49 protein-coding genes and 3 pseudogenes (1 of these 52 running past the window's edge) are annotated in these 56,841 nt (G+C 64.9%); 24 read left to right on the top strand and 28 right to left on the bottom strand.

The window, feature by feature from the left end:
• Window positions 1–107: 107 nt before the first annotated feature.
• The 3 genes from EOD29_RS09165 to EOD29_RS09155 form a co-directional block, all read right to left on the bottom strand.
• Complete coding sequence (locus tag EOD29_RS09165; RefSeq protein ID WP_127246500.1) at window positions 108–1,253, bottom strand: ABC transporter ATP-binding protein; 1,146 nt, start codon at window positions 1,251–1,253, stop codon at window positions 108–110.
• Window positions 1,254–1,340: 87 nt separating this feature from the next.
• The gene (locus tag EOD29_RS09160; protein WP_127246499.1) at window positions 1,341–2,288 is read right to left on the bottom strand and encodes a PfkB family carbohydrate kinase; all 948 of its coding nucleotides are present in this window, start codon (window positions 2,286–2,288) and stop codon (window positions 1,341–1,343) included.
• Between the two features lie 3 nt (window positions 2,289–2,291).
• Window positions 2,292–3,092, bottom strand: a complete 801-nt coding sequence (locus EOD29_RS09155) for a class I fructose-bisphosphate aldolase (protein ID WP_095800983.1) — start codon at window positions 3,090–3,092, stop codon at window positions 2,292–2,294.
• A 184-nt stretch (window positions 3,093–3,276) separates the two neighbouring features.
• Here EOD29_RS09155 and EOD29_RS09150 point away from each other — a divergent pair, with 184 nt between their 5' ends.
• Entirely contained in the window at window positions 3,277–4,425 is a 1,149-nt protein-coding gene (locus EOD29_RS09150) for a Gfo/Idh/MocA family oxidoreductase (RefSeq protein WP_127246498.1), read from the top strand.
• Between the two features lie 34 nt (window positions 4,426–4,459).
• Here the strand turns inward: EOD29_RS09150 and EOD29_RS09145 are convergent, their stop codons facing one another.
• Window positions 4,460–5,482: a LacI family DNA-binding transcriptional regulator gene (locus EOD29_RS09145; protein ID WP_127246497.1), complete on the bottom strand. Its 1,023-nt coding sequence runs from the start codon at window positions 5,480–5,482 to the stop codon at window positions 4,460–4,462.
• A 219-nt stretch (window positions 5,483–5,701) separates the two neighbouring features.
• Between EOD29_RS09145 and EOD29_RS09140 the strand changes: the two genes are divergently transcribed.
• Window positions 5,702–6,649, top strand: coding sequence for a sugar kinase (locus EOD29_RS09140; RefSeq protein WP_127246496.1), 948 nt, complete (start codon window positions 5,702–5,704; stop codon window positions 6,647–6,649).
• Window positions 6,646–7,932 (top strand): D-tagatose-bisphosphate aldolase, class II, non-catalytic subunit, encoded by a 1,287-nt coding sequence (locus EOD29_RS09135; protein ID WP_127246495.1) that lies wholly within the window; start codon window positions 6,646–6,648, stop codon window positions 7,930–7,932. Before EOD29_RS09140 ends, EOD29_RS09135 begins: the two co-directional genes overlap by 4 nt.
• Before the next feature lie 9 nt (window positions 7,933–7,941).
• On the opposite strand, the gene EOD29_RS09130 is transcribed toward EOD29_RS09135, so the two are convergent.
• Window positions 7,942–8,481: an Lrp/AsnC family transcriptional regulator gene (locus EOD29_RS09130; RefSeq protein WP_127246494.1), complete on the bottom strand. Its 540-nt coding sequence runs from the start codon at window positions 8,479–8,481 to the stop codon at window positions 7,942–7,944.
• A gap of 48 nt (window positions 8,482–8,529) precedes the next feature.
• Between EOD29_RS09130 and EOD29_RS09125 the strand changes: the two genes are divergently transcribed.
• A complete protein-coding gene (locus EOD29_RS09125; RefSeq protein WP_127214188.1) occupies window positions 8,530–9,711 on the top strand; it encodes an MFS transporter in 1,182 nt (393 codons plus the stop codon).
• A 59-nt stretch (window positions 9,712–9,770) separates the two neighbouring features.
• Window positions 9,771–10,193: a GNAT family N-acetyltransferase gene (locus EOD29_RS09120; protein ID WP_127246493.1), complete on the top strand. Its 423-nt coding sequence runs from the start codon at window positions 9,771–9,773 to the stop codon at window positions 10,191–10,193.
• On the opposite strand, the gene EOD29_RS09115 is transcribed toward EOD29_RS09120, so the two are convergent.
• Window positions 10,190–11,305 (bottom strand): anhydro-N-acetylmuramic acid kinase, encoded by a 1,116-nt coding sequence (locus tag EOD29_RS09115; protein WP_095800978.1) that lies wholly within the window; start codon window positions 11,303–11,305, stop codon window positions 10,190–10,192. The two genes, EOD29_RS09120 and EOD29_RS09115, sit on opposite strands and share 4 nt — an antisense overlap.
• A 211-nt stretch (window positions 11,306–11,516) precedes the next feature.
• On the opposite strand from EOD29_RS09115, the gene EOD29_RS09110 reads away from it, so the two are divergent.
• The 3 genes and pseudogenes from EOD29_RS09110 to EOD29_RS09100 all read left to right on the top strand — a co-directional run bounded on the left by EOD29_RS09110 (window position 11,517) and on the right by EOD29_RS09100 (window position 13,596).
• Window positions 11,517–12,206 (top strand): SDR family NAD(P)-dependent oxidoreductase, encoded by a 690-nt coding sequence (locus tag EOD29_RS09110; RefSeq protein ID WP_066988999.1) that lies wholly within the window; start codon window positions 11,517–11,519, stop codon window positions 12,204–12,206.
• A gap of 48 nt (window positions 12,207–12,254) precedes the next feature.
• Window positions 12,255–12,347: pseudogene (locus EOD29_RS09105) on the top strand (ABC transporter permease); the annotation flags it as partial.
• Between the two features lie 229 nt (window positions 12,348–12,576).
• Entirely contained in the window at window positions 12,577–13,596 is a 1,020-nt protein-coding gene (locus tag EOD29_RS09100; RefSeq protein ID WP_127246492.1) for an isopenicillin N synthase family oxygenase, read from the top strand.
• Window positions 13,597–13,829: 233 nt separating this feature from the next.
• Here EOD29_RS09100 and EOD29_RS37825 read toward each other — a convergent pair whose 3' ends face one another.
• Complete coding sequence (locus EOD29_RS37825) at window positions 13,830–14,459, bottom strand: hypothetical protein (protein WP_281059209.1); 630 nt, start codon at window positions 14,457–14,459, stop codon at window positions 13,830–13,832.
• A 190-nt stretch (window positions 14,460–14,649) separates the two neighbouring features.
• Between EOD29_RS37825 and hpaR the strand changes: the two genes are divergently transcribed.
• A complete protein-coding gene (gene hpaR / locus EOD29_RS09090) occupies window positions 14,650–15,054 on the top strand; it encodes a homoprotocatechuate degradation operon regulator HpaR (protein ID WP_095800975.1) in 405 nt (134 codons plus the stop codon).
• Here the strand turns inward: hpaR and EOD29_RS35860 are convergent.
• Window positions 15,040–15,195, bottom strand: coding sequence for a hypothetical protein (locus tag EOD29_RS35860; RefSeq protein ID WP_164763699.1), 156 nt, complete (start codon window positions 15,193–15,195; stop codon window positions 15,040–15,042). The two genes, hpaR and EOD29_RS35860, sit on opposite strands and share 15 nt — an antisense overlap.
• Here EOD29_RS35860 and EOD29_RS09085 point away from each other — a divergent pair.
• The 8 genes and pseudogenes from EOD29_RS09085 to EOD29_RS09050 all read left to right on the top strand — a co-directional run.
• Window positions 15,179–15,448, top strand: a pseudogene (locus tag EOD29_RS09085) (aldehyde dehydrogenase family protein); the annotation flags it as partial. The gene EOD29_RS35860 and the pseudogene EOD29_RS09085 sit on opposite strands and share 17 nt — an antisense overlap.
• Window positions 15,449–15,500: 52 nt before the next feature.
• Window positions 15,501–15,995: a VOC family protein gene (locus EOD29_RS09080; protein WP_245475301.1), complete on the top strand. Its 495-nt coding sequence runs from the start codon at window positions 15,501–15,503 to the stop codon at window positions 15,993–15,995.
• Window positions 15,996–16,155: 160 nt separating this feature from the next.
• The gene (locus EOD29_RS09075) at window positions 16,156–16,377 is read left to right on the top strand and encodes a hypothetical protein (RefSeq protein WP_095823881.1); all 222 of its coding nucleotides are present in this window, start codon (window positions 16,156–16,158) and stop codon (window positions 16,375–16,377) included.
• 111 nt (window positions 16,378–16,488) lie between these two features.
• Window positions 16,489–17,877, top strand: a complete 1,389-nt coding sequence (locus EOD29_RS09070) for an SWIM zinc finger family protein (RefSeq protein ID WP_245475287.1) — start codon at window positions 16,489–16,491, stop codon at window positions 17,875–17,877.
• Window positions 17,874–19,316 (top strand): DUF5691 domain-containing protein, encoded by a 1,443-nt coding sequence (locus tag EOD29_RS09065; protein ID WP_127246489.1) that lies wholly within the window; start codon window positions 17,874–17,876, stop codon window positions 19,314–19,316. Before EOD29_RS09070 ends, EOD29_RS09065 begins: the two co-directional genes overlap by 4 nt.
• 19 nt (window positions 19,317–19,335) lie before the next feature.
• Window positions 19,336–20,415, top strand: coding sequence for an AAA family ATPase (locus EOD29_RS09060; protein WP_095800970.1), 1,080 nt, complete (start codon window positions 19,336–19,338; stop codon window positions 20,413–20,415).
• Window positions 20,416–20,418: 3 nt separating this feature from the next.
• On the top strand, window positions 20,419–22,677 hold the full coding sequence (locus EOD29_RS09055; protein ID WP_127246488.1) for a DUF5682 family protein: 2,259 nt from the start codon (window positions 20,419–20,421) through the stop codon (window positions 22,675–22,677).
• Window positions 22,670–23,902, top strand: a complete 1,233-nt coding sequence (locus EOD29_RS09050; RefSeq protein ID WP_127246487.1) for a VWA domain-containing protein — start codon at window positions 22,670–22,672, stop codon at window positions 23,900–23,902. Before EOD29_RS09055 ends, EOD29_RS09050 begins: the two co-directional genes overlap by 8 nt.
• 23 nt (window positions 23,903–23,925) lie before the next feature.
• On the opposite strand, the gene EOD29_RS09045 is transcribed toward EOD29_RS09050, so the two are convergent.
• From EOD29_RS09045 to mtnK, 5 genes and pseudogenes are all read right to left on the bottom strand, one after another.
• Complete coding sequence (locus tag EOD29_RS09045; RefSeq protein WP_095800967.1) at window positions 23,926–24,651, bottom strand: MgtC/SapB family protein; 726 nt, start codon at window positions 24,649–24,651, stop codon at window positions 23,926–23,928.
• 177 nt (window positions 24,652–24,828) lie between these two features.
• Window positions 24,829–25,893, bottom strand: coding sequence for a class II fructose-bisphosphate aldolase (fba, locus tag EOD29_RS09040; RefSeq protein WP_066988983.1), 1,065 nt, complete (start codon window positions 25,891–25,893; stop codon window positions 24,829–24,831).
• A gap of 158 nt (window positions 25,894–26,051) precedes the next feature.
• Window positions 26,052–26,201: pseudogene (locus EOD29_RS09035) on the bottom strand (6,7-dimethyl-8-ribityllumazine synthase); the annotation flags it as partial.
• 7 nt (window positions 26,202–26,208) lie between these two features.
• Window positions 26,209–27,303, bottom strand: a complete 1,095-nt coding sequence (mtnA, locus tag EOD29_RS09030; protein WP_127214206.1) for an S-methyl-5-thioribose-1-phosphate isomerase — start codon at window positions 27,301–27,303, stop codon at window positions 26,209–26,211.
• Window positions 27,300–28,568, bottom strand: a complete 1,269-nt coding sequence (mtnK, locus tag EOD29_RS09025) for an S-methyl-5-thioribose kinase (RefSeq protein ID WP_127246486.1) — start codon at window positions 28,566–28,568, stop codon at window positions 27,300–27,302. The genes mtnA and mtnK overlap by 4 nt, the downstream gene beginning before the upstream one ends.
• Before the next feature lie 138 nt (window positions 28,569–28,706).
• Between mtnK and EOD29_RS09020 the strand changes: the two genes are divergently transcribed.
• The 3 genes from EOD29_RS09020 to EOD29_RS09010 all read left to right on the top strand — a co-directional run bounded on the left by EOD29_RS09020 (window position 28,707) and on the right by EOD29_RS09010 (window position 32,385).
• On the top strand, window positions 28,707–30,218 hold the full coding sequence (locus tag EOD29_RS09020) for a sugar ABC transporter ATP-binding protein (RefSeq protein ID WP_127246485.1): 1,512 nt from the start codon (window positions 28,707–28,709) through the stop codon (window positions 30,216–30,218).
• Between the two features lie 78 nt (window positions 30,219–30,296).
• On the top strand, window positions 30,297–31,292 hold the full coding sequence (locus EOD29_RS09015; protein WP_127246630.1) for an ABC transporter permease: 996 nt from the start codon (window positions 30,297–30,299) through the stop codon (window positions 31,290–31,292).
• 40 nt (window positions 31,293–31,332) lie between these two features.
• Window positions 31,333–32,385: a substrate-binding domain-containing protein gene (locus EOD29_RS09010; protein WP_066988974.1), complete on the top strand. Its 1,053-nt coding sequence runs from the start codon at window positions 31,333–31,335 to the stop codon at window positions 32,383–32,385.
• Window positions 32,386–32,445: 60 nt separating this feature from the next.
• Here EOD29_RS09010 and EOD29_RS09005 read toward each other — a convergent pair whose 3' ends face one another.
• The 4 genes from EOD29_RS09005 to EOD29_RS08990 all read right to left on the bottom strand — a co-directional run bounded on the left by EOD29_RS09005 (window position 32,446) and on the right by EOD29_RS08990 (window position 37,431).
• On the bottom strand, window positions 32,446–33,522 hold the full coding sequence (locus EOD29_RS09005) for a D-alanine--D-alanine ligase family protein (protein ID WP_127246484.1): 1,077 nt from the start codon (window positions 33,520–33,522) through the stop codon (window positions 32,446–32,448).
• A gap of 18 nt (window positions 33,523–33,540) precedes the next feature.
• Window positions 33,541–34,110 (bottom strand): C39 family peptidase, encoded by a 570-nt coding sequence (locus EOD29_RS09000; RefSeq protein WP_127246483.1) that lies wholly within the window; start codon window positions 34,108–34,110, stop codon window positions 33,541–33,543.
• Between the two features lie 216 nt (window positions 34,111–34,326).
• Window positions 34,327–36,381: a bifunctional aldolase/short-chain dehydrogenase gene (locus EOD29_RS08995; RefSeq protein WP_127246482.1), complete on the bottom strand. Its 2,055-nt coding sequence runs from the start codon at window positions 36,379–36,381 to the stop codon at window positions 34,327–34,329.
• An 84-nt stretch (window positions 36,382–36,465) separates the two neighbouring features.
• Window positions 36,466–37,431 (bottom strand): sugar-binding transcriptional regulator, encoded by a 966-nt coding sequence (locus EOD29_RS08990; protein WP_127246481.1) that lies wholly within the window; start codon window positions 37,429–37,431, stop codon window positions 36,466–36,468.
• 203 nt (window positions 37,432–37,634) lie between these two features.
• On the opposite strand from EOD29_RS08990, the gene EOD29_RS08985 reads away from it, so the two are divergent.
• The 4 genes from EOD29_RS08985 (at window position 37,635) to EOD29_RS08970 (ending at window position 44,762) form a co-directional block, all read left to right on the top strand.
• Complete coding sequence (locus tag EOD29_RS08985) at window positions 37,635–39,275, top strand: acyl-CoA synthetase (protein WP_127246480.1); 1,641 nt, start codon at window positions 37,635–37,637, stop codon at window positions 39,273–39,275.
• Window positions 39,276–39,542: 267 nt separating this feature from the next.
• A complete protein-coding gene (locus EOD29_RS08980) occupies window positions 39,543–40,148 on the top strand; it encodes a TetR family transcriptional regulator (protein ID WP_066988962.1) in 606 nt (201 codons plus the stop codon).
• A 54-nt stretch (window positions 40,149–40,202) separates the two neighbouring features.
• Window positions 40,203–41,369 (top strand): efflux RND transporter periplasmic adaptor subunit, encoded by a 1,167-nt coding sequence (locus tag EOD29_RS08975; RefSeq protein WP_127246479.1) that lies wholly within the window; start codon window positions 40,203–40,205, stop codon window positions 41,367–41,369.
• Between the two features lie 243 nt (window positions 41,370–41,612).
• Window positions 41,613–44,762: an efflux RND transporter permease subunit gene (locus tag EOD29_RS08970; protein ID WP_127246478.1), complete on the top strand. Its 3,150-nt coding sequence runs from the start codon at window positions 41,613–41,615 to the stop codon at window positions 44,760–44,762.
• Between the two features lie 102 nt (window positions 44,763–44,864).
• Here the strand turns inward: EOD29_RS08970 and EOD29_RS08965 are convergent, their stop codons facing one another.
• The 11 genes from EOD29_RS08965 to EOD29_RS08910 form a co-directional block, all read right to left on the bottom strand.
• Window positions 44,865–45,491, bottom strand: a complete 627-nt coding sequence (locus tag EOD29_RS08965) for a sarcosine oxidase subunit gamma family protein (RefSeq protein ID WP_127246477.1) — start codon at window positions 45,489–45,491, stop codon at window positions 44,865–44,867.
• On the bottom strand, window positions 45,484–48,465 hold the full coding sequence (locus tag EOD29_RS08960; protein ID WP_127246629.1) for a sarcosine oxidase subunit alpha: 2,982 nt from the start codon (window positions 48,463–48,465) through the stop codon (window positions 45,484–45,486). Before EOD29_RS08960 ends, EOD29_RS08965 begins: the two co-directional genes overlap by 8 nt.
• Window positions 48,466–48,699: 234 nt before the next feature.
• Window positions 48,700–48,975, bottom strand: coding sequence for a sarcosine oxidase subunit delta (locus tag EOD29_RS08950; protein WP_127246475.1), 276 nt, complete (start codon window positions 48,973–48,975; stop codon window positions 48,700–48,702).
• Window positions 48,976–48,985: 10 nt separating this feature from the next.
• Window positions 48,986–50,239: a sarcosine oxidase subunit beta family protein gene (locus EOD29_RS08945; protein ID WP_127214932.1), complete on the bottom strand. Its 1,254-nt coding sequence runs from the start codon at window positions 50,237–50,239 to the stop codon at window positions 48,986–48,988.
• 70 nt (window positions 50,240–50,309) lie between these two features.
• Window positions 50,310–51,617, bottom strand: a complete 1,308-nt coding sequence (gene glnT, locus EOD29_RS08940; protein WP_127246474.1) for a type III glutamate--ammonia ligase — start codon at window positions 51,615–51,617, stop codon at window positions 50,310–50,312.
• A gap of 37 nt (window positions 51,618–51,654) precedes the next feature.
• Entirely contained in the window at window positions 51,655–52,983 is a 1,329-nt protein-coding gene (locus EOD29_RS08935) for an FMN-binding glutamate synthase family protein (protein WP_127246473.1), read from the bottom strand.
• Between the two features lie 6 nt (window positions 52,984–52,989).
• Complete coding sequence (locus tag EOD29_RS08930; protein WP_164763717.1) at window positions 52,990–53,721, bottom strand: GXGXG domain-containing protein; 732 nt, start codon at window positions 53,719–53,721, stop codon at window positions 52,990–52,992.
• Window positions 53,722–53,725: 4 nt separating this feature from the next.
• Window positions 53,726–54,622 carry a glutamine amidotransferase family protein gene (locus tag EOD29_RS08925; RefSeq protein ID WP_127246472.1) on the bottom strand — a complete coding sequence of 299 codons (897 nt, stop codon included), beginning with the start codon at window positions 54,620–54,622 and terminating at the stop codon, window positions 53,726–53,728.
• Window positions 54,623–54,706: 84 nt separating this feature from the next.
• Entirely contained in the window at window positions 54,707–55,036 is a 330-nt protein-coding gene (locus EOD29_RS08920) for a hypothetical protein (RefSeq protein ID WP_127214936.1), read from the bottom strand.
• The gene (locus tag EOD29_RS08915; protein WP_127246471.1) at window positions 55,033–55,722 is read right to left on the bottom strand and encodes a hypothetical protein; all 690 of its coding nucleotides are present in this window, start codon (window positions 55,720–55,722) and stop codon (window positions 55,033–55,035) included. Before EOD29_RS08915 ends, EOD29_RS08920 begins: the two co-directional genes overlap by 4 nt.
• A gap of 45 nt (window positions 55,723–55,767) precedes the next feature.
• Window positions 55,768–56,841, bottom strand: the 3' portion of a protein-coding gene (locus tag EOD29_RS08910; protein WP_067327764.1) for an amino acid permease. Its footprint extends 330 nt past the window's final position; the window shows 1,074 of its 1,404 coding nt (coding positions 331–1,404); its start codon lies off the right edge, out of view; its stop codon occupies window positions 55,768–55,770.

Here is a 56,841-nt window from a genome sequence, read left to right as displayed (position 1 = left end):
TTAAGATCGACCGCACAATGCGGACGATCGTCTGCTTCATTCAGAAGTCTTCTTACGAGTACTTTCGCAGGCGCATCGCTCCCGCCTGCGGGCTCTGCGACAAATCTTCAGATCGCCAGATGCGTTTCGGGATCGAAGAAATGGAGCTTGGCGTCGTCTACGGCCAAGCGGATCTCCGAGCCGGGCAGGACTGTGCTGACCGGTTCGAATTTCGCCACCGCGTTCGAGGTCATGCCGAAATCCTGCACCGCGTCCGGATCGCCGGAGTCCACCGGCACCGCGTCGATGCTGAGATGAACGATGTGTTCGGACCCGAGTTCTTCGATCGAGGTCACCTTTGCCGGGATCGTCTGATACTTGCGGCCGGATTCGAGACTGCTGTCATAGAGATCCTCCGGTCGGATCCCGAACACGACCTTGCGCCCCGCATACGACCTCAAGCCCGGCCTGCGCACGAAGGCTGCGTCCTGCAGCCGGATGGCGAAGGTGCCGGACATCAGTTCGTCGCCCGTCAGCGTCGCCTCGAACAGGTTCATCGAAGGAGAACCGATGAAGCCGGCAACGAAGGCGTTCACCGGCGATTCATAGAGTCTCTTGGGAGTGTCGACCTGCTGCAGCACGCCGCCCTTCAACACCGCGACCCTGTCCCCCATCGTCATCGCTTCTGTTTGGTCGTGGGTCACGTATATGGTCGTGACGCCGAGCTGCTTTTGCAGGCTGGTGATTTCGGCGCGCATTTGAACACGCAGCTTCGCGTCCAGATTGGAAAGGGGTTCGTCCATGAGGAAGGCGGCCGGCTCGCGCACCATGGCGCGGCCCATGGCAACCCGTTGACGCTGTCCGCCTGAAAGGTTCGCGGGTTTGCTGTCGAGCAGAGATGTCAGCTGAAGGGTTTTGGCAATCTCGTCCACCCGCTTCTTGCGCTCGGCCTTCGGCTTGCCTGCCAGCCGCATCGAAAAGGCGATGTTTTCGAACACCGTCATATGCGGGTAGAGCGCGTAGCTCTGGAAGACCATCGCGATGTCGCGGTCCTTGGGCGGCATGTCGACGACGTCGACTCCGCCGATCCGAACGCTGCCGCTTGTGACGTCCTCCAGCCCCGCGATCATTCGCAGCGCGGTGGATTTGCCGCAGCCGGACGGCCCGACGAGAATCAAGAATTCGCCATCCTCGACCGACAGGTTCAATTGGTCGATTGCGTGAAAGTTGTTCCCATAGGTCTTGCAGATATTCTCAAGAATGACTTCTGCCATCTTCCTCCCTCCACAAGGCTAAGCCGCTCGTTATTATGATCATTATCGGCCTATGTTCGCCTGCGAATGTTCCTCGGATAGTTTCAACTATGTTCCGGTATCGAGCTGCGATTTCAGTTCGACTGCCGACGGGGCGTTCGTCGATGCCAAGAGTTCCGTGACCTGGCCCTCGGTCGGCAGCGCCTCGCGCCCGCCACGCCCCGTTATCGACAGGGCCGCGGCCGCGGCCGCGAATGCGACCCGGCCTGCGGTCTGGGCTCCGCGCGTCAATGCATGGGCATAGGCACCGTGAAAGCAGTCACCGGCGCCGGTCGAGTCAACGACGGCAACCCGGTGCGGAGGCAGGTGCCAGAGCCCTGACTCGTCGCGTCCGCGATAATAGACGCCCCTGCCGCCGTCAGTCAGAACCACGGTGGACCGCGACGGCATCCACAATGCGTCGAGCATCTCGGCAGGCGATCGGCCGCCCGTGGCAGTCCGCGCGAAGCCGAGGGGAAGAATGAGATGGTCGCAGAGCCCGATCAGCCTCTCGGTGGCTGGGCCGCTGCTCCATTCGATATCGCCGAGGATTGCAAGGCCGAGATCGCGAGCCCGAGCCACGACATCCATCGACCGGATCGCGTAACTATCGACGATCAGGACGGCCGCGCGGCTGAGGACCTCGTCCGGAAAGTCTGGCGCGGTGCCCAGCATCGCTTCGTCGTCATACGCGATGAACCTCTCCCCATCCGAGCCGACGGTGATCCGCGAGCGCACCGGGCGTGCGTGCGGGTGGCGCGGCGCGAATGCGGTTTCAACTCCGCTCGCAACGAGATCGCACAGCACGGCGTCGTCAGCGGCACTGGCCAGCCATCCGACGAACCCGGCGGTTCCGCCGAGCCGCGCGACGGCAGCAAGGGCCGTCGCGACATTTCCGCCGAAAGTTCGGGCAGTTTGCAGAACCTTCCCCTTGCCCGCCGACAACGGCTGATCGACATAGACGATGTCGTCGATCGCAATAGCGCCGAAGCCGAGGATTGAAGGGACGGTGGGCATCGTTCAGGCACCCGCCTTCGCCAGGGCGTCTTCTGCCGAAAGGCCGTCATGGATGACGCTCCGAAAGGCAAGTGCCGCCTTCTCCGGATCGCCGTGCCCCCAGAGATTGCGACCGACCACGGCACCGCGCGCGCCGGCACGTATGGCGTCCGCCGTCTGCTGAAGGGCGCCGAGCAGCGTCTCGGTCTTCGGACCACCCGCGATCACAACCGGCACCGGGCAGGTCCGGACGGTCTCTCGGAACGACTCGAAATCGCCCGTGTAGCCTATCTTGATCACGTCGACGCCGGACTCGTAGCCGATGCGCGCCGCATAGGCGATCTCGTCGGGGGTGAAGACGATTTTTGCTCCGTCGGTGAAATCGCGCGGGTAGATATGCGCCACCACCGGCATGCCGTAGCGTGCCGCCGCATTCACCGAGTCGGTCAGCCAGCGTATGTACTTACCCTCGGTCGCGCCGCGCACCGGAATGGCAACGGCCAACGCATCGGCCCCGGCGCGCACCGCATCCTCCGGCGTTGCAATCAGCTCGCTGATGCGATCGTCTGGGGTGAAGCAGCCCGCCTGGATCACCAGAGACGCTTTGCCCGCATATTGCGGCCACAGATGGCGCGCGGTGCCGGGCTGGATGCTGACGTAGTCGGGTTTGCCCATCATGACGCGCGCGAGCGCACCGGGCAGATCGGCAAGCCCGCCTTTGCGCACGTCGCCGTAGCCGACAAAGTGGTCGACCGCGCCGCCAAAAAGCTTCCCGGACGGATGCGAGAAGAGGCGCGCAAGGCGCACCTTGGTTCCTAGGCTCATGAGTGCAAAATTCCTCAATCGTTTTGAGCTGGCGGCCTCCGATGTCGAGCCAGCATTTTCACATGCTCTATAAAAATTTTACGCGCGTCAAGATTTAAAATGCGCTATAGCGAGTAGGGAACATGGTCCGCCGCCGTTGCAGCGGGTTGTTGCGGCGATGCCGCATCGGGAGGTCGGAAGGAAAATGCAAGCAAAGTCAGGAGCGAAGCTCGGTATCGGCGTTATCGGTTGCGGCAACATATCGATGACCTATTTGCGCAACGCAGCACTTTTCGCTGGCGTGGAACTGCGCGCCTGCGCCGATATTTCCGCCGACATGGCCGCGCTACGGGCCAGGGAATACGGTATCCGCGCGCTGCCGGTCGATGCGCTGCTGGCCGATCCCGAGGTCGATCTCGTCCTCAACCTCACCGTTCCGTCGGCGCATTTCGACATCACCCATTCGGCGCTTTCCGCGGGCAAGCACGTCTTCACGGAAAAGCCTCTGGCGACCTCGGCCGGCGAGGGCCGCCGGCTGGTCGCGGAGGCGGCGAAGCGCGATCTGCTGCTGGGCTCGGCTCCAGAAACCTTCCTCGGCGCAGCCGGGCGGCGTGCCCGCCGCCTAATGGACGAGGGCGCGATCGGCCGCGCCGTGACCGGCACCGCCTTCATGATGGGGCGCGGCATGGAGCATTGGCATCCCAATCCGCAATTCTACTATCAGCCGGGCGGCGGTCCGGTGTTCGACATGGGGCCATACTACCTGACGATGCTGGTCAACCTGCTCGGCCCGGTCGCCCGCGTCATGGCGATGACGACGCGCGGTCAGGACGAGCGCCTGATCACCGCAGAAGGTCCTTACAAAAACACCAGCTTCAGGGTCGGCACGCCGACCAACATCCTGTCGCTGCTCGAATTCCACTGCGGCGCCACCGTCACCTTCGGCGCCTCTTGGGACGTCTTCAAGCATTCCAACCATCCGATCGAGCTGCACGGGACGGAAGGCTCGCTCAGGCTACCCGATCCCGACACGTTTGGCGGCACGGTCTCGCTATCGGCGCACGGCGCCGACTGGAAGGATTTCGAGAGCGAAGGCGAGCTCTACGGCGCGCGCAACTGGCCCTATGCTGCACCGGACCGCGCCAACTATCGCATGCTCGGCGTCGCCGACCTGGCGCGGTCGCTGCCGGAAGGGCGCAGACCCCGCGCGTCCGGCGAACTGGCGCTGCACGTGCTCGAGATCATGGAAGCGATCCTTGCCTCCGGCGAGAGCCGGAACTCAGTCGCCGTCGTCGGCTCGGTCGAGCAGCCGCCGCTGCTCGGCGAAGACGAGGCGGCGAGGCTGCTTGCCTAAGGCGCTCTGATCGGGCAGCGGGGGTTCGGTAGACCTAGGCCGACTGGCGCATCACCAGCGTCGCGTCGAGACTGACCTTCGGCGCGACGGTCGCGCCGCCCTCGTCGAGCAGGGTAAGCAGCGTCTCGACGCTGCTTCCGGCCATCGCCGTGAAATCCTGCGCCATGGTGGTGAGCGCCGGGCAGGTGTAGCGGCTGAGCGGATGGTCGTCATGCGCAGCCACCCGCAGGTCGCAATCCGCCTTGCGGCCCACCTTCAGCCCTTTCGAGAACGCGGCCGCCATTACGCCGAAGGCGAGACGATCGTTGGCGCACAATATGGTCTTGCCTGGCAGGCCGCCATTGCCGAGCAGCTTTTCCGTCTGTTCGTAGCCGATGCGTTCGAATTCCCATGTGTAGTCGCCGGTATTGCCGAACACGACCGGCTCCTGCCCGAGCCGCTTCATGGCATCGACATAACTCTCCACCCGCTCGCGCGAATTGTGATTGACGTGCGGAATATCGAAATAGACCGGGGCATCGCCCGAGCGGCAGAGATAGTCGACGATGGTCGACATGCTCTGCACATTGTTGTTGCCGACGAAAGGCGTGCCGCCTTCGAGATAGGTGTCGAAATAGACAATCGGGATCGCCTGCGTCAGCTTCTCGATCGCCCGCTGGTCCGAGCGCCGGCCGAGCGGTGCTATCAGCGCGCCGGAGACCTTCAACGACAGGATCGTCCGCGTCGCCTCGGCTTCCAGTTCGCTCGATCCATGCGAGGAAATGACGATCGGCCAATAGCCTTCGTCGCGCAGCCTGAGTTCGATGCGGCTGACCATCTCGGAGTAGAACGGGTCGGTCACCGTCGGCACGACGATGCCGATGCTGCGGGTGCGCTTGCGGTTGAGGTTTCGCGCGAACAGATTGGGCTGATAGTCGGACGAGCGCAGCGCATCCTCGATGCGTTTTCGCGTCGCCGGCTTGACGCTGGTCGGATCGTCGAAGAATTTCGACAAGGTCGGCCTGGAGACGCCGCAGGAACGGGCGAACTCCTCCATCGTCTTGTGAGTCATCGGCATCCAAACCCTCGCGGCATGGAACCTCGCTCCCATGGCGCTGCTCCGGCGCTCATACGGCGCATCGGCGTGCGCCTGCAAGTTGAAACTTTACAGGAAGCTCCGCGAGTTTCAACGCGTCCGGAGAAATTATTCCATGCGTAAATTTATTAATTGACGTGAAAAAGAGGGGGCCGTATTCCAAGCCCTAAAGCCATGCATGGCGAATGCTGGGAGGACGTGATGAAGAAGCTGGTCTCAGCCGGCGAGATCCTCGTCGAGATCATGGCGGAATCAATCGGCCAGAGCTTCCTCGAGCCCGGTCCGCTGGCCGGCCCCTTTCCGTCCGGCGCCCCGGCGATCTTCATCGGCCAAGCGGCGGCGCTCGGCCAGCCTGCGGGTCTCATCGGCGCCGTCGGCGGAGACGATTTCGGCCAGTTGAACATCGACCGGCTCAGCGCGCTCGGCGCCGACGTTTCGGCAATCGCCGTCCGTGAAGGCCATGCAACCGGCACCGCCTTCGTCGCCTACCGGACCGATGCATCCAGGCATTTTGTTTTCAATATCCGGAACAGCGCCGCCGGCCTTTTGGAAATGGACGATGCGGCGAGGCGGCTCTTGGCCGGAGCCGATCATGTCCATGTCATGGGCTCTTCGCTTTTTTCCGATCGCGCCACCGACGTCGCACTCGCCGCGATCGCGGCCGTGAAGGCCAAGAGCGGCACGGTGTCCTTCGATCCGAACATCCGTCGCGAGATCATGCAGGCGTCCGGCACGCGTCAGGCGCTCGATCATGTGCTCGCGCAGACAGATGTCTTCCTGCCGAGCGGCAACGAACTGTTCCTTTTCTCCTCCGCCAGCGACGAACAGGCCGCGGTTGGCGAATTGCTGGGGCGAGGCATCTCCTGCATCGTGCTGAAGAAAGGCGGTGAAGGCGCCGCTTATCACGACCGCGAGGGCACGCTCGCCATGCCCGGCTTTGCCGTCGAGGAAGTCGATCCGACCGGCGCCGGCGATTGCTTCGGCGCCGCCTTCGTTTCCTTCTGGCTGCGCGGTGCCGCGCCCGCCGATGCACTGCGCATCGCCAATGCCTGCGGCGCGCTCGCCGTTACCCGCAAGGGGCCGATGGAAGGCATTCACCGGCTCGCCGACGTCGAGGCCTTCATCGCCAAAGCGACCGCACGCGCATGACCGGCGCCACGGCAAGATTTGCTGGCATCGCCGCTCGCCGAGCGGCAGGCGCGAAGGGCGGCATCGCCTCGATCTGTTCGGCGCACCCGCTGGTGATCGAAGCGACGCTCCGCCACGGCGCGAGGAATGGCTCCGATGTGCTGATCGAGGCGACCTGCAACCAGGTCAATCACGAGGGCGGCTATACCGGCATGACCCCGGCCGCCTTTCGAGCCTTCGTCGAGACGCAAGCAGGCAGGACCGGCTTTCCGTTCGACCGGCTGATCCTCGGCGGCGATCACCTCGGCCCGAATCCTTGGAAGCATCTGCCCGCGGCGGAAGCGATGAACAAGGCGGCGGCGATGATCGACGCCTATGCCTCCGCCGGCTTCACCAAGCTGCATCTCGACACCAGCATGGCTTGCGCCGACGATTCCGTGGCACTCACCGACGAGACGATTGCCGCGCGCGCGGCCGAGCTTGCGGCGGTTGCCGAGGCGGCGGTCGCCCGCTCGGGCGGTGAAAAACCCGTCTACATCATCGGCACCGAAGTGCCGGTTCCGGGCGGCGCGCTGGAAGCGCTCGACCATACGCATGTGACCGAGCCGGCCGATGCGCTCCGCACGGTCGAGCTCCATCGCCAGGCCTTCTGCCGTCTCGGCCTCGATGCCGCTTTTGCCCGGGCTGTCGGCGTCGTCGTTCAGCCCGGCGTCGAATTCGGCAATGCCGACATCATCGCCTATGCGCCCGAGAGGGCGACGAAGCTGGTCGCGGCCCTGGAAAGCCAGCCGCAATTCGTCTTCGAGGCGCATTCGACCGACTATCAGCCGGCGGAAGCTTTGGCCGCGCTCGTGCGCGACGGCTTCGCCATCCTCAAGGTCGGCCCCTGGCTCACCTTCGCATTGCGCGAGGCGCTCTATGGCCTGAGCCACATCGCCGACGCGCTCGCGCCCGATCCCTCGCGCGAAAGCCTGCCGGCCGCGATGGAACGCATCATGCTTGCCTCGCCCGGCAATTGGCAGAAATATCATCCGGGAACGCCTGACGAGCAGCGCCTGCAGCGGCATTTCTCCTTCAGCGACCGCATTCGCTACTACTGGCCATCACCCGATGCGCAGCATGCGACCGAAGCGCTGCTGGCGGCGCTCGGCGATCGCGAGATTCCACGCCCCCTGATCAGCCAGTATCTCGGCCATCTCGATGCCGAGGTCGGCGCCGGTCGGATCACGCCGACCGCGCATGAGCTTCTGATTGCCAGCGTCATGCGCGTCCTCGATACCTATCGCAGCGCCACGATCCCGTAAGCCGGCGGATTAGTAGACAGGCGTCGCCATATGTTTGGGTGCCGGCCATTCGGCCGTGATCTCTGGCTGCACCGGCCGTTCGAGATAGGTCGAAAGCACCACATAGCTGCGCGTCGAGACCACGCCCGGCGTCTCGTAGATACGCGACAGCAGGCCTTCCAGCGCCCTTGTATCCTCGGTGCGTACCTTGAGCAGCATACAGGTGTCGCCGGCGACCGAATGGATCTCTTCCACTTCCGGGCATTCCGAGATCGCCATCAATTCCGGCGTCTTGCCCCAGCCCCTGGTATCGATATGCACGAAGGCGAGCAGCGGCTTCTTCACCGCCTTCGGATCGATGATCGTCGAGGTGGCGCGGATGGCGCCGCTGCGCCTGAGCCGCTTCACCCGCTCATGCGCCGCCGGCGGCGACAGGCCGACGCGATCGCCGAGCTCGGCATAACTGATGGTCGCATCGTCGACCAGAACGCCTAATATTTTTCGGTCGATCGGGTCGACCTCACGGGTTGGCTGCTTGTTCCGCTGAACGTCATCTGTTTCTGAGTCCATTTAGAAATTCTCCATTGATGCTGAATTGAATTCGGCGATTATGGAGATATGTCGAACAGTGATCAATCAGCGATTCTGACTGCGGCGTCCCGTGCACCGATCCCGGCCGCAGCCTACCTGCTCACCGGCTGCATCGCCGTCATCGGCTCCAACTCACTGGTTCTCGGGCCGATAGCGCCCGCCGTCGCGGCATCCTTCGCGGCAAGCGTGCCGGCGGTGATGACGGCCGCCGCTGCCTTCGGCCTCGGCACCTCGGCCAGCGCGCTTTTTCTTGCCCGCTATATCGACCGGATCGGCGCCCGCCGCATGCTGCAGGGCGCACTGCTGTTGCTTGCGCTGGCGCTGGTGGGCAGCGCGCTCGCGCCGACGGTGGCGGCGCTGGTCGCGGCCCAGCTCGTTGCCGGCATCGCTGCTGGCGTCGCCATGCCGGCGATCTACGCCAGCTCCGCAGCGATCGCGCCGCCCGGCCGCGAGAGCGGAACGATCGGCGTCGTGCTGACCGGCTGGACGCTGTCCATGGTCGCCGGAGTGTCGCTGTCGGCGGTGCTTGCCGATCTGATCCATTGGCGGGCCGTCTTCGCCGCTGTCGCGCTTCTCGCCGGAGCCGCCGTCGCCGGCCTGTCGGTCAGCTCGCTGCGCGACACCAAGAAAAGCGGTCCGGCACCGTCGCCGCTCGGCGCGCTGGCTGTGCCCGGAATCCTGCCGCTGCTGATCGCCTGCGGCGCCTTCATGACCGCCTTCTATGGCGTCTACGGCTATCTCGGCGATCATCTCCATGAAGGTCTCGGCGAGCCGGTCAGCGCCAACGGGCTGGCGGCGATCGCTTACGGGCTCGGCTTCGGCGCGGCGGCGCTGCTGGACGGCGTCATCGACCGTCTCGGCGCCCGCCGTGTCATGCCCTTCGCCTATCTGCTGGTCGCCGCCGTCTATGTGGCGATCGCCTCGGCCAGCGGCACCTTCGGCCTGCTGATGGCGACGATCGCCGTCTGGGGCCTTGCCAACCATTTCGGGCTGAACGTTCTGGTGATGCGGCTCACCGCGCTCGACGCCGCGCGACGCGGCACGATCATGGGCCTGAACAGCGCAGTCACCTATTTCGCCGTAACCGTCGGCACCGCCGGTTTCGGCCCGCTCTACACCGCCCTCGGCTTCGCCAACTGCGCCCTGGTCGCCGCCTTGCTGATGCTGGTGGCGGCATCGGCCGCGGCGTGGCGCTCTGCCCGGCAATAGGCTTGCGTGTCGCTTCGCTCCTTGGCTAAGGCTGGCTTCCGAACCGCACCGGAGCCACCATGAAGATGACGCTCGAGATCACCGCCGAGCCCTTGCCGCAGGATCTCGCCCGTGTCGGCGAGGGCTTGACCGCCTTCAACGACAGCGATGTCGGTGCCTCGGGCCGGAAGACGCTCGCCGTCTTCGTTCGCGACGACGCCGGCGCGATCGTCGCCGGCATTTCCGGTTACACCGCCTGGGGCTGGCTCTATGTGCAATGGCTCTGGGTCGACGAAACCTGGCGTGGCCGGCACATCGCCGCGAGCATGCTGGACGCAGCCGAACGGGAAGCGCTGGCGCGCGGCTGCCAGGCCGCGTGGATCGACACTTTCAATCCGGCCGCGGCCAAGGTCTATCAGCGCCAGGGCTACCAGCCGTTCGGCACGCTCGCCGATTTTCCGGTCGGCCGCAGCCGCATCTTCCTGCAGAAGAAGTTGTCTTAACCCGCGAGCTTTCCACCGCGCATCGGCTGCGGCACCCCGGTGGTGCTCGGAAAGCTGATCGGCAGGCCGCGCAGCACGCGCACCGCGAGGAACGCGAAGCATTCCGCTTCGACCGCGTCGCCCTTCCAGCCGAGCGTCTCGGCTTGCACCACTTCGACGCCGGCGCGCTGGCCGAGCATCGCCATCATGGTCGGGTTGCGGCGGCCGCCGCCGCTGACCGCCAGTCGTCTTGGCCGGCGCGGCAACAGATCGAGCGCCTTGCCGACCGCCGAGACGGTGAAAGCCGTCAGCGTCGCCGCGCCGTCCTCCGCGCCGAGCCCGTCGGCCATGGCCGCGGTGAAGTCGAAGCGGTCAAGCGATTTTGGGTAAGGCTTCGTCAGATACGGATGCTGCAGCAGCCGCTCTAGCCTTGCCTCGTCGACCGTACCCGCGGCAGCCAGTCTGCCGTCGCGATCCATCTCGCCGAGGCCCTTCGCCTTGATGAAATCGTTGACCGGCGCATTGGCCGGCCCGGTGTCGAAGGCGACGATGTTGTCTTTGCCGTCCCACCAGGTGATGTTGCCGACGCCACCCAGATTGAGCACCGCGGTGTCGCCGCTGGCGTCGGCCTCTTTGAGCAGCGCCGCATGATACGCGGCAGCGAGCGGCGCGCCTTGTCCGCCGGCCGCCACATCGGCCGTGCGGAAGTCATAGGCGACTTTGGTGCCAAGCAGGGCGGCCATCAGCTCGCCGTCGCCGAGCTGGCGCGTGCGGCCGATTCGTCGCGGCTGCGGGGCGCGATGCAGCACCGTCTGGCCGTGGAAGCCGACGACGCCGATATCGGCCATCGTCATGCCCTGGCTTTCGACCAAATCCCTGACCGCCGCCGACTGCGCGCGCGTCAGCGCCTCCTCCGCCTCGCGAAAAATCGTCGGCTCCGGCCCCTCGAAATTCCAGACGCGTGCTTGGCGCAGGGTCTCTTCGAGCAGGGTGCGGATCGATTGCGGGTAGGGGGCCAGTGTGTATGTGCCGGTGTCGGCGATGCGCTCGCCGTCGGTTTTAATCAGCGCCACGTCGATATTGCCGTCAAGCACCGTACCGGTCATCAGGCCGACGGCCCAGATTGGTTCCATGGTCGTTCCTCGAATCGCCGCTGGACCACGTGTCGGACGGATCGGCGCGACAGGCAAGTCTTTCGGATGCGCCGGGACCTCTCACCGTGCACCGCCTTTGTGTCGCACTGCCAAAACGGAGCAACCTAGTCCTTGCCTCTTGCCGCCGAAGGAGCGAGCTTGTGCGATTATCGACCTCAACTGAACAACGCGTACTCGCAGGAGGAACGACATGGCCGCCAATGTCGCAGTGATCGCCGGCGCTGGAGCTGGCCTCAGCGCTTCGCTGGCGCGGCTCCTCGGCAAGCAAGGTTTTCGCGTCGTGCTGGCCGCCCGCAATGTCGACAAGCTCTCCGCGCTGGTTCAGGAGACGGGTGCGCAGGCGGTGGAGACGGACGTGTCGGATGCCGCCTCCGTCGCGCGGCTGTTCGAGGCGGCCGACAAGGCCGGCTCCCTCGAAATTGCCGTCTTCAACGCCAGCGGCCGCACGCGCGGCCCGATCGCCGAGCTCGATCCGGAGGCGGTCAAGCAGGCCCTGCTCGTCGGCGCATATGGCGGCTTCCTCGTCGGCCAGCAGGCGGCGCGCCGGCTTGTTGCGCGCGGCTCCGGCTCGATCCTGTTCACCGGCGCCACTGCGAGTCTCAAGGGCTTCTCCGGCTCGGCCGGCTTCGCCATGCCGAAATTCGGGCTGCGCGGGCTGGCGCAGTCGATGGCGCGCGAGCTAGGTCCGAAGAACATCCATGTCGCGCATTTCATCATCGACGGCCAGATCGAGCCGCCCGGGCAGGCGGCCGAGCCAGACCGGCCGGATCGCCGCCTCTCGCCGGACGCGATCGCCGAGACCTATCTCGCAGTCCACCGCCAGCATCGCAGCGCCTGGAGCTTCGAGGTCGAGCTGAGGCCCTGGGTCGAGACGTTCTGACGATCCATTCCACGAACCGTGCAATAACGCGCCCCGACGCGAGACCGCGTCATGGTTGCGGCGGTGGTGGTGCTGATCGTGCTGGTCTGCGGCATCCAGTGGTGTGACCGGCTGGTCGCGTGGCTGGATCATCGCGGATAGGCGAAACGCGAGAAGCGGAAGTCGAATGAACGCAATTTGCCGCGAAAACCCGGGAATTGAGCGGCGGCTTGCTCCGTTTGCAACGAGATTGGTTGGCGCGTTTCTTCACCTGCAATGACGCGCATGTCATCGTGCGGCGGGGTTGCTCGAGCAATTCCAGGAAAGTGCGCATCGGTTTTCCGTCCGGACTTGCGAAAAACAGAGAGTTGCCGCCAAGAGGAAGCTGTCCATGGCCAGAATAATCCCGGTGCTCGATCTCGACCGACTGGAGCAGGGCGAGTCGGAACTGCGGACCTTCTTGTTTGATCTGCGCACCGCCACTCGCGATGTCGGCTTCTTCTATCTCAGCAGCCACGGCATAACGCAGCCGGACATCGACGCGGTGCTCGATGCCGCGCGGCGCTTCTTTGCCTTGTCGGAGGCCGACAAGCTGGCCATCGAGATGGTGAAGTCGCCGCAATTTCGCGGCTACACGCGTGCCGCCGGCGAGCTGACCAGGGGCAAGGCCGACTGGCGCGAGCAGCTCGACATCGGCGTCGAGCGCGCGACCATTTCGCAAGGGCCGAGCGTGCCGGCCTGGACCCGGCTGCAAGGTCCGAACCAGTGGCCGGCTGCGTTGCCCGAACTGAAGCCGGCGCTGCTTGCCTGGCAGACCAAGGCGACGGAGGTAGCCATCCGGCTGCTCAAGGCCTTCGCGCTGTCACTCGATCAGCCGGAGGACGCCTTCGACCCGATCTATGGCAGCGAGCCCAACCACCGCATGAAGATCGTGCGCTACCCAGGCCGCGACGCCACCGGTGACGACCAGGGCGTCGGCGCGCATAAGGATGGCGGTTTCCTCACCCTTCTGCTGCAGGACGAGAACAAGGGGCTGCAGGTCGAATATGATGGCAGCTGGGTGAATGTGGATCCGATTCCGCAAACGCTCGTGGTCAACATCGGCGAACTGCTCGAACTCGCTTCGAACGGGTATCTGAGAGCAACCGTGCACCGCGTCGTCACACCGCCGCCAGGCGTCGAGCGGATTTCGGTGCCGTTCTTCTTCAGCGCCCGGCTCGACGCGACCATCCCGCTGCTCGACCTTCCGCAGGAACTGGCGGCTGAGGCGCGCGGGCCGGCCAGCGATCCCGACAATCCGCTCTTCCGCAACGTCGGAACCAATGTGCTGAAGAGCCGTCTGAGGTCGCATCCCGACGTGGCCCGGCAGCACTATGCCGATCTTCTGGAAAAGGCAGCGGCGGCCGGCTGAGCTTTGCCGCTGCCCGCGCGATATTTTTTCGCCTTCCGGCCAGTTTTTGGAATTCAGTTCGTGGAAAATATACCGCAACCGCCCCAGATAGAGGCCATCGCTCGGTGTTTTCCTCCCATTGCGCCGGGCGATGTTCCCCTCTGAAGGTTATGACCTTCATTCTTGGCCGGGCCGCTTTCGCGCCCGGCCTTTTTCTTTGGGGCAGCGCGCAGCTTGCAAATTCGCGCGGCCGGTCAGGCGAAAGCGATGCGGATCGCACCAAAGGGTCCGAAATCCGAGACGATCCGATCGCCATGCCGGCATTCGACCGGCCGGATGAAGGAGCCCGACAGCACCACCTGTCCGGCCTCGATTTGCATGCCGTACTGATGCAGCCGGTCGGCGAGCCACACAATGCCCTTGGCCGGATGATCGAGCACGCCGGCACCGAGGCCCGTCTCCTCCACCTCGCCGTTGCGCGACACGATGGCGCCGATCCAGCGCAGGTCTGCCTCGCGCGGGCTGGGGTGGCCGCGCTCCTCCAGCGCGCGCAGATAGATCGCGTCGCTGGTCTCGTCGCTCACCTGCAGGCCGAGCGTGTCGACATAGAACGCGCGCGATAACCCCTTGATGATCGCCTCGCCGGTCCGCTTCTTCTCCTCCGCGCTGCGGCCCCTGCCGATGCGGAAATTCATGTCGATGAAGCCGTTCTGGGGGAGCCGGTCCGCGACCGCATAGGCATCTGCACGGAAGGCGCGCACCCGCTCGGCGCCGGGCTCGAACAGGCCGGTCTCGAGGATGATGCGTGAAACGAGCGCGCAAAGCTCGCTCATCTCGACCTTCGCGTCGAGATTCGCCGAATATTCGATCCCCATGTGGGGCAAGGGCTTGGCGACCGAATGTCAAGTGCTTGGTCTCCATGTCGACGGGGTCGTCGGGGACGGGATTGCCGCTCTCGGAGAAATCGCGGATATAGCTGCGATCCGAGCGTTAATTTCTATTGCGAGTCGTACTGGACTGGAACTCTTCGGAGAGTTGACTCTGCTGCCGCCCAGCACCCGCCCTTCCCTGCCCATGGCTCTGCTTCGCGCCCGCGAAGTGATCATGGCGCATTTTCGTCCGATGCTTGCTCGCCACGACATCACCGAGCAGCAATGGCGCGTGCTGCGCGTGCTTGCCGAGACCGGTCCGCTGGAAGCGACCGAGCTCGCTAACCGCGCCTCGATCCTGCCGCCCAGCCTCACCCGCATGATCAAAGCGCTGGACGAGCGCGAATTCATCACCCGCAACAAGGTCAAGGATGACGGCCGCCGCGCTCTGCTCGCCATCAGTCCGGCCGGCGTGGCGCTGATCGAGGAGCTGGCGCCCGAGCGCACCGCCATCTACGACGCCATCGAGAAGCGTTACGGCGCCGAGCAGTACGAGCGCCTGCTGGACATGCTGGAAAGCCTGATCGAGTCGGAGTCAGCGCCAGACTGACCGACTAGCCACCGAAACTCCCAGTGCGCTGGGCTGCATGTAGTTGCGCCCGACATAGAGCAGCGCCGCCTCGTCGCCGCCATGGCGGATGTCGACGACGCGGCCGAACATCACATTGTGCATGCCGGTGCTCGGCGTCATGCGCTTCGAAAGCGAGGAAGAGACGGTGCGCCTTGCCAACGCCACCGTCTATGGTCTTGCTTCTGCAGTGTGCACCTCGAAGCGTTCGACCGCGCATCGCATGGTGCGCGCCATCAATGCCGGCGTCGTCCACGTCAACACCTATGGCGGCGCCGACATCACGGTACCGCTCGGCGGCTTCAAGCAGTCCCGCTTCGGCAAAGACAAGTCGCTGCACGCGATCGAGAAGTACACCGACCTCAAGACGGCGTGAATAGCGCTCGGATAAGCTCCCCTCGAGAGGAGGGTGGCCGGACCTTGTGGAGATGCTCGCCCAAGCCGGCACGGCCGGTGTCGGCGCCTGGTTGCGCCAAGGTATACCCGATGCGACTGTGCTGGGTCGCCGTTATCGACGCTTACGCGAGGCCAATCTGATGCTGCTGGCTGTCCATCATGTCGCAATCATCTCCAGTGACTATGAGACCTCCAAGCAGTTCTACACGAACAAGCTCGGTTTCGTCGTTCTGGCCGAAAACTGGCGCCCCGAAAGGCAGTCTTGGAAGTGCGATTTGCGTCACGGTACCATCCAGATCGAACTGTTCAGTTTCCCTGATCCGCCAAGCCGGCCCAGCAGGCCCGAGGCGTGTGGATTAAGGCATATTGCATTCTCGGTCGCCTCGGTCGAGGCAACAGCCGAGCTGCTTCGGTCGCGAGACGTCGAGGTGGAGCCCATCCGAACAGATCCATACACGGGACGATTGTTTACCTTCATCGCCGATCCCGATGGACTGCCGATCGAATTTTACCAGGACGCTGTTTGACGGTGAGGAATTCGGCCGCGAAATCCGCCGGTTGCGGAACGCGAAGCGACTGGTGGAGGAGGCAGATGATGAAGTCAGGCTTGGAGAAGCTGGGGCACGACGCCAGCTGCCATCGGGACGGCGTCGGCAGCACCTAACCATCTTCGCCGCAACGGGGAAGATGAGTCATGCCTCGCCGGTCAGCCGCGCCGAGATGAGCCTCGCCGCCCTGATCGCCGCCTCGCCCGGGGGCCGCCACCGCATCGTCTACGCGCGAGACAGGGGAGGCGATGGACAGCGTGCCGATCGGCTGGCCGTCAGCGCCGAGGATCGCCGCGCCTATGCTGTGCACGCCATCCTGGTGGGTGCGCGCCTGACGATGAACAGGGCAACGCAACGTTAGACAAGACACCAACTTTTCAGCGGCTGGAGCTACACCAGCGCGCCGCAAACAGGTATCTATCGTCGCGACATCATGCTTCGGGGGTCATGAGGGAGCGGCTTGCAGCTGGATTTGAAAACAATCGAGGCGCTCGCGCCCGACCAGGCTTCGCTGGGCGCCGCCGCCAAGCTGACCAAGCGGTCCAACTGGCCCCGTCTCGAGACAAACGAACAGCTGGGCCTCATCTGGGGCGAATGCCAGGGCTCGGGAGCGAATCCCTACCGCGTCGCATTCGATGCCCGCGACCACGGCTACAAATGCACCTGTCCATCGCGAAAATTTCCGTGCAAGCACATACTGGGGCTGATGTGGATCGGCGCCACCGCGCCCGCCAGCTTCGATCGGGTCGACCAGACGCCGGAATGGGTCAATGACTGGCTCGGGCGGCGCCGCAAGCCGGGCCAGCCGCCGACGCCGGCGCCGGCAAGCGCGGAAAGCAAAAGCATCGACGAGGCGTTGCGGCCCGAGCAAAGCGCTGCCGTAGAAGACGCCGCGGCCGCCGAGCGCCGCGAGGCGGCGCAGCGCAAGCGCGCCGAGGACACGCGAAGTGCCGTGTCGGCAGCGCTCGACGAATTGGATCAGTGGGTTGCCGACCAGCTTCGGCTCGGCCTTGCCGGTTTTGTCGACGCCAGCAGCGAGCGCTGCCGCCGCATCGCGGCGCGGCTTGTAGACCTCAAGGCGACCGCTTTGGCCGGGCGTATCGACGAGCTGCCCGCGAAACTGATGGCGCTGCGCAGCGAAGAGCGGCCGGACGCCGCTATCCGAGAGCTGGGTAAGCTGGTGCTGCTCGCCAAGGCCTGGCGTGCCGCGCCCGACGATGCCGAGCTGAAGCGCCTGGTCTCGACATCCGAAACCCGCGACCAGATCCTTGCCAATCCGGATGCCGTCAAGGTCGAGAGCGACTGGGAGGTGCTGGGTGAGAAGATCGAGGCCCGTCGCGACGGCCTGGTCAGCCACGCGACCTGGCTGCTCGATCTGAAAAGCCCAATCCCAAGATTTGCCGTCCTCCTGGACTTCTTCCCGGCCTCGGCCGGGCGCCGCTCCGGCGCCTTCGCGCCGGGGGATCGCTTCAAGGCGAGGCTGGTGTTCTATCCATCCCGAATTCCGCTTCGCGCACTGGTCGCAGAACGCCTGGGCGATGCGTCGCCCGGCAATTGGCCCGATTTTGCTCCGAACGCTGCCGGCGATCCGCTGGCCGCCTATGCAGCTTTCCAGGACGGCGCGCCGTGGCTGTCCGACTGTCCGATCCTCCTGCCGGCGGGCGCGATCGCGCTGGACGAGAAGGATGGCGCCTGGTGGCAGGCGGCGAACGATTCGCATGGCATCGCCCTGCCTGTCGCCGGCTCCGTCAACCAGACCTTGCTTGGCCTCGATCTGACAGTCACGGCAGCGCTGTGGAACGGCGCCAGGCTCGACCTTCTGGCCTCACAAAGCAGCATCGGGAGGCTCAATCTCTCATGAACGAGCTCGAGCAGGCAGGGCTGGCGAGGCTTCGCGACAACTGGATTTCGGGCGGCGCCGCTTTCGAATTGGCGCCCGCCGAATGGAAGGAGTTCGCGGCTGCCTCCAGCTCGGACGAGCAGGAACGTCGGCTCTTGGCGATCGCCGCGCAGGCGCTGGATGTCGCGCTTCGGCCGGCGGCGCCCAAAACCTTGAAACGCCGTCCGCCGCTGCCGATGCTCGCGCGGCCGATGCTTCCTGATTGGCTGCGACCGTTGCTGCGTGCCGCATTGAAATACGCCGCTGATGCGAGGCTCAAGACCCGCGTGGCCACACTCGTCGCCAGCCGAGGCTTCGTGCTGCATCCGATGGATTGGATGCCTGCTGCGTCGGATCAGGAAAGCCCAGATATCTATGCTCCCTGGGTCGACTGGCAAGCAGGCGCGGATGGCGACAGGCAGTCTCGACGAGGACAACTCACCGCTGAAACCTGGGATGATTTTTATCCTGCGGCGCGCCGTACAGCTTTGGTCGAATTACGGCGCACCATGCCTGTCTTGGCGCGGACGTTGATTGAGACCAAGGGAGCGAGCGAGCCGGCGGAGGTCAGGCTTGCGCTCGTGGAGCTGATGCGCTTCGGCTTGAGTGCCGATGACATTCCATTTCTAAAGAGCCTGTCCGCCGATCGCTCAGGCAAGGTGCGCGAAACGGCCGGCCGGCTCCTGGCAAGGTTGGGTGAACGTAGCGATCCAGCGGATGCGTCGAAACATCCGATAGCCGAGCTCGCCGCTTTCATTGAGGAAGGCAAATCCGGCTTCATCCGCCGCCGCACCACCTACACGCCGATAAAACCCAAGTCGCTTGCGCAAAAGTCGCGTCGCGCCGACCTGTTCGCGTCCTGTTACTTCGGCGATCTCGTCGCCCAATTCGGCAAGACTGAGCCCGATTTCATTGGCGCATGGCAGTTCGGCGTCGATGAGGGTGCCGATCTCTTTCTCGTTCGAATGACCGCGGTGTCCGGCAGCGATGCGGCGGTCGCCTGTTTGGCGGATTTGCTTGCCGCCGCCGGCGGCAGGCTGGCGCTTCTCGTCCTCCAGCTCATGTCGCGTTTGGACAACGACAGGAAGCGTGTCCTGATCAGGCAGATCCTCGATGATGGGCAAAATCTGGCCGCGCTCAACCTGGTCGAAGGCGCGGAAGCGGGCTGGCTGGCATGGAGCGACCTCGCAAAAGGCAAGACGATTCCAGCGCTGCGTTCCGCCGTCTCGGGTGACAACGACGTCATGAAACGAAGCGCCGAGCAATATCTCGAGACCCTGGGCTTTCTGGCCAATCCGGAGGCGGCGGAAAAATTGATCGACGAGGTGATCGCCGCCGGCCTGTCGCCCGCTTCCCCATCCCTCGGCCTGCTGCGGCTCAATGCGGCGCTGGCCGGAAACCCTTCGCAATCCGAGAGATGATGAACCCGGAGAAGATCGCATGAACGCAGCCATCCGCCTTCCGGCCGAGCAGGTCTATGCCTCCGAACTGCAGGCGCTCGCGCGCGACGACGACCGCCAGAAGCCTGCCGGCTGGAGCCTGTCGCCCAAGGCCGTCCTCACTTACCTGATGGGTGGCAAGGCGGGCGACGGCACGCTTATCACCCCGAAATATGTCGGACGTCGGCAATTGATGGAAACCGCGGTGGCGACGCTCGCGACCGACCGGGCGCTGCTCCTGCTCGGCGTGCCGGGAACGGCAAAATCCTGGGTCTCGGAACATCTCGCCGGCGCCATCATGGGAAACTCGACGCTGATCGTGCAATGCACGGCCGGCACCGATGAGAATCAGATCCGCTACGGCTGGAACTATGCGCAGCTCTTGGCAAAGGGGCCGAGCCAGGAGGCGCTGGTGCCGACGCCGCTCTACCGCGCCATGCAGGAAGGCAAGCTCTGCCGCCTGGAGGAACTGACGCGAATGGGCTCCGACGTGCAGGACACGCTGATCACCGTGCTGTCCGAAAAAATGATGCCGGTGCCGGAGCTGAACACCTCGATTTACGCGCAGCGCGGTTTCAACATCATCGCCACCGCGAACAATCGCGACAAGGGCGTCAACGAACTCTCCTCGGCGCTGAAGCGCCGTTTCAATGTCGTGGTGCTGCCGCTGCCGGAGGACATGGCGGAAGAGGTCTCGATCGTGTCCCGGCGCGTCGGCGAGATGGCCGGCGGACTGGACCTGCCGGTGCCGAAAAATGTCGGCGAGGAGATCGCGCGCGTGCTGACCATCTTCCGCGAGCTGCGCTCCGGCGCGACCGCCGACGGCAAGGTGACGCTGAAGACGCCGTCGGGCTCGCTCTCCACCGCCGAGGCGATCGCCACGATGATCAGCGGCCTCAGCCAGGCGGCCTGGTTCGACGGCGGCAAGCTCCACGCCGAAGGCCTGGCGCCAAGCCTGGTCGGCGCCATCGTCAAGGACCCGGTCCAGGACAAGGTCGTGCTTGAGGAATATTTGGAGACGGTGCTGAAGAAGCGGCCGGACTACGCCGGTTATTACGCGGCGCTCAACGCGGCCATCTGAGCCATGACGCAAGGCGGCATCAGCTATTTCGGCATTCGCCATCATGGGCCGGGCTCCGCCGCGAGCCTGGTTAGAGCGTTGCAGGAATTGCAGCCGGCCGCCGTGCTGATCGAGGGGCCGGTGGATGCCTCGCCCTTGCTGCCCCTGCTTGCCAGCCCGGACATGAAGCCGCCGGTGGCACTGCTTTGCTACCCCGAGGACGATCCCGCCGCGACGCGCTTCTGGCCCTTCGCCGAATTCTCTCCCGAATATCAGGCGGCGCTGTGGGCTGTCGCCAACAAGGCGGCGCTGCGTTTCATCGACTTGCCGTCCGCCGCGCGGCTTGCCGAGCAAGGGCCCGAGGGTTCGTCCGACGCCGATGCGGACGAACCGGAGGCCACCGAAGAGCAGAGCGAAGCAAGCTCGCGGATCCTTGATCCGATCGGCACCTTGGCGCGCGCCGCCGGCTATGAGGACGGCGAAAGCTGGTGGTCCGATATCATCGAGCAGAATCCCGCACCCGGGCCGATCTTCGCGGCCATCGCCGACGCGATGACGACGCTGCGCGACGGCGAGACGTCCATTGGCAAATTCGAGGCCATGCGCGAGGCGCATATGCGGCTGGAGATCGCCGCTGCGCGCAAAGAAATCAACGGGCCGCTAGCCGTCGTCTGCGGCGCGTGGCATGTGCCCGCCCTGCAAGCTCCGCATCCGCAAAAGATCGACCAGGCACTGCTCAAGGGCATCGGCCGGCACAAGACCACGATGACCTTCGCGCCATGGACCGGACCGCGGCTGGCGCTGGGTTATGGCTATGGCGCCGGTGTCGTCGCGCCGGGCTGGAGCAAGCACCTGTGGCAGACGCGCGGGCAGGATGACGCTTCGGTGCTGTGGCTCGCGCGGATCGCTTCGGTTCTCAGGGCGAAGGGCCATATGATTTCGACCGCCTCGCTGATCGAGGCGGAGCGTCTGGCGCGGGCGCTTGCCGCCATACGCGAGCGCCCGAAACCGGGTTTCGAGGAACTGCGCGAGGCCTCGATCGCGGCGCTCTTCAACGGCGAGGCCTTGCTGTGGAAGATGGTCGAGGCCGAGCTTCTGCTCGGCGCCGATGTCGGCGAGATTCCAGCCGACACGCCGCTCGCGCCGCTGATCGATGACTTGCAGCGCAACCAGAAGGCCGCGCGGCTCAAGCCTGAAGCACTGGAGCGCGAGCTCTCCATCGACCTGCGCAGCGAGAGCGGTCTCTTTCGTTCGACGCTTCTGCACCGGCTGAACGTGCTCGGCGTGAACTGGGGCAGGCTGACGGATGTCGGCCGCAGCCGCGGCACGTTCCGCGAGCGCTGGCTGCTGGCCTGGCAGCCGGAATACGCCGTGCGCCTGGTCGAAAACCTGATTTACGGACCGACCATCGAGAAGGCCGCCAACGGCCGGCTTGTCCAGATGATCGGCGCCGCTTCGACGCTCGATGCTCTGGCCACGCTGGTGCAAAGCGCGATCACCGCCGCCTTGAGCGAGGCGTCCGCGGCCGGCCTCGCCGCGCTCGAGGAGAAGGCGGCGCATAGCAGCGAATGCCTGGAGCTCCTTGCGTCGGTGCCCCCACTTGCCGACATCATCCGCTATGGCGAAGCGCGCAAAACCGAGACGCAGCGCCTTGCCGGCCTCTTGGAGCGGTTGGTCATCGAAGGCGCGATCGCGCTGCCTTACGCCGCGCGCGATCTCGACGCGCAGGCCGCCGCAGCGCTGATGGCGGCGCTGCGCAAGGCCGACGAGGCGATCAGGCTGGTCGAACCGGACGAGCATGTCCTGGATGCCTGGCGGAACGGCCTTGCGGCCGTGCTCGATTCATCGCGCTCGACGGCGCTCGTTGCTGGCTGCGCCGCACATCTGCTCTACGAGGCCGGGCACCTCTCGGCCGAGGCCACGGCCGGCCTTTTGGCAAAGCGGCTGTCGCCCGGAACGCCGGTCATCGATGCCGCCGCCTTTTTCGAAGGCTTCTTCAGCGGCGCCGGCCAGAGGCTGATCTATGACGAGGGGCTGCGCGGCGCTGTCGATTCCTGGCTGGCATCGCTCGACGAGGACGCCTTCGTTGCGCATCTGCCACTGCTCCGCCGCGTATTTTCCAATCTCGACAGCATGGAGCGCCGCCGCCTGATCGAGGCCGTACTCGGCCGCAGGGCAAGCCTGCCCGCCGGACTGACGCCGGCACCCGATGGCGGCGAGGCCTGGCGACGGCATTTTGGTCTCCTCGGCAAGCTGCTCACGGGGGAGCCCAACCATGGATGATGAGACGGTCGGACCCGATCTTCATCTGACCGAAGGGACGCGGGAGCGCCGATGGCGCCTGGCGATCGGCGCCGACGATGAGTCCTCCTCGGCGCTGTCGCAGGAGGACCGGCGGCTTTCGGCAACCCTCGATGCGCTCTACGGCGACGGCAGCGGCGACGCCGGCGATCCGCGCAAGCGGCGCGGCGGGCTTGGCCGTTCGGCGCCGCGCGTCGCGCAATGGATGGGCGATATCCGCTCTTTCTTCCCCGAGCAAGTGGTCCAGGTCATGCAGAAGGACGCCTTCGAGCGCCTGAACCTGAAGCAGATGCTGATGGAGCCGGAATTCCTCAAGGCGATCGAGGCCGACGTCAATCTCGTTGCCGACCTGGTCTCGTTGCGCTCGGCGATGCCGGAAAAGACCAAGGATATTGCCCGCTCGATCATTTCCGACATCGTCGCCAAGCTGATGCAGCGTCTCGAGCAGAAGACCGCCGAGGCGATCCGCGGCGCGCTCGACCGTTCCAGGCGCATCAACCGGCCGCGGCAGCGCGACATCGATTGGCCGCGCACGATCGCGGCGAACCTTCGCCATTACCAGCCAGAGCACAAGACCGTGGTGCCGGAAAAGCTCATCGGCTTCATGCGCCGCCAGCGTCGGCTGGTCGACCTCGACGAAGTGACGCTCTGCGTCGATCAGTCCGGCTCGATGGCAAGTTCGGTCATCTACGCCTCGATCTTCGCTGCCGTGATGGCCTCTTTGCCGGTCGTGCGCACCAAGCTGGTCTGCTTTGACACCGCGATCGCCGATCTGACCGAAGAGCTCAGCGATCCGGTCGAGGTGCTGTTCGGGGTCCAGCTTGGCGGCGGAACCGACATCAACCAGGCGGTCGCCTATTGCGCCGAGCGCATCGAGCGGCCGACCAAAGCGCATTTCGTCCTCATCACCGACCTCTACGAAGGCGGCAACGGTCAGGAACTGCTTCGTCGGCTGGCTGCGCTGGTGCGGTCGGGCGTCAATGTCGTTGTGCTCCTGGCGCTCACCGACCAGGGCCGTCCCGGCTACGACTCTTCCATGGCCGGCTCGGTCGCGGCATTGGGCGTCCCGGTCTTCGCCTGCACGCCGGACCATTTTCCCGACATGATGGCGGCGGCGCTGCGCCGGGAGGACATCGGCGCCTGGGCGGCGGGAGCGGACATCAAGCTTATTCGCCCGGATTCGGAAACGCCAAGCGCAGCCGAATAGGTTCGCCACCCTTCTGACGCTGATCAGGGCGCTTTCTCGCTGATCAATTCAAACCGCTCGATCTCGCAGTGTTGGCCGACCAGCGCCAGCACCTCAGTTGACGGCTCGACTGCATCTGGCTGCCGCCATTTGACTTGGAAGGAAAACACGACGCGGTCGCGGTCGGCATCGTGCTCCATGCCAACGAAGCGGGCATCGTATCCGAGCGGCCGCACGATCTCCTGGAGGTCGGGCGGGGCTGTCTTCGGCCATGAGACCGCAAGGATCGCCTTATGGTCGCGCGGGATCTTGAGATCGACCCACTTCAGGGCCTGCAGCGTCACCAGCGTCAATGCTGTAGCAATCGCGCCGAGGCCGAACTGGCCGCCGCCGAAGGCCAGCCCGATCATCGTCATGATCCACATGGTGGCGGCGGTGGTCACTCCGGTGACGAGATCGCCGCGCCTGAGGATGGCGCCGCCGCCGATGAAGCCGACGCCGGTGAGCACGCCGAGCGCAAAGCGCAGCACATCCATGCGCACGAATGAGTCCGGTCCCTTGCCGGCAACGTCGAGCAGCATGTTGGCCTGGACCATGGCGACGCACGCCGCGAGGCCGACCAGGATGGTCGTCCGCAGGCCGGCGGAATGGCCGCGCGCTTCGCGATTCAAGCCGATGAGGAAGCCCGCGACCAGCGTCAGCAACAGCCGCGCAACGAGATCCGGCCATGTCGGATGAAGCGGCATGTCGCAGCAGAGCGGCTCGAGCATTTCCCGTCGGCGACGCCGGTCGGCGCACCCTCCATTGCGTCAGGACAGTTCAACTAAGCTCGGCTATGGATGGTTCCTTGGCCAATGCCGATGACGTGAGGTTCCGCGGAACTGGTGCCGTGGGAGGGCGGGCGTGCTCCCGCGACCGGCTGGAACCCGGTCGCGGGAGGAGGTGGCTCAGCCGAACTTCGGGTCGAGGCTGCCGGACTTGTAACGCTTGGCCATTTCCGACAACGGGATCGGCTTGATCTTCGGCGCGTTGCCGGCTGTGCCGAACTGCTCGAAACGTTCCTTGCAGAGCTTCTTCATCGCCGCCATGGCCGGCGTCAGATATTTGCGCGGATCGAACTCGGAAGGGTTCTCGGTCAGCACCTTGCGGATCGCGCCGGTCAGCGCCATGCGGTTGTCGGTGTCGATGTTGATCTTGCGCACGCCGTGCTTGATGCCGCGCTGGATCTCTTCCACCGGCACGCCCCAGGTCGGCTTCATCTGGCCGCCATATTTGTTGATGATCTCCTGCAGCTCCTCCGGCACCGATGACGAGCCGTGCATGACCAGATGCATGTTGGGCAGGCGGCGATGGATCTCCTCGATCACGTTCATCGCCAGCACCGCGCCATCCGGCTTGCGCGAGAATTTGTAGGCGCCGTGGCTGGTGCCCATGGCCACCGCCAGCGCATCGACATGGGTGTCGCGCACGAACTGCTCGGCCTGCACCGGGTCTGTAAGCAACTGATCGTGGCTGATGGCGCCTTCGACGCCGTGGCCGTCCTCCTGCTCGCCGCCGCCGCTCTCCAGCGAGCCGAGCACGCCGATCTCGCCTTCCACCGAGACACCGCCCCAATGCGCCATATCGACGACGCGGCGCGTGATGCCGGAATTATAGGCGTAGTCGGCCGGCGACTTGCCGTCTTCCTTCAGCGAGCCGTCCATCATCACCGAGGTGAAGCCGTACTGGATCGCGGTGACGCAGGTCGCTTCGTTGTTGCCGTGGTCGAGATGCATGCAGACCGGAATGTCGGGGTGGATCTCGACCAGCGCGTCGATCAGCTTGGCCAGCACCACATCATTGGCGTAGGCGCGCGCCCCGCGGCTCGCCTGGAGGATGACCGGCGACTTGGTCTCCTCGGCCGCCTCCATGATGGCGAGGCCCTGTTCCATGTTGTTCATGTTGAAGGCAGGCACGCCATAGCCTTGTTCGGCGGCATGGTCGAGCAATTGTCTCAGTGTGATGCGAGCCAACGAATAGTCTCCCGTATCTGGTTCGAGCCCGTGTTTGAAAAGGCCGCCCGGGCGGGCGGCCCCGTTGCTTCTGGCCGGATTTCTGACCTACCGCAACCTTTTGAAGCCCTTTCGGCCGCAATTCTTGTTGCAGGGCTGAAATCCGGCCCGAGTCGAGCCTAAGCGGCGATCCGCTCGCGCGCGGCAAGGATTTCGACGCAGGCCTTCGCCGCTTCCTTGCCCTTCACCAAAAAATGCTCGTGGAAGAAGCGGCGGTGCTCGGCGCTCTCATGATAGTTGTGCGGCGTGAGCACGGCCGAGAGCACCGGGCTAAGATTAGCTGCGCTCGGGAAACATTGCCTTCAGCGCCTCGCGCGAAGCCTTCGCCACGCCGCGCTCGGTGATCAGCCCTGTCACCAGCCGAGCCGGCGTCACGTCGAAGGCGGGGTTTGCCGCCGGCGTCGCGTCGGGCGAGACGCGCACCTGCGCGACCTTGCCGTCGGCCGTCCTACCCCACACCAGCGAAACCTCGTCACTCGCGCGCTCCTCGATCGGGATTTCCGCAAGCCCGTCGGCGACCGTCCAGTCGATGGTGGGCGAGGGGAGCGCGACATAGAAAGGGACGTCGTTGTCGGCGGCGGCTAAAGCCTTGAGATAGGTGCCGATCTTGTTGCAGACGTCGCCATTGGCCGTCGTGCGGTCGGTGCCGACGATCACCATGTCGATGTCGCCATGCTGCATCAGATGCCCGCCGGCGTTATCGACGATCAGCGTGTGCGGCACGCCGTGGCCGGCCATTTCCCAGGCGGTCAGCTGGGCGCCCTGGTTGCGCGGCCTGGTCTCGTCGACATAGACGTGGACCGGAATGCCGGCTTCCGTCGCCAGATAGATTGGCGCCGTGGCGGTGCCGTAGTCGACCGTCGCCAGCCAACCGGCATTGCAATGGGTGAGAATGTTGACCGCCTCGCCAGGCTTCTTTTTCGCCGCGATCTCCTTGATGATGGCAAGCCCGTTCTCGCCGATGGCGCGATTGAGCCCGACATCCTCGTCTGCGATCTCGGCGGCGCGCCGGTAGGCGGCCTCGGCGCGCTCTCCCGGCGCCAGCGGCTTCAGAAAACGCCGCATCTCGTCCAGCGCCCAGCGCAGGTTGATCGCCGTCGGTCGCGTTTTGTGCAGCGTCTCCCACGCCGCGTCGAGCGCTTCGTCCGAGGGATCGTCGGTCATCTGGATGGCGACGCCGTAGGCGGCGGTGACGCCGATCAGCGGCGCGCCGCGCACCCACATGTCGCGGATCGCAGTGGCGATGCCGGGAACGGTTCCGATCGTCTCGACGCGAAACTCATGCGGCAGCCAGCGCTGGTCGATGATCTCGACCGAGCGTTTGTCGTCGCTGAGCCAAATTGTACGATAGTGGCGTTCGCCGACGTTCAAAGGCTCTTCTCCTGTTCGACCAGCGCGGCCAATGCGTTGACCTCGTCGATGCTGTGGATCTGACGCCGGTTCACGGCGATGTGGCGGCCGAAGCGCAGCGCCTTTGCTTCACATTTGGCGCGAAGGTCTGCGTCGGCAATGGTCTCGAAATCGGCATTGTGGGCGAGACCGAGGATACGTCGGTGCACCTCGATGCCGGCGAAGCCGAGCAGGTCGGTCCAGATGCCGGAAAGCATGTGGTCGAGCGCCTGTTCGGAACCGAGCAGGTCGCCCTGATCCTCGAACAGGCTCTTCTGGTAGAGGATGCCGGTGCGCTCGGTTCGCCACAAATGCGAAAACTCGGCGCGGAACACCGCCCAGCTCTCGGCCGTGACCTTAAGCAGGTAGGCGCGCATCGAATCCCGGCTACCTTTCTGCTCATGGCCCCGCTGCGAGAAGAAGGCCATCCAGAAATTGGCGAGCAGCATGCCGACGTCGAAGGCGATCGGGCCGTAGAAGGCGAATTCCGGATCGATCATCCGGGTCTCGGTGTCGGTCACCATGATCGAACCGGAATGCAGGTCGCCATGCAGCAGTGTTTCGGCATTGGCGGCGAATAGGTGCTTCAGCCGCTGCGCCTCGACCTTGAGGTCGCGGTCGGCGCGCAATTCGGCCACCAGGCGGTCGAGCTGCGGGCTGGTGTGCCGGTTCATCTCGGCGTCGAAATAGGGATCGGAGAACACCAGGTTCTCGGTGATGTCGCAGAGCTCGACATTGTCGGCGAACAGCGCGAGATCGGCCTTGCGCTCTTTTGTCGGCATTGAGAGGTCCGAGCCGCGGAACAGCGTGCGGGCCATGAACAGGCCGATGTCGCGCGCAATGTTCGGCAGCTCGCGGCCGTCGATCAGCGCGCGACGCAGGATGATGTAGGGCGGCGCCAGATACTCCATGACAATAAGCGCCTGGTCCTCGTCGAAATAATAGATCGCCGGCACCGAGCCTGGCGCTCGGCGCTCTTGCCTCGTCAGCGCGTGATACTCGAAGAAAGCGCGCTTCAAAGGCAGCGGCCAGCTGTCGCCGACCAGGCGCACATAGGGCAGCGCCTGCTTGACCACCGACGCGCCCTGGTCGCCCTCGACGATGAAAACGAGGTTCAGATTGCCGTCGCCGACCTCGCGTACTTTCCAGTGGCCGGCGTCCTTGCCAATGCGCTCGGTCAGCGCCGTGGTCTCGCCGAGGCGCTGCGGCAGCGTCTCCACCGACAATGCTTCGAACTTCCCGGTCATCCTTCTCCCTCCTGCGCGTGGTGTCCCACGATAACGGAGCCATGGCGGCCGGGCCAAGCTAGGGAGCGCTCTGGCAATTGTCAATCGTGTTGACAATTGCCGAGTGAGCCCATAGCGTCATGGATCAGGGAGGAACGAATGGGCGCAGATGCCGTGTTCCGTGTGGGCGGCCTGAGGAAATCCTTCGGCCAGAACGAGGTGCTTGGCGGCATCGCGCTGGATCTCTATGCGGGCGAGGTCACCGTGCTGATGGGCGCCAACGGCGCCGGCAAATCCACCCTGGTCAAGATCGTCAGCGGCGTCTACGCGCGCGGCGGCGGCACGATGCGGCTCGCCGGCCAGGCCTTCGATCCCGGCTCGCCGGCAGAAGCGATCCGCGCCGGCGTCGTCACCGTTCATCAGAACATCAATGACGGCGTTGTCGCCGATCTCGACGTCGCCACCAACCTGACCCTCGACCGGCTGAGCGGCAAGGGTGCATCGCTGCTGTTCAAGCCCGCCAATGTCCGCGTCGAAGCCAGGGCCGTGGCCGACCGCATGGGGCTTACGCTCGATCTTAAGGCACGAGTCGCGGACCTCTCGCTCGCCGATCGTCAGATGGTCGCGATTGCCCGCGCCATGGCGCACCAGCCGAAAGTGCTGATCCTCGACGAGCCGACCTCCTCGCTGTCGAGCGCCGAGGCCGACCGGCTGTTTGCGCTGATCGACAGGCTGCGCGGGCAGGGTGTCGCGATCCTCTATATCTCGCATCGCATGTCCGACATCAGGCGCTTGGCAGACCGCATCGTCTCGATCCGTGACGGCGTCGTCTCCGGCGTGTTCGACCGGAAGCCGCTCGACTATGAGGGTGCGGTCAATGCCATGCTCGGCCGCAAGATCCTGCTCGACCGGGTCATTGCCAGAAGCTCGGCGCGCGCGGTCTTCACCGCCCAAGGCCTGCAGCTGGCGCCCGGCGCCAGACCGATTTCGATGACGCTCGGCGCCGGGGAGGTGGTGGCGATCACCGGCCTGGTCGGCGTCGGCAAGACGGCGCTCGCCGAAACTTTGTTCGGCGTGCGCAGGCCGCTCGCCGGCACCATGCATATGGACGGCAAGCCCTACGCACCGGGATCCGCGCGCGAAGCGATCGCTGCCGGTGCCTTCCTTGTGGCCAAGGACCGCGCGATGAGCGGCATCGTCGGCGGCTTCAACATCGAACGCAACATCAGCCTGCCGTTTCTCAAGCGCATGTCCGGCTTCGGTGTCATGAAGAAGCGGGCAGAACGGGCTGCCGCACGCCGCCAGATCGACGAGCTCGGCATCGTCTGCCGCTCCGAGAAGGACGAGCTTTCCGCGCTTTCGGGCGGCAACCAGCAGAAGGTGATGGTGGCGCGCTGGATGTCGCAGGCCTCGCGCCTGCTCATCCTCGACGAGCCGTTCCAGGGCGTCGATATCTCGGCTCGGCGCGACATCGCAACCAAGCTCAGGGCGAGCGCCGACGGCCGCGCCACACTGCTCTTCGTCACCGAGATCGACGAGGCCCTGGAGACTGCCGACCGCATCCTGGTGATGTCGGAGCACGCGATCGTCGGCGAGCACAGGAACGATGACATCGATCTCGATCGGCTGCTGGCTGAGGTGGCCGGCGGGCCGCTCACCAGCGCGGCGTGAGATCGTATGGATGACGAGACTTGGAGTGCAGGCATGAGTTCCAGTTTGGCGGAGAGGGCAGCAGCGCGGGGGCGTTCGATGACATTGCGCGACTATGCCATCCGCTATGGTTTCATCATCCTGCTGGTCGGGCTGATCGCCTATTTCGCGATCGCCGCCGACGGCTTCGCCTCGCCGCAAAGCGCCGTCTTCATCTTCCAGTCGGTCGCGATCACCGGCGTGCTGGCACTCGGCGTCACCGCGACACTTGTCGTCGGCGGCTTCGATCTGTCGATCGGCTCGGTCGCCACCAGCGCCATGATGGCGGCTTCCTATGCCATGGTTGTGCTGGAGCAGAACGCCGTCGTCGCCGTCATCGCCTGCCTCGTGATCGGCGCGGTCGTCGGCCTCATCAATGGCTGGCTCATCGTCTACATGCGCGTGCCGGATCTGCTCGCGACGCTCGGCATGATGTTCCTGCTGCTCGGCCTGCAACGCATTCCGACCGAAGGCCGCTCGATCGCCACCGGCATGACGATGCCCGACGGCTCGGTCGCCCACGGCAAGTTCTCGGAAGCCTTCCTGGCGCTCGGCCGCCACCGCATCGACTTCTTCATTCCGAACCTGATCCCGGTCTCGGTGGTGGTGCTCATCGTGCTCGCCGCGCTCATCTGGTTCTTCCTCGAATACACCCGCTTCGGCCGCATGATGTATGCCGTCGGCAGCAACGAACGCGCCGCCGAACTGGCCGGCGCGCCTGTCAAGGCATACAAGATCTGGGCCTATGTCATTTCGGGAGTTTTTGCCTCGATCGGCGGGATTTTGCTCGCTGCCCGGCTTGGACGCGGCGATATCGCCTCGGGTAATAATTTGCTGCTCGACGCAGTAGCGGCGGCGCTTATCGGCTACGCGGTGCTCGGCGCCGCCAAGCCGAACGCTTTCGGCACGGCCGTCGGCGCGGTGTTCGTCGGCGTCCTGCTGCAGGGCCTGACGATGATGAACGCCCCTTACTACACGCAGGATTTCGTCAAGGGCGCGGTTCTCGTCGTCGCCCTTGTCTTCACCTTCGCCCTTTCCGGCAGGGGCAAGAGATAGTTTCGACCGGGGCATTGAGAACAAAACGGAGGAAGACGAAGTGAGCATCACAAGGAGACTTTTAGGGAAGGCCGCACTCGGCCTCGCGGGCGCGGCGCTGCTCATGCAGGGCACAGCATTGGCGGCGGACCGTCCGGCGCCATTCGACAAGCCGGGCGTCAAGATCGCGCTGGTGCGCTATCTCTCCACCGGTGACTTCTTCCAGGCCTATCTCTCCGGCGTCGAGGCGCAGGCCAAGGCGCTCGGCGTCGATCTGCGCGTGCTGGACAGCCGCCAGGACGCAGCGCTCCAGGCCGACATGGTCGACCAGGCGATCGCGCTCGGCGTGCAGGGCATCATCATCCAGCACGGCCTGACGGAATCGATGAAGGACGCCGCCCAGCGCGCCGTCGACGCGGGCATCAAGGTCGTCGCCTTCGACGTCAATGTCGAGAACCCGAAGATCCCGCAGATCGAGCAGTCCGACCGCGATCTCGCGCGCCTCGCGCTCGAACAGGCGGTCAAGGACAATGGCGACGCCTGGAAAGCCGGCTATGTCTATGTCGCCGGCATCGCCCCGCTCGACCGCCGCAACGAAACCTGGGTCGACGTGAAGAAGAAACATTCCGGCATCAGCGAGGTCGCCATGTTCGGCACGCTCGACAATCCGATCGCCAATTCCGTCGCCAACCAGGCGCGCTCGGTGCTGCAGGCGCATCCCGATATCAAGGTGATGTTCGCGCCTTACGACGAGTTCGCCAAGGGGGTGAAGATCGCCGTCGACGAGGCCGGCCTCAACAAGGGCATCAAGATCTACTCGGCCGACATCTCGACGTCCGACATCGCCGCGATGCGCGAGCCGGACAGCGCCTGGGCCGCCACCGCCGCCACCAACCCGGCAGTCGTCGGCCAGGTCTCGGTGCGCGCGCTGGCGCAGCTGCTCGCCGGCGAGGATCCCGGCCACAACGTCATCGTGCCGCCGACGCTGATCACCCAGAAGGAACTTATCGACAAGGACATCAAGAACATGGAAGACCTGTCGGCCAAGCTGCCGCAGTTCGCCCATGCCGATGTCGCCATGCCGGCCTGGATGCCGAACCCCAACGCGAAGTAGGCCACGCGCCTGAAGGCAGAAGAGCGGCTCCCGGGCCGCTCTTCTTATTGCCGGAGTCGCTCAGGTAGATCGGGCGGCACGCGCCAGCCCATGCGCCACCAGCCGGTCGATGACTTCCGGGTAGCTGATGCCGCTTGCCGCCATCGCCTTGGCGTACATGCTGATGTCGGTGAAGCCCGGGATGGTGTTGAGCTCGTTGATCAGGAACGTCATGTCCGGTCTCACGAAGAAGTCGACGCGCGCCATCGCGTCGCAACCCAGCGCGCGGAACGCCTTCGCCGCCGTCTCGCGGATCTCGCCTTCGATCGTCTCGGGCAATTCGGCGGGCACCTTAAGTGCTGCTCCATCCTTATCGATATATTTGGCGTCATAGCTGTAGAAGCCGTGGCTTTCGGCCGGCACGATCTCGCCGGGACGGGAGACGAAGAGGCCACCTTCCGTGTCCTCAAGCACGCTGCATTCGATCTCGCGGCCGCGGATGAATTCCTCCGCCAGCAGCTTGCCGTCGTGCCTGAAGCCTTCGGCGAGCGCTGCCTGATAGCCCGTTTCGTCGGAGACCTTGCTGACGCCGACGGAAGAGCCTTGGCGGGCCGGCTTGATGAAGACCGGGAGTCCGAGCGCCTGCTCGATCTCCGCGAAGCCAGGCGCGGCCTCGGGCAGGATGGTTCTGGACCGTGCCGTGGGCAGGCCGGCCGCCTTCAGTAACCGCTCGGCGATATCCTTGTCGAGCGCCGTGGCCGAACCGAGAATGCCGCAGCCGGCAAGCGGCACGCGCGCCACCTCCGCCAGTCCTTGCGCGGCGCCGTCCTCGCCATGGAGACCGTGCAGGACGGGAAACAGAATGTCGATCGCGGGCAACTCGTAAGGCGGCCCTTCGGCCGGAACGGCCAGCATTCGGCCATGCCCGCCGGGCACCAGACAGACCTCCGCTCCGTTCGACGGTGTCGCCAGCGCGCCGTCCTCGAAGCGGCTGAGCAGCCATTGCCCTTCGCGGGTGACGAAGATCGGAACGGCATCGTACTTCCCCGGCTCCAGCGCGCCCATGACATTGTTCGCCGAAAGCACCGACACGTCGTGCTCGGCGGACCGCCCGCCAAAGAGCACACCAATACGCAGTCTTTTTTCGGCCATCGACATCTCCACAATGCTCAAGGATCAGAAACCGACGGCGATGCCGCGCCGGGCGAAAAAGCGGTCGAAACTGGCGACGTCCGCCTGGCTCTGCCTGACGTGTCCCGAAGGGTTGTGGAAGCGGATTTCGCCTGGCGAGGCGGCCGTCACCAGTACCAGATGCCCGCCTTTCGACGGCGGCTCGCGCTCGGGCCAGCGGATGGCTGGATGAACCGAGGCGATGAAGTAGCGCCACTTGCAAAGCAGACCGGGCACCGTGGCCGAATCGACATTCGTCATCGTCTCGGCGAACAGGCCGAAACGTTCGCGCACGAACCGGACGAAGGGCTCGTAGATCAGCCCCTTGATCGTACCGTCGCCTTCATTGACGACATAGCCGCCATAGGCCGTGCAGGCGCGGGCGAGCTCAAGCGTCGGATGAATTTCGCCGCGCGCGGCAAGGATCATCTTCAGGCAGGCCATGCCGCAGACATTCACGGCCCAGCGTCGCCACAGCGGGTCGCGGTGCAGAGCCGATGGTCCCTCCGCCAACAGCGGCAGAGTCATGCCGGGCGATTCCCACTGGCTGAAATAAGGCACTTCCCTGGATTGCATAGCGGCTCCAGCTTTGTGTCCCGCAAGCGAGGGGCAAGGCACCCCCTTAAAGCTGTTCGAGCAATAAGCAAAAGATTTGCGCGGATTTTGACCGGTTGGAGCAGTTTTCCAGCAGACGTGAAATGGGCTTCAGTCCTGACCTGGGTCGCGACACGGAGAGAGTGGTCCGTCGTTCTGGGAAAGCGACGGGCCGCTCAGGGAGATCTCCTTGTTTCTTCAGCGCAGCGCCGCGGCAATATTGCCGCCGTCCACCGTCGTCACGTCGGCCGTGGTGCGTTCGGCCAGTGCCTGATGCAGGAAGGCTTGCGCCACGTCGTCGGCCGTCACTTCCTGGCCGAGCAGATTGCCGGACATGTATTCCTTTTCCGAGACACCGCGCGCGCCCGAGCGGCTGGCAATCATGGCGTCGGTCAAAAGCCCGGACCGGATGCGGTCGGCGTTGACCGCGTTCGAGCGGATGCCGTAGGCGCCGTAGTCCAGGGCATACTGGCGCGACAAAAACAGCGTCGCCGCCTTGGGAAGGCCGTAGGCGCCGAATTTCGGCCCGGGATTGACCGCCTGCTTGGAGGTGTTGAACAGCAGCACGCCGCCCGTGCCCTGTTCGAGCATGATGCGCACCGCGTTCTGCGCCGCCGACTGGTGGGCGAAGAAGTTGAGCTCGAAGCTCTTGCGCAGCAGCGCGTCGTCGATTTCGCCGATCCGGCCTTCCCAGGCCGCGCCTGCATTCGAGACCAGGATGTCGACGCCGCCATAGACCGCGACCGCCTTGTCGAAGGCGGCGCGCACCTCGGCCGGGCTGGTGATGTCGGCGCCGACCCCGATCGAATTGTTACCCGCCGCCTTTGCCGCTTCCGCGGCCTTGGCCGGATCGAGATCGACGATGACCGCATGCGCACCGTTTGCGGCGAACAGCTTCGCCGTCGCGGCGCCGATCGCCCCGGCGCCGCCGGTGATCAACGCCACCTGGCCGGTCAGCGGCTTCGGCTTGTTCGAGGCGAGCTTGGCCTGCTCCAATGACCAGTATTCGAGCGGGAAGAGGTCGGCCTTGGAGAGCGGCTGGAAATTGCCGATGGCTTCCGCGCCGCGCACCGCCTCGATCCACATCTCGCCGACATCGGAGGCGATTTTCGCGTCCTTCAGCGTGCGGCCGTGGCCGAACATGCCGAGGCCCGGCACCAATGTCAGCCGCGGCATCGGGTCGAGCATGGTGCGCTTGACGTCATCCAGCGCGTCGTTGGTCTCGAAATAGGCGCGGTAGTCCTTGGCGAAAGCCTCGACATGGCTGCGGACGGCGGCCTTGTAGTCGCCGAGCTTGTCGGCGTCGGGAGCCGGGACCGCCATCGGTCCGGTCTTGATGCGGATCGAAAGATCGGGCGTCGACACGCCGCGTCCGGCCAGCTCGGCGATCCTGGCCGAATTGATGAAATCGACGATCGCATCCGAGGTGCGGAAATGGCTGATCATGCGGTCGAAGCGGCCTTCGCCGCGCGCCACTGCGACAGAGCCGCGCAGAGTCGGCGCGATATCGCTCGCCTTGGCGAGCTTTACCGGCAGCGCCGCCTTGGTCGCCTGCGGCTTGCCGTTCTTGGCGATATAGTCCTCGGCGATGGTCACATAGTGGATCATGCGGTCATAGGCCTGCTTGGCATCGTCGCCGAAGGTGAAGATGCCGTGCTTGTCGAGGATCAGGCCTTCGACGCTGGGGTCGGCGTCAAAAACGTCCGCCGCGACCTTGGCGAGCTCGAAGCCCGGTTTGATGTAGGGCACGTAGCCCATTTTGTCGCCGAACACCGTCTTCACCAGCGCCTTGCTGTTCTCCTGGTCGACGATGGCAAGGATCGCGGTTGAATGCGTATGGTCGACGAATTTAAGCGGCAGAAAGGCGTGCAGGAGTGTCTCGACCGATGGATTCGGCGAGGCGGGGTCGATGAGATTGGAACGCTGCAGCGCCACCATGTCCTCGTCGGAGAGCGTGTCCAGCGCGCGCGCCTTGAGCAGCGCGCCCATCTTCACCGCCGGCAAGCCTTGCGGCTCGATGACGGCCATGTCCCAGCCGCTGCCCTTGACGCAAAGCACGTCCCATTCGTCACCGACCAGATCGGTGGCCTTGGTCTTGCAGGAGGTATTGCCGCCGCCATGCAGCACCAGCCGCGGCTCTCCGCCGAGCAGGCGGGTCGTGTAGACGCGCAGCGCAAGGTCGCGGCGGACGCCCTGCTTGGCGTAGTCGGCAACCATCTTTTCCGCGTCAGCGTCGTTCCAAAGGTTCTTCATGTCGTTCCGTCCGATTCCGTATTGTGTCTGCTCATGAACAGGAAGCCGCGACGTCTTGATGACAGACGCGGCGAGGGTGGTTTCCTACGAGGCCTTTTTGCTGACCGCGCCGGCGTGATCGAGGAGGCGCCCCGCCATATGTGCGCCGACCACCAGATGCGTGCAGAGGCCGCCGGCGATTGCGGCCAGCAGCGGCTCGAACTTGCTGTCCTCCTGCACCACCATCAGCCGCTTCCCGATGGCGCGCAGCGAGGCGAGCTCGGCGGAAATGACCCGCCGGTTGTAGCTGCAGTCGAGCGCCTCGCCGCTTGCATCGATGATCTGTCCGGCGATGACGCCGGCCGCGCCTTCCTTGCGGAGCGCGGCCATTTCGGCCGGCGTCAGCGCGCCGCATTTGACCAGATGGCTGTCGGCGTCCACGGCGCCGACGGAATAGAGCGCGACATCGCAGTCGCTGATGCCGGCAAGCTGGTCGCGGATCACCGGCTCGGCGCGCAGGCCCTCTGCCAATTCTTCCGTGGACAGCACCAGCGGCGCGTAAAAATTCAGACCCTTGGCGTTCAGCCGCCGCGCGATCTCCATCGTGCACTGATCGGGTCGATATGAATAGGGCGCGCCGAGGTTGCCGCAGAGCTGCACCACGGTGACGTCCTGCAGATCGGCATAGGACATGATGTCGGCGATGGTGTAGACCGTGCGGCCCCAGGCGACGCCGATGCGGTCGCCCTTCTTCACCAGTTCCAGGAAGACGCTCGCCGCCAGGACGGCGATGTCGGTCGACGGGTCGGCGACATAGGCGTTTTCCGGCGCTATCCAGACGGCGTCGAGCTTGAAGGCGTCCTCCAGCCTGCGCGCCATGACATCGTCGGTGAAAAGCTGCGTCGAGGTCGAGATGTTGACGATGCCGGTCTCGCGCGCCTTGCGAAGATACATGGCGACCGATGCGCGCGAAATCTTGAGCTGGTTCGCCACTTCGTCCTGGCGAAGGCCATGCGCATAGTAAAGCCAGGCGGCCTTGTGGATGAGCTGTTCTGCCGGTCGGATCGCCATGCCGCCTCCTCGGCTGACATTAGTCACGGCTCTCGACAAAAGTCAAATCCAGCCGGCTGGGTTATTCGTCCTCCGGCGCCGGCATGTTCGGGGCTGCCCTTCTACCGAGCACTCATGTCATAGCATTTCCCGGTCGTTCAGGGGGATGGCATGATCGCGGGCCTGCGGTTAGAAAGCTCGAAAAGACTTTTGGGGAGGATGGGATGGCCAATCCCTACGAACAGGATCTCGAACGGAACGCCGCCAACCACCAGCCGCTGACGCCGCTCACCTACCTTGAGCGGGCGGCCAAGACCTATCCCGACCATGTCGCCATTATCCACGGCAGCCAGCGCATCTCTTATCGCGATTTCTGGCGGCGGTCGCTGAAGCTCGCCTCGGCGCTGTCGAGGCATGGCATCGGCAAGGGGGATACGGTAACGGTGATGCTGTCGAACACGCCGCCGATGCTGGAGGCGCATTTCGGCGTGCCGATGGTGAAGGCGGTGCTGCATTCGCTGAACACCCGCCTCGATGCCGCGGTCATCGCCTTCCAGCTCGACCATGCCGACACCAAGGTGCTCATCGTCGACCGCGAGTTCTCGGGCGTGGTCAGGGCGGCGCTGGCATCGGCCAAGGCCAAGCCATTGGTCATCGACTATGACGACCCCGACTACGCCGGCGATGCGCCCTATCCGAAGGGCCAGCAGATCGGCACGCTCGACTATGAGGACTTCGTCGCCGGCGGCGACGAGGCTTTTGCATGGTCGATGCCCGACGACGAGTGGGACGCCATCTCGCTCAACTACACCTCCGGCACGACCGGCAATCCGAAGGGCGTCGTCTACCATCATCGCGGCGCGGCCCTGATGGCCTACACCAACACCATCCACGCGGGCATGGCCAAGCACGCCGTCTATCTCTGGACGCTGCCGATGTTCCACTGCAACGGCTGGTGCTTTCCCTGGACGCTCGCCGTGCAGGCCGGCACCCATGTCTGCCTGCGCTGGGTACGGGCAAAGCCGATCTATGACGCCATCGCCGACCATCGCGTTACCCATCTTTGCGGCGCGCCGATCGTTATGTCGGTGCTGATCAACGCGAAAGACGAGGACAAGCGCCAGTTTGCCCAGACCGTCACCTTCAACACGGCCGCCGCGCCGCCGCCCGAGGCGGTGCTTTCCGGCATGGCCGATGCCGGCTTCGCCGTCACCCATCTCTACGGCCTGACCGAGACCTATGGGCCGGCCGTCGTCAACGAATGGCACAATGAGTGGGACGAGCTGGAGAAGGGCCCGAGGACGGCGAAGAAGGCGCGCCAGGGCGTGCGCTATGCCGCGCTGGAAGGGTTGACCGTGATGAACCCCGAGACGATGGTCGAGACGCCGGCCGACGGCCAGACCATCGGCGAGGTCATGTTCCGCGGCAATATCGTTATGAAAGGCTATCTGAAGAACCGCAAGGCGTCCGACGAGGCTTTTGCCGGCGGCTGGTTCCACTCCGGCGATCTCGGTGTCATGCACCCGGACGGCTACATCCAGCTCAAGGACCGCTCCAAGGACATCATCATCTCAGGCGGCGAGAACATCTCGTCCATCGAGGTCGAGGACGCGCTCTACAAGCACCCGTCCGTCGCCTCTTGCGGAGTGGTTGCCCGCGCAGACGAGAAATGGGGCGAGGTGCCTGTCGCCTATGTCGAGCTGAAGCCCGGCAAGGTTGCGACCGAGGCCGAGATCATCGAGCATTGCCGTGGGTTGCTCGCCCGCTTCAAGGTCCCGAAGGCGGTGGTGTTCGCCGACATTCCGAAGACGTCTACGGGAAAGATCCAGAAGTTCAGGTTGAGGGAAATGGCGAAGGGGGCGTAGTTCACTCCCTCCAACATGGCCTTGATGTCGACAGCTTGCGCCAGCAGCCGCGACGTCTGTGCGCGTCGCTTCGCTCCTTGCTTCGCCCTAGGATGAGGACGGCACAGGGCGTCATTGGCCAACCGCCAACGTCGCTCATTGGCCCCTCGCAACTGTCACCATCTGTCACCATTTTGTACGCGTATATCGATTCCGCGTTGACTCTTTGCTGCTTTCGATTTACGAGTGACGAAAATTGAAATTCGTCACTCGTAAATCGAAAGCACCATGTCAGAAGCCGCCAACATCGTGGCCGACCCCGCCAGACAGGAGAATGTGACGCGCATTCTCGACTGTGCCGAGCGCCTGTTCCGGCATTACGGCTACGGCAAGACCAACGTTGCCGACATTGCCCGCGAGCTCGGCATGTCGCCGGCCAACATCTACCGCTTCTTCGCCTCTAAGGTCGAAATCCACCAGGCCGTCTGCGGCCGCATGCTCGGCGCCAGCTACGCGATGGCCTACGAGATTTCGCGCCTGCCGATTAGCGCGGAGGAGCGGCTGCGCCGTTACGTTCACGCCCAGTACAAGATGACGCTGGAAGTCATGCTCGACGACCAGAAGGTGCATGAGATGGTGATCGTCGCGCTCGAGCGCGACTGGGGCGTCATCGACAAGCATGTCGACCGCATCCACGACCTGCTCGCCGACGTCATCCGCGACGGCATAGAGGCCGGCGAGTTCAGGAAGCAGGACCCGGTGATCGCCTCTCGCTGTTTCGGCGCCTCCACCGTCATCCTGTGCCATCCGCAGATGGTCGCCCAGTGCCTTGCCAAGACCAACCGGGCAATGCCGGACGACCTTATCGACTACGCAATCAGAGCCTTGAAATAGCCGCTGCCCCGCCGGGTGCCGGTCGACGTTTATCTCCAGTTCGGGAGTGCTAAGGTGTCTTTGTCCAGTTCCATCCTCCGCAGGCTGCCGGCCGCCGGCCTCCCAGTCGTCGGCGTCGTTGTCGCGGCGCTCGGGCTTACCGGCTGCAGCCAAGAGAAGAAAGCGGAAACCCAGGAAGTCATCCGGCCGGTGAAGGTCGTCGAGATCGGCGAGGCCGAGACCACGCGCCAGCTCGACTATTCCGGTTCGGTGCGCGCCCGCACCGAGATGAATCTCGGCTTCCGCATCGCCGGCAAGGTCACCGAGCGTCTCGTCGACATCGGCCAGCATGTGAACGAGGGCGACGTGCTTGCCCGCGTCGACCCCTCCGACTACGAGCTGTCGGTGAAGAGCGCCGAGGCGAGCCTCGACGCCGCCGAGCGGCAGGTCGAGACCGTCGATCTCGCCAGGAAGCGCGCCGAGCAGCTCTATGCCAAGAACTTCGCGCCTAAGTCGCAGCTCGATCAGGCCGTTCTGAGCTATGATCAGGCCGTGGCGACGCGCGATGCCGCCCGTTCGACCCTGGCCCAGGCGCAGAACCAGGTCCATTACACCGATCTCAAGGCCAGCAAGGCCGGCATCGTCACCGCCATCTCGGCCGATATCGGTCAGGTGGTCGGCGCCGGCACGCCGGTCATGACGGTTGCCGTCGACGGTGAGAAGGAAGTGCTGATCGCGGTGCCGGAAATGGACATCGCCGGCTTCCGCCCGGGCAAGGAGGTCAAGGCGAGCTTCTGGTCCGACGAGGCGCTGACCCTTGACGGCAAGGTCCGCGAGGTGGCCGGCAGCGCCGACCCGCAGTCGCGCACCTTCGCGGTCCGGGTGTCGCTGCCCAACGATCCGCGGGTGCTGCTCGGCATGACCGCCAATGTCGCGGCGACCGTCGGCAGCAAGGCGCAGCTGGTGTCTATCCCGCTGACCGCCATGGCTGAGAAGGACGGCAAGCACATCGTCTGGACGGTCGACCGCGCGTCCGACACGGTGCATCCGCGCCCGATCAAGGTGGCGAACTTCACCGCCGACGGCGTTGCCGTTGCCGAAGGTTTGAAGCAGGGCGACGTGGTGGTGGCCGCCGGCACACAGTTCATGACCGACAATCTGAAAGTGAAGCCTTCCGGCGATGCCGCCCAGCAGTCCGCCTCGGCGGAGGATGACGTCGCCGCCACCAGCAGCCTGCGCTAACCAGGCGAAAGAACGCCTTTCCCGACCTCGCTGCCGTGAGCCGCGAGCCGGGCAGGGCATGGGTTCCGGGCGGCGAAATCGCCCGATCGACGAGACGCTGCATTGGTATCCCCCGCACCACGGCCGCGTCGAGCGCGATTGCGAGTCTCTCTCCGCTTGAGGTGCTCGCCGCCCGGAAGCCCACCGAGAACTCATGAGCCGCAAGGCATGCTGCCTTGCCGCCAATTGAACTGGACCTGCGCCATGACCACGGACAGCAGCACTGAAAAGCGTCCCTTCAATCTCTCGCGCTGGGCGATCGGGCATCCGAGCATCGCGCGCTTCCTGTTCGGCCTCATCATCCTCGCCGGCGCGCTCGGCCTGATGCGCATGGGCCAGAAGGAAGACCCGGACTTCACCTTCCGCGTCATGGTCGTGCAGGCAGTCTGGCCGGGCGCCTCGATCCAGGACATGGAAGACCAGGTCGTCAACAAGATCGAGCGCAAGCTGCAGGAGACGCCGCATCTCGACTTTGTCCGCTCCTACACCCGCGCCGGCAGCGCCATCATCACGCTCCAGGTAAAGGGCGACACCAACGCCGAGGAGGTGAAGGATGCCTTCTACCAGGTGCGCAAGAAGGTCGGCGATATTGCCAACGAACTGCCGCAGGGCCTGCTCGGCCCCTATTTCAACGACGAGTTCGGCGACACCTTCATCACGCTGCATTCGATCAGCGGCGACGGCTTCACCTATCCCGAGCTGAAGAAATTCGCCGTTCAGGCGCGCGACATGCTGCTGGCGACGCCGGGCGTCGAAAAGGCCGTCATCATTGGCGACCAGCCCGAGAAGATCTATATCGATGTGTCCTCCAAGGCGCTCGCCGAGCGCGGCCTGACGGTGCTTGACCTGCAGAATGCCGTGAAAGGGCAGAACGCCGTCGATCCGGCGGGCTCGGTCGATACCGGCCTGCGCTCGGTTCGCATCTCGGTCGAGGGCGACGTCACCAAGGCCGCCGATATCCGCGAGCTGAGGCTGCGCGCCGGCAATCAGGTGACGCGTCTTGGCGACATCGCCACGGTCTCTTCCGGCCTCGAGGACCCTTATGAGCGCAAGTACCGCTTCAACGGCCACGAAAGCGTCCAGGTCGGCGTCGTCATGGCCAAGGGCTTCAATGTCAGGGACGTCGGTAAGGATGTCGAGGCGACCTACAAGCGCTTCGAGGAAGGTCTGCCCTATGGCGTTGCGGTCGACCAGATCTCCGACCAGCCGGAGGTGGTCAAGGATGCCGTCAACGAATTCATGGAGGCGCTCGGCGAAGCGTTGCTGATCGTTCTCGTCGTCTCGTTCCTGTCGATCGGCTGGCGCTCCGGCCTGGTGATCGCGATCGCCATCCCGCTGGTTTTAGCCGCCACCTTCGCCATCATGTACGAGATCGGCATCGACCTGCAGCGCATCTCGCTCGGCGCGCTGATCATCGCGCTCGGTCTGCTGGTCGACGACGCCATGATCGTCGTCGAGATGATGGAGCGCAAGCTGGAGGAGGGGCTGGTCAAGATCGAGGCGGCGAGCTTCGCCTATTCCTCGACCGCCTTCCCGATGCTGACCGGCACGCTGATCACCACCGCCGGCTTCATCCCGGTCGGCTTCGCGGCCTCCACCGCGGGCGAATATGTGCGCACGCTGTTCTATGTCGTCGGCATCGCACTGGTCGTGTCGTGGTTCGTCGCGGTCTATTTCACGCCGTGGCTGGGCTACATGATCCTGAAGCAGCGCAAGCACGCCGGCACCCACCACGACGTTTTCGACACCGGCTTCTACCGGCGGCTGCGTGCGACGGTCACCTGGGCTGTGCGCCACCGCATCATCGTGCTGGCGATGACGCTGGTCACTTTCGGCACCAGCCTCTGGGCCTTCCAGTTCATCCCGCAGAACTTCTTCCCGCAGTCGTCACGTCCGGAAATTCTGGTCGATCTCTGGCTGCCGGAAGGTACCTCGATCAAGGAAGTCGAGAACCAAGCCAAGGCGCTCGAAGCGAAGATGATGGACGACCAGGACAAGCGCTTCATCGCTACCTATATCGGCGAGGGCGCTCCGCGCTTCTTCCTGCCGCTCGACCAGCAGCTTCGCAATCCGAACTTTGCCCAGCTTCTGGTGATGGCCAAGGACGAGCCGGCGCGCGAGCGGCTGATCGTCAAGATGCGAGGCATCCTCGCCAAGGACTTCCCGTCGATCCGCGCCAAGGTCGATCGTTTGTTCCTCGGGCCGCCGACCGGCTGGCCGGTGCAAATGCGCATCATGGGTCCGGATCGCCAGGAGGTGCGCCGCATCGCCGACGAGGTGAAGGCAAGGTTCGAAGCAAACCCGCTGCTCGGCGCCGTCCATGACGACTGGCTGGAGCCGGTGCCGGCGATGAAGCTGGTGGTCGACCAGGACCGAGCCCGGGCACTAGGCGTCACATCGCAGCGCATTCGCCAGATGCTGCAGGCAACCATGTCCGGTGCGCCGCTCGACGATTTCCGCGACGGCGAAGAGACGGTCTCGATCGTCGCCCGCGAGCCGGAGGCGACCCGTCATCTGCTGTCCTCGGTCGACTCCGTCTACATCCCGACCGACTTCGGCGGTTCCGTGCCCCTGTCCCAGGTGGCGAAAGTGGTGCCCGTGATGGAGCAGGGCATCGAGTGGCGGCGCGACCGTCTGCCGACCATCAGCGTGCGCGCCACGTTGCCGGATGGCGTGCAGTCGAACGACGTCGTCACCAAGATGTACAACGACATGAAGGACCTGCGCGCCGGCCTTGCCCCCGGCTACAAGATCCAGATCCAGGGCGGCGCGGAGGACTCGGCCGAAAGCCAGGCCTCGATCGCCGCCAAGGCACCGATCATGCTGGCCGTCATCGTCATCTTGCTGATGGTCCAACTGCAGCATTTCGGCAAGTCGATGCTGGTGCTGGCCACCGGCCCGCTGGGCATCATCGGCGCCGCGGCAGCCCTTCTGATCAGCGGGGCGCCGTTCGGCTTTGTCGCCATCCTCGGCGTCATAGCGCTGCTCGGCATCATCATGCGAAACTCGATCATCCTGGTCGACCAGATCGACCAGGACATCGCCGCCGGCATGGATCGATCGGAAGCGATCGTTGGCGCTGCGGTGCGCCGCTTCCGCCCGATCATGCTGACGGCGCTGACCGCGGTGCTTGCGCTGATCCCGATCTCGCGCGCCGTCTTCTGGGGGCCTCTGGCCTACGCCATGATGGGCGGCATTCTCGTCGCCACCGTGCTCACCATCCTGGTGCTGCCGGCGGGCTATGCCCTGTTCTTCGGCCGCGAGCCCAAGACGGCCAAGACAGGCGAGCAGGCGCAGGAGCCGGAACAGGTCGAAGGCATCGAAAGACCGCAGCTGGCGCTGGCTGCGGAATAAGAAGATGGCAACCTCGAATCATCCGCCATCGGCGAAAGCCGGTGGCGGATGATGCGCATCGAAAGAACGCCTCTCGCCGCCGCGGCGCGCTCGGCGAGGCGCCTACGCCACTTCCTCGGAATGCGCGATCGTCACGCCATACTCCGCAGCCGAGTCGAGCATCGTATGCCACAGGCTCTCGGCGAAGGTTGCGAATAGCAAGAGGTTGAACACGGCCCGGCCGCCTTGTCGGTTCTTCCCGCGCCAGAGCGTCACGCTGGTATGGTCGATCGAGGTGGCGGCTGCCGTGCCGACCGGGAATATTTCGGGGTGCAGGTCGATCGAGGACAGCTTGGCCAGCATCGTGCGCGCCTTGTCGCCGGAAACGCTGATCAACGCGCGCGCATGTGATTGATCGGAAAGCGAGGCCAAACCGGCAAACACGCGGGCAAGGGTCTCCATCCTTTGCCCGCCGCCTCTCGACAGCACCAGGAACTGGTCCGGTCCTGACCAGATCAGCGTCGCGTCGGCCGTGTCGACCGCCTCGGGTGTTTCCGGCGCGCCGACGCCGAAGCGAGCCTTCGCGGCATTGACCGTCTCGGCCACCTTGCCGCGCCGCGCCATCACCTGAACGAGGTCGAAATTGCGGATCTCGGTCAGCGACACGCCGGCTTCGCCCGGCGCGCCATAACGGCCGGCGACCAGGGCGCGCTCGAGCGGGCTGCGGATGTTCCAGGAAAAATCAGCCACGCTGGCGCGCTCCATCCGGATCGTAGAAGACGGAATTGCAGAGCTCGACATCGTACTCCTCGCCGCGCAGCGGATCATGCGCGCGCACGATCTCGCCGATGCGCTCGCGGCCGCGCTCGACGAGGCCGAGCCCGATCCACTGGTCGAGCACCGGCGAGAAGCAGACCGAGGTGACATAGCCCTGGTCGTTGTCTGGTCCGGGGGTCTCGCCGTTGGGAACGATGTGCGCGCCGGAGCGTAGGCGGCGCGCCTTGTCGGTCGGCTTGATGCCGACGACCACCTGCCGGTTCGGCGCGACGAGTGCTTCACGGCCGGCCATGACGCGGCCGATGAAATCCTTCTTGGTCGACATCATCTTGCCGAGACCGAGATCGGCAGCCGTTGTGGTGCCGTTGAGCTCCGGCCCGGCGACATGGCCCTTTTCGATGCGCATCACGCCGAGCGCCTCGGTGCCGTAAGGCGTCACGCCGAACGGCTTTCCCGCGATCAGCAGGTTGCGCGCCAGAGCCTCGCCGTAGCGCGCCGGCACCGAAATCTCGAACGCCATCTCGCCGGAGAAGGAGATCCGGAACAGCCTCGCCTTGAGGCCGCCGCGCAGCTTGACTTCGCGCGCGCCCATGAACGGAAAGCCTTCGTTCGACAGGTCCTCGGCCGGATCGACGATCTCCTTCAGCAGATCGCGGGTCTTCGGACCGGCGATGGAGAATTGCGCCCACTGGTCGAAGACCGAGGTCAGCTGCACGTCGAGTTCGGGGAATAGGACCTGGCGGCAGAATTCCAGATGCTGCATCACCAGCCCGGCCTTGGCGGTCGTGGTTGTGAGGAAATAATGGTCCTCGGCCAGGCGCGAGGTGGTGCCGTCGTCATAGACGACACCGTCCTCGCGCAGCATCAGTCCATAACGCGCCTTGCCGACTGCGAGGCTGGAGAACGCGTTGATATAGACGCGGTCCAGGAAGGCTCCGGCATCCGGGCCGTGCACGTCGATCTTGCCCAGCGTCGAGACATCGCAGAAGCCGACGCCGCTTCGCACCGCCTTGACCTCGCGGGTGACCGATTCCAGCCAGTCTTTTTCGCCGGGCAACGGATACCATTGCGCGCGTTTCCACAGGCCGGTGTCGACGAACACCGCGCCCTGTTCGGCCGCCCAGTGATGCGACGGCGTCAGCCGCGTCGCATGGAAATTCTCGTCGCGGTGGTGGCCGGCGAAGGCGCCGATGGCGACCGGCACATAAGGCGGCCGGTAGATGGTCGTGCCCGTTTCGGGAATGGATTTGCCGCTCACCGCCGCCATGATCGCGAGGCCGGCCACATTCGAAGTCTTGCCCTGGTCGGTCGCCATGCCGAGCGTCGTGTAGCGCTTCAGATGCTCGACCGACTCGAAACCCTCGCGTTGCGCCAGCGCGACATCGGACGCCGTCACGTCATGCTGCTGGTCGACGAAGGCCTTGCCTTTGCCGGCGACATGCCAGAGCGGCGTCAGCGAAAAGGCCTCGTCGTCGGCGAGGGGCGCCGATCCGGCGTTGCCGCTCCGTCCCGTATCGCGCGCCGCTGCCGCACCTGCCTCGAAACCTTCCCGCAGGCAGGCGCCAAGGCCGAAGGCGCCGTTCGCCGCGCCTGCCGCCACCATGCCGGGCGGCGCGCCGTCCGGCACGAAGGCGGCGATATCGTCGCGCCATCTCGGCCGGCCGCGATGATAGGAGGTGAGGCCGACCGCCGGGTTCCAGCCGCCGGAGACGGCAAGCCCGTCGGCCTCGACTTCGGCGCGCGCGCCGCCGGTCAGCGATACGGAAATCTTGCGCACACCGCTCTTGCCGCCGTCAACGCCGCTGACTGAGCCGTTGAGAATCGGGAAGCCGCCCTTGCCGGCACGCGAGCGATGGGCCGGCGAAACGTCTGGCCGCCCATCGATCACCGCAGCAACCTGCAGTCCGGCTGCGATCGCCGCCTCCACCGTGCGCCAGCCATCCTCATTGTTGGTGAACAGCGCAATGCGTCGCGCCGGTGCAGCGGCGTAGCGGTTGATGTAGCTGCGCATGGCGGAGGCCATCATCACGCCAGGTGTATCGTTGCCGGCGAAGACGATGGGACGTTCGATCGCGCCCGCCGCGACGACACAGCGCTTGGCGGCGATACGCCAAAGCCGCTGCCGCACCTGATGCTCCGGCGGTAGGGACAGATGGTCGTTGACGCGCTCGATCGCGCCATAGGTACCGCCGTCATAGACGCCGAACAGCGTCGTGCGCGTCATGATGCGAACGTCCGGCATCGCCGCGAGTTCGTCCAGGGTACGGGCAATCCATTCGGCCGCCGGCAGCCCGTCGATCGTACCGCCATCGGCCAGCAAGCGCCCGCCGAGGACAAAATCCTCCTCGCACAGGATGACGCGCGCGCCGCAGCGCGCGGCGGCAAGGGCGGCGGCGACGCCGGCCGGACCGGAGCCGGCGATCGTCACGTCGCAATGCGCCCACGCTTTGTCATAGCGATCGGGATCGGGAATGCCCGCCGCGCGGCCGAGGCCGGCGGCGCGGCGGATCGCCGGTTCGTAGATCGCTTCCCAGAATTTCGCCGGCCACATGAAGGTCTTGTAGTAGAAGCCGGCGACGAAAATCGGCGCGAAGAGCTGGTTGACCGCCATGACGTCGAAATCGAGCGACGGCCAGCGGTTCTGGCTGGCGGCCTCGAGCCCTTCATAGAGCTCGGCGGTCGTTGCCTTGGTGTTCGGCTCGCGCCTCGCGCCACTGCGCAGCTCGACCAGCGCGTTGGGCTCTTCCGAGCCCGCCGTCAGGATGCCGCGCGGGCGGTGATATTTGAACGAGCGGCCGACCAGCTTGACTCCGTTGGCGACGAGCGCCGAGGCAAGCGTATCGCCCTGGAAGCCGGAGAGTGTCTTGCCGTCGAAGCGGAAGCTCAGCGGCGTCGAGCGGTCGATAAGGCCGCCAGTTGAGAGGCGATTGGCTTGAGAGGTCACGATGTCACCCTCTCGGTTCGATATCACGGTGAAGGGCAGCGCTGCCCCTCATCGCCCTGCCGGGCACTTCTCCCCGTATAGAGACGGGGAGAAGTGGGCTGGCCCCGATGCCGGCTCTTATCTTGCAACGCTGGCGATTGGCGAAACAGTTGGCGAGAGCGCCCCTCTCCCCGTCACTATACGGGGAGAGGATGCCGGCAGGCAGGTGAGGGGCGGCGCCGACCTGGAGCGTGAGACTCATTTCGCACCCTGCCTCGCTCCAACGCCGGCGGCGGCCTCAACCAAAGAAATCTCATGCGTCAGCGTGTTGCGCGTGACCTTCAGCCAGGCCCGGCAGCCGCCGCCGTGATACCAATGCTCGCTCATCACACCGGCGATGTTGTCGCGCAGGTAGACGTAGTCGTAGACGGCGTCTTCACCGGCATCGGCAGGCGGGCGCTGCGGCTTGGCGTCGCCGAGATAGGTGAACTCGCCGAGTTCGCGTTCGCCGCAGAAGGGACAGACTATGCGCATGGTCGGGTCTTCAATGGAGGTTCGGTTGGGCGCCCTGGCCCTTCTCGTCAATCATGGCGCCGCGCTGGAACCGGTCGAGGCGGAAGCGGGCGGCTTCCTTGTGCGATTGATCGCGGGCGATGAGATGAGCAAAGACGAAGCCGGAGCCAGGCGTCGCCTTGAAGCCGCCATAGCACCAGCCGGCATTGAGATAGAGGCCGTCGACCGGGCTCTTGTCGATGATCGGCGAGCCGTCCATCGACATGTCCATGATGCCGCCCCACTGGCGCAGAAGCCGCACGCGGCCGATCATCGGGATCAGCGCCATGCCGCCTTCGCAAACATCCTCCACGACAGGCAGATTGCCGCGCTGGGCATAGGAGTTGTAGCCGTCGATGTCGCCGCCGAACACCAGCCCGCCCTTGTCCGACTGGCTGACATAGAAATGCCCGGCGCCGAAGGTCATGACGTTGGGCAGGAGCGGCTTGATCGCTTCGGAGACGAAGGCCTGCAGTACATGGCTCTCGATCGGCAGGCGCAGTCCGGCCATCGCCGCGACGCGTGAGGAACTGCCCGCGACCGCCATGCCGACCTTGCCGGCGCCGATCCGGCCGCGCGAGGTCTCGACGCCGGAGACCTTGCCGTTGGTGTCGCGCATGAAGCCGGTGACTTCGCAGTTCTGGATGATGTCGACGCCGAGCTCGCTCGCCGCGTGCGCGTAGCCCCAGACCACGGCATCGTGACGCGCCGTGCCGCCGCGCCGCTGCAACAGCCCGCCCTGCACCGGGAAGCGCGCATTGTCGAAGTTCAGGAACGGCATCATTTTCCTGAGCGCCGCCTGGTCGAGCAGCTCGGCATCGATGCCGTTGAGGCGCATGGTGTTGCCGCGTCGGGCAAAGGCGTCGCGCTGCGCGTCGGAATGGTAGAGGTTGATGACGCCGCGCTGGCTGACCATCGCGTTGTAGTTCAAATCCTGCTCCATCCGCTCCCACAGCTTCATCGACAGTTCGTAGAAGCCGGTGTTGCCGGGCAGGCCGTAATTGGAGCGGATGATGGTGGTGTTGCGGCCGGCATTGCCGGAGCCGATCCAGCCCTTCTCCAGCACGGCGACGTTGCGGATGCCAAACTCGCTGGCGAGGAACCAGGCCGTCGCCAACCCGTGCCCGCCGCCGCCGATGATCACCACGTCGTAGCGATCCTTCGGCGCCGCGTCCCGCCAGGTCGGCTTCCAGGTCTTGTGGCCGGAGAGGGCGGCACGGGCGAGCGAGAAGATCGAGTATTTCATGAAATCATTCCGAGGCCGCTCGCCCACGCCGACTCTTCTCTATCGCATCGGATTGCACGGCCGACGGGCTTTAGATGTCCAGCGTGTGGTCGCGCTCCCACTGCGTGAAGTGCGAAGTATAGGAATTCCATTCCTGTTGCTTCAGCTTTAGATATGCCGACGAAAATTCCTCACCCAGCGCCGCCTTCAGCGATTTGTCCTTGTCGAACTCACGCAGCGCATCGAGCAGGTTGAGCGGCAGTTTCGGCGCATCCGTCACGGTATGACCGAACTGGTACATGTCGATGTCGTAGCGCTTGCCGGGATCGGCCTTCGAGCGGATGCCGTCGAGGCCGGCAGCGATGATCACTGCCTGCAGCAAATAGGGATTGGCGGCGCCGTCCGGCAGACGCAGCTCGAAGCGGCCCGGTCCCGGCACGCGCACCATGTGGGTACGGTTGTTACCGGTCCAGGTCACCGTGTTCGGCGCCCAGGTGGCGCCCGAAATGGTGCGCGGCGCGTTGATGCGCTTGTAGGAGTTGACCGTCGGATTGGTGATCGCGGCAAGTGCCGAAGCATGCTTCATGATGCCGCCGAGGAAGTTCCTGCCCTTGGCGGACAGGCCGAGCTCCTCCGAATTGTCGGCGAAGACATTGGTCTTGCCGGTCTCGTCCCACACCGAGATGTGCGCATGGCAGCCATTGCCGGTCAGGCCCTGGAAGGGCTTGGGCATGAAAGTCGCGCGCAGCCCATGCTTTTCCGCAACTGACTTGACCATAAACTTGAAGAAAGAGTGCTTGTCGGCGGTCGCCAGCGCGTGATCGAAGGTCCAGTTCATCTCGAACTGGCCGTTGGCGTCCTCATGGTCGTTCTGGTACGGACCCCAGCCCAGCGCCAGCATATGGTCGCAGATCTCGGCGATCACGTCGTAGCGGCGCATCACCGCTTGCTGGTCGTAGCAGGGTTTCGACGCCGTGTCGTACTGGTCGGAGATAGCGCTGCCGTCCGGCGAGATCAGGAAGAACTCGGCCTCGATGCCGGTCTTGACATGCATGCCGTCGCGGGCGGCCTCTTCGATCAGGCGCTTCAGCGTGTTGCGCGGCGCCTGGTCGACGAGCTTGTCGTCCATCACGCACGTAGCCGCCACCCAGGCTACCTCCGGCTTCCACGGCAGCTGGATCACCGAATCCGGATCCGGCACCGCCAGCATGTCGGGGTGCGCCGGCGTGAGATCGAGCCACGTGGCGAAGCCGGCAAATCCGGCGCCGTCCTTCTGCATGTCGGCGATCGCCTGCGCCGGCACCAGCTTGGCACGCTGCCCGCCGAACAGGTCGGTGTAGGAGATCATGAAGTATTTGACGCCGTTCTCCTTGGCGAATGCGGCGAGATCGTTCCCCATTATAGTTCCTCGCTTATGTGATCCTGGATGGTGTGTCCTAGAAGCCGTTCTTCCCCGGTATCCAGTTGGTACCGGCAAGCGGCACGCCGGCCATGGCGGCTGCTTCGATGCTGAGCGCGACCAGGTCCTCGGGCTCGAGATTGTGCAGGCTGTTCTTGCCGCAGGCGCGGGCAATGGTTTGAGCCTCGAGCGTCATCACCTTCAAGTAGTTGGCGAGCCGCCGACCGGCGGCGATCGGATCGACGCGCTTCATCAACTCGGGATCCTGCGTGGTGATGCCGGCCGGGTCCTTGCCTTCGTGCCAGTCGTCATAGGCGCCGGCCGTGGTGCCGAGCGCGTTGTAATCCGTCTCCCAGCGCGGGTCGTTGTCGCCAAGCGCCACGAGTGCGGCGGTGCCGATCGACACCGCGTCGACGCCGAGCGCCAGCGCCTTGGCGACATCGGCGCCGTTGCGGATGCCGCCGGAGACGATCAGCTGCACCTTGCGGTGCATGCCGAGGTCCTGCAGCGCCTGCACCGCCGGCCTGATGCAGGCGAGCGTCGGCTGACCGACGTTCTCGATGAATACTTCCTGGGTCGCGGCGGTGCCGCCCTGCATGCCGTCGACCACGACGACGTCGGCGCCGGCCTTCACCGCAAGCGCGGTGTCGTAATAAGGACGGGCGCCCCCGACCTTGACGTAGATCGGCTTCTCCCAGTCGGTGATCTCGCGCAGCTCCAGGATCTTGATCTCGAGATCGTCCGGGCCGGTCCAGTCGGGATGGCGCGAGGCCGAGCGCTGGTCGATGCCCTGGGGCAGCGTGCGCATCTCGGCGACGCGGTCGGAGATCTTCTGTCCCAGCAGCATGCCGCCGCCGCCGGGCTTGGCGCCCTGTCCGACGACAACTTCGATCGCGTCGGCACGGCGCAGGTCACGCGGGTTCATGCCGTAGCGCGACGGCAGGTATTGGTAGACCAGCGTCTTCGAATGGCCGCGCTCTTCCTCGGTCATGCCGCCGTCGCCGGTAGTGGTCGAGGTGCCGGAAAGCGTCGCGCCTCGGCCGAGCGCTTCCTTGGCCGGACCGGAGAGCGAGCCGAAGCTCATGCCGGCGATGGTGATCGGGATCTTCAGCTCGATCGGCTTTTTGGCGTGGCGCGAGCCCAGCACCACGCTGGTGTCGCAGCGCTCCCTATAGCCTTCAAGCGGATAGCGCGAGATCGAGGCGCCGAGGAACAGGAGGTCGTCGAAATGCGGCAGCTTGCGCTTGGCGCCGGCCCCGCGGATGTCATAGATGCCGGTCGCGGCCGCGCGGCGTATTTCGGAAAGCGTGTAGTCGTCGAAGGTCGCGGACTTGCGTGGCGTCGTCGGCGGGTTGCGGTAGGTCATCTTGCCTCAATACGCGTCGGCGTTGTCGATATTGAAATTGTAGAGCTTCCGGGCCGAGCCGTAGCGCTTGAACTCCGAAGCTTCGACGTCGGTGACGCCGGCCTTGTCGAGCAGGCCCTGCAGCAGTTCGATATGCTCGGGCCGCATCTCCTTGGCGATGCAGTCGGCACCCAGGCTTTCGACCTTGCCGCGCACGAAGAGCCGCGCCTCATAGATGGAATCGCCCAGGGCGTCGCCGGCATCGCCCAGCACCACCAGATTACCGGACTGCGCCATGAAGGCCGACATGTGGCCGATATTGCCGTGCACGACGATATCGATGCCCTTCATCGAGATGCCGCAGCGCGAGGAAGCATTGCCCTCGATGACCAAGAGGCCGCCGCGGCCGGTGGCGCCGGCATACTGGCTGGCATCGCCTTTGACCACGATCGAGCCGGACATCATGTTCTCGCCGACGCCGGGGCCGGCCGAGCCATGCACGGTGATCGCGGCACCATCATTCATGCCGGCGCAGTAATAGCCGACGCTGCCGCGCACATCGATGCTGATCGGCTGGTCGACGCCGACGGCGACCGAATGGCTGCCTTTCGGGTTGAGCACTTCCCAAGCGGTCTCGTTCGAGCCGGGGGTCACCTGATGAAGCGCCTGGTTCAGCTCGCGCAGCGACTGTTCTGCGAGGTCGAAGACCCTCGCATGGCCTTGCTCGCGCTGCGCCTTCGGCATGGGTGTTGCAGGCATGAACTCAATGCTCCCAGAAATAGACCGTTGCGGGCTCCGGCTCCCAGACCCTCGCATTGTCTATGCCGGGCAATTTTGTGAGCGCGCGATATTCCGAGCCAAACGCGACATACTGGTCGGTCTCGGCCATCACGGCCGGCTTGCAGGCGATCGGATCGCGCACAACGCCGAAGCCGTTCTTGGTCCCGACGACGAAGGTGAAAAAGCCGTCGAGGTCGGAGAGCGTGCCTTCGAGCGCTTCGCCGAGATTCTTGCCATGCGCCATCCTGTTGGAGAGATAGGCGGCCGCCACTTCCGTATCATTCTCCGTCTCGAAGGTCATACCTTCACGCACCAGCTCGCGGCGGACATTGTTGTGGTTGGAGAGCGAACCGTTGTGCACCAGGCACTGGTCGGCGCCGGTCGAGAAGGGATGCGCGCCCATCGTAGTGACCGCCGACTCCGTCGCCATGCGGGTGTGACCGATGCCATGCGTGCCGGTCATCGAGCGCACGTCGAAGCGATCGACGACGGCTTCCGGCAGGCCGACTTCCTTGTAGATCTCGACTGCTTCGCCGGCGCCCATGATGCGGATATCGGGCCGAAGCGACTGCAGCGCCTCACGCGCGGCGTCGACCTTGTCGGGCGTGGTGCAGATAACCGCATGCGTCGACTTCACCGCGACGCTCACCGGCGCGCCGACCGCCTTGGCGAGCTCGACGTCGAGGCCGCGGAAATCGCGCTCGGGCTTCGGCGACTGCACGGTGATCTTAGCCTCGTTGCCGGTCGCCGCGCCATAGATGGCGATGCCGGCGCTGTCCGGACCGCGGTCGCTGAGCGAGATAAGCATCTCCGACAGCATCGCGCCGAGCTTCGGCTCCAGCGTCTTGTCCTTGAGGAAAAGTCCGACGATTCCGCACATGTCAGCCTCCGACGTTTGTGGCTTCCAGATGGTGTACCGAATGAAATCCGCGAATTCAATGGCATGAAAGAAATTTTCCTCTGATTATATTTCCGTTCTCGCGCCGCCTGTAGCGTTGTCGCCGTCGGGATGGCCGTGGGCCCATATCGCGTGGCGAACGCGCGCTATCGTGTAGGCATCGAGGATCGACAGCGCATAGATCAGGAACCCGCCGGCATGGCGACCGATGAAGCTGGCATCCGCCGGCGCCACCTTGGTTGTGACCCAGCCGAGGATCACCATGAAGAACAGGAACTGCAGGCCCCGCGCCGGCAAGCCGAGCATGACATGTCCGCTGCCCGGCAGGACGATCGCGGAGGCCAGGACAAAATAAGGGTTCGAAGGCCGGGCGGCGGGTTCGGTGGCGTTGCTCATGCGGCCTGCCTTTCGCACTGGTTGATCGCGTCGCGAATCGAGGATGCGGCTTCGAGCAGTTTTTCGATCAATGTCGGATCGAGCCTCGCGTCGCCGAAAGCGGCTTGCCGGAACACACCGTAGCGCGCCCGATCGGCCTGGGCCAGCAGCCACACGATGCGCACGCCCTTCGGCGTGATCAGCAATTCCTTGGCGCGGCTTTCGCCGAATATCCCGGCATGCGCGGCGATCACCTCCTGCGGGAAGACGATGCCTTTGCGGTCTGTCCGCAGCACCGCCTCGTCGGGGAACGCCGCCGTCTTCGGCAGCGTGTGTTCGAGATGGTCGAAATTGGAGAAGCTCGTCGGCGATCCCGGCCGCATCATCATGTCGAAAACGCCCGGCACCGCCACCGGCTCGGTGATCGACACGCTGAGCCAGCGCGCGGGAAGCTTTCTGGTCGCGAGCGTGTCAACGATGGTACGCACCTGCGCTCGCTCGCCCTTGTGCGAACCCGCCCAGGTAGCGACGCCGGCCGTGCCGTCGGAGACGTCGATCGCGTCGCGAATAACGGCGCGGATGGCGGCCTCGTCGTCGGCGAGCGCCGCCCTGGCCCTGTTGCGGCTGGAGCGCGCAAGCCAGGCAAGGTGAAGGACGACCGCAAATACGATCGCCCCGGCAAACAAGACTGACGTCAACTCAGACATCTCGACACGCCAAGACCCGCCGCCAGGCGGCGGGTCTTTTTCCGTTCAATAGCCCTGCGGCTTCGGCCAGGGCATGGTGAACTGGTCGCCGCGGCGCACGAACTTGTAGCGGTAGAAGTGGAACCACAGCGAGATCAGGAAGTAGAAGGCGATCATCGCGATCAGCTGCGAGCCGAAGCCGAGGAAGATGGCGAAGAAGGTCACCACGCACAGGCAGAACAGCACTATCGCCGGCAGCGGATGGAAGGGATGCGTGTAGCCACGGCGGATCGAGCCGAGCGGCCACTTCTTGCGGAACATCATGATGTTGATGCTCATGAAGGTGTATTGCAGCACGCCCGACAGGATCGAGAAGGTGATCGCCTGGTTGAGATCGGCGATGAAGGCGAAGGCCAGCGCGATCGGCAGCAGGAACAGGATCGACCGATAGGGCGTGCGATACTTCGGATGCACCGCCGAGAACCAGCTCGGCAGGTAGCGGTCGCGGCCGAGCGAGAACCAGGCGCGGGCGGCGTCATTGATGCAGCCATTGGCCGAGGCAAGGGCTGCAAGCAGCGTCGCGATGAAGAGCAGGTTCTCGAGCAGCGGGCTGCCGGTCAGCTTGCCGGCGTCCCAGAGCGGATAATAGGTGATGCCGAGATATTCCCACGGCATCAGCGAGGCGCAGACATACCAGGTCATGGCGGCGGCGATCAGAAGCGTGATCATGCCGGCCATCGTGCCATAGGGCAGGGAACGCGCCGGCGAGCGCACTTCCTCGGCCGCTTGCGTGGTGCCCTCGATGCCGAGATAGTACCAGATGCCGAACTGGAAGGCGGCGATCACGCCGATCCAGCCATAGGGCAGCGCGTTGCCGGGAGTGACCAGTTCGTTGAGCTTCAGCACCGCCCCTTGCGTCCATGGACTGACCGAAAAGAACAGGATGACGATCGAGATATAGGCGATCGCCGTGATGACGAAGTTGACGTTGAGCGTCATCAGCACGCCGCGATAGTTGAGCCATGCCAGCACGACGATGGTGGCGGCGATGAAGGAATTGTGGGTCAATCCCTCGACACCTGCTTTGGCAACGATGGTGTCGCCGAGCAGGATCGCATCCGAGACTTCGAGCATCGTGTA

The sequence above is a fragment of the Mesorhizobium sp. M1A.T.Ca.IN.004.03.1.1 genome, from assembly GCF_003997555.1.
GTDB lineage: Bacteria > Pseudomonadota > Alphaproteobacteria > Rhizobiales > Rhizobiaceae > Mesorhizobium.
Note: the sequence above shows the minus strand (reverse complement) of the source record. Positions and strands in the feature narration are given on the sequence as shown.

Bases quoted from the DNA above. Each gene is read 5' to 3' on its own strand.
- EOD29_RS09015 (WP_127246630.1), top strand. From the start codon at position 30,297: ATGACATTGCGCGACTATGCCATCCGCTATGGTTTCATCATCCTGCTG.
- EOD29_RS09100 (WP_127246492.1), top strand. From the start codon at position 12,577: ATGGCCAGAATAATCCCGGTGCTCGATCTCGACCGACTGGAGCAGGGC.
- EOD29_RS09130 (WP_127246494.1), bottom strand. From the start codon at position 8,481: ATGGACTCAGAAACAGATGACGTTCAGCGGAACAAGCAGCCAACCCGT.
- EOD29_RS09135 (WP_127246495.1), top strand. From the start codon at position 6,646: ATGACCGGCGCCACGGCAAGATTTGCTGGCATCGCCGCTCGCCGAGCG.
- EOD29_RS09125 (WP_127214188.1), top strand. From the start codon at position 8,530: ATGTCGAACAGTGATCAATCAGCGATTCTGACTGCGGCGTCCCGTGCA.
- hpaR (WP_095800975.1), top strand. From the start codon at position 14,650: ATGGCTCTGCTTCGCGCCCGCGAAGTGATCATGGCGCATTTTCGTCCG.
- EOD29_RS08995 (WP_127246482.1), bottom strand. From the start codon at position 36,381: ATGAAGAACCTTTGGAACGACGCTGACGCGGAAAAGATGGTTGCCGAC.
- EOD29_RS09160 (WP_127246499.1), bottom strand. From the start codon at position 2,288: ATGCCCACCGTCCCTTCAATCCTCGGCTTCGGCGCTATTGCGATCGAC.
- EOD29_RS08915 (WP_127246471.1), bottom strand. From the start codon at position 55,722: ATGTCTGAGTTGACGTCAGTCTTGTTTGCCGGGGCGATCGTATTTGCG.
- EOD29_RS09020 (WP_127246485.1), top strand. From the start codon at position 28,707: ATGGGCGCAGATGCCGTGTTCCGTGTGGGCGGCCTGAGGAAATCCTTC.
- EOD29_RS09120 (WP_127246493.1), top strand. From the start codon at position 9,771: ATGAAGATGACGCTCGAGATCACCGCCGAGCCCTTGCCGCAGGATCTC.
- EOD29_RS09055 (WP_127246488.1), top strand. From the start codon at position 20,419: ATGACGCAAGGCGGCATCAGCTATTTCGGCATTCGCCATCATGGGCCG.
- EOD29_RS08925 (WP_127246472.1), bottom strand. From the start codon at position 54,622: ATGTGCGGAATCGTCGGACTTTTCCTCAAGGACAAGACGCTGGAGCCG.
- EOD29_RS09155 (WP_095800983.1), bottom strand. From the start codon at position 3,092: ATGAGCCTAGGAACCAAGGTGCGCCTTGCGCGCCTCTTCTCGCATCCG.
- EOD29_RS08935 (WP_127246473.1), bottom strand. From the start codon at position 52,983: ATGACCTACCGCAACCCGCCGACGACGCCACGCAAGTCCGCGACCTTC.
- EOD29_RS09045 (WP_095800967.1), bottom strand. From the start codon at position 24,651: ATGCTCGAGCCGCTCTGCTGCGACATGCCGCTTCATCCGACATGGCCG.
- glnT (WP_127246474.1), bottom strand. From the start codon at position 51,617: ATGGGGAACGATCTCGCCGCATTCGCCAAGGAGAACGGCGTCAAATAC.
- EOD29_RS09145 (WP_127246497.1), bottom strand. From the start codon at position 5,482: ATGCCGATGACTCACAAGACGATGGAGGAGTTCGCCCGTTCCTGCGGC.
- EOD29_RS08930 (WP_164763717.1), bottom strand. From the start codon at position 53,721: ATGCCTGCAACACCCATGCCGAAGGCGCAGCGCGAGCAAGGCCATGCG.
- EOD29_RS09080 (WP_245475301.1), top strand. From the start codon at position 15,501: ATGCTCGCCCAAGCCGGCACGGCCGGTGTCGGCGCCTGGTTGCGCCAA.
- EOD29_RS08950 (WP_127246475.1), bottom strand. From the start codon at position 48,975: ATGCGCATAGTCTGTCCCTTCTGCGGCGAACGCGAACTCGGCGAGTTC.
- mtnK (WP_127246486.1), bottom strand. From the start codon at position 28,568: ATGACCGGGAAGTTCGAAGCATTGTCGGTGGAGACGCTGCCGCAGCGC.
- EOD29_RS09150 (WP_127246498.1), top strand. From the start codon at position 3,277: ATGCAAGCAAAGTCAGGAGCGAAGCTCGGTATCGGCGTTATCGGTTGC.
- EOD29_RS35860 (WP_164763699.1), bottom strand. From the start codon at position 15,195: ATGACGCCGAGCACCGGCATGCACAATGTGATGTTCGGCCGCGTCGTC.
- EOD29_RS09165 (WP_127246500.1), bottom strand. From the start codon at position 1,253: ATGGCAGAAGTCATTCTTGAGAATATCTGCAAGACCTATGGGAACAAC.
- EOD29_RS09140 (WP_127246496.1), top strand. From the start codon at position 5,702: ATGAAGAAGCTGGTCTCAGCCGGCGAGATCCTCGTCGAGATCATGGCG.
- EOD29_RS08920 (WP_127214936.1), bottom strand. From the start codon at position 55,036: ATGAGCAACGCCACCGAACCCGCCGCCCGGCCTTCGAACCCTTATTTT.
- EOD29_RS09050 (WP_127246487.1), top strand. From the start codon at position 22,670: ATGGATGATGAGACGGTCGGACCCGATCTTCATCTGACCGAAGGGACG.
- EOD29_RS09075 (WP_095823881.1), top strand. From the start codon at position 16,156: ATGAGTCATGCCTCGCCGGTCAGCCGCGCCGAGATGAGCCTCGCCGCC.
- EOD29_RS08980 (WP_066988962.1), top strand. From the start codon at position 39,543: ATGTCAGAAGCCGCCAACATCGTGGCCGACCCCGCCAGACAGGAGAAT.
- EOD29_RS08970 (WP_127246478.1), top strand. From the start codon at position 41,613: ATGACCACGGACAGCAGCACTGAAAAGCGTCCCTTCAATCTCTCGCGC.
- EOD29_RS09110 (WP_066988999.1), top strand. From the start codon at position 11,517: ATGGCCGCCAATGTCGCAGTGATCGCCGGCGCTGGAGCTGGCCTCAGC.
- EOD29_RS09000 (WP_127246483.1), bottom strand. From the start codon at position 34,110: ATGCAATCCAGGGAAGTGCCTTATTTCAGCCAGTGGGAATCGCCCGGC.
- EOD29_RS09060 (WP_095800970.1), top strand. From the start codon at position 19,336: ATGAACGCAGCCATCCGCCTTCCGGCCGAGCAGGTCTATGCCTCCGAA.
- EOD29_RS08990 (WP_127246481.1), bottom strand. From the start codon at position 37,431: ATGGCGATCCGACCGGCAGAACAGCTCATCCACAAGGCCGCCTGGCTT.
- EOD29_RS08985 (WP_127246480.1), top strand. From the start codon at position 37,635: ATGGCCAATCCCTACGAACAGGATCTCGAACGGAACGCCGCCAACCAC.
- EOD29_RS09065 (WP_127246489.1), top strand. From the start codon at position 17,874: ATGAACGAGCTCGAGCAGGCAGGGCTGGCGAGGCTTCGCGACAACTGG.
- EOD29_RS08945 (WP_127214932.1), bottom strand. From the start codon at position 50,239: ATGAAATACTCGATCTTCTCGCTCGCCCGTGCCGCCCTCTCCGGCCAC.
- EOD29_RS09005 (WP_127246484.1), bottom strand. From the start codon at position 33,522: ATGTCGATGGCCGAAAAAAGACTGCGTATTGGTGTGCTCTTTGGCGGG.
- EOD29_RS09115 (WP_095800978.1), bottom strand. From the start codon at position 11,305: ATGGAACCAATCTGGGCCGTCGGCCTGATGACCGGTACGGTGCTTGAC.